The organism is Pseudomonas sp. GW704-F2 (genome assembly GCF_059423025.1).
Map to the genome: position 1 here is coordinate 172,553 of NZ_JBWKXO010000005.1, position 56,213 is coordinate 228,765.

The following is a 56,213-nucleotide window of genomic DNA, read 5'->3' on the forward strand; positions in this document are numbered from 1 at the left end:
AGTGAGCTGGCGCCCCTGCTCGACCCACCGCCAGGCGCGCAACTGGAGGCCCAGGATTACTGGCTGTTCCTGCACCTGATCGTCGAGCGCATGGCCCATTACCGGTTCCTGTTCCAGGACCTGTCGAACCTGGCGGGGCGCCTGCCGAAACTGGCAAGAGGCATTCGCCACCTGCTCACGGCGCTCAAGCGCACCCTGGCGTCATTACTCGCACGGCTGCAGGCGGCGGGGCAGTTGGTCAGCAGCACCCAGGCGCTGGGCCAGTTGGTGGAGCAGATCACCATGACCCTGCTGTTTTCCCTGGACTACCAACGCATTCTCGACCGTGAAGGCGAGGTGCAGGTGGTGGTCTACCAGATCATGATGCTGGTCGCGCCGCACCTGTTGCCAGCGGCGCGGGAAACCACGGAGCGCCTGGCGCTGCGCTATATGGACGATCCGGGTTAAACGTGTGCCTTACAGGCACTGCGTCATTGAGGCTCACCGAACTGTCGAGTGAACTTGAACAGCTCGCAGTCACTTCTGATCCCCAACTTTCGATAAGCCGATTGTTTTTGCGTACTGATCGTACTTGCACTGCGCGAGAACCGTGCGGCAATCGAATGGACTGACCGATCATAAAAGCGCCCGACCTTCACAGGCCGGGCGCTTTTTCAGGTGCCCCGAAAAGATCAGGACTGACTGGATGGCGTCGGGGTTACCGATGCGGCAGTCGGTGCAGGCGCAGCGGTCGGTGCGGCTGCCGAGTTGGCGCTGGAAGCGGCGAGTGCCGCAGGCGCAGGCTTGGCGGCCACGGCCGGCTTCGCTGCTGCGGGCTTTTTCGCGGCGACCGGCTTCTTCGCGGCGGCAGGTTTGGCCGCTGCAGGTTTGGCGGCGACCGCTTTAGCGGCGGGTTTGGCAGCAGGCTTGGCAGCGGCTTTAGCGGCCACTGGTTTAGCGGCTGGCTTGGCCGCAGGTTTGGCCGCTGCAACTTTCGCCGCTGGCTTGGCCGCAGGTTTAGCCACGGCTTTGGCTGGCGCTTTGGCCGCAGGTTTGGCAGCCGGCTTGGCGGCGGCTTTGACCAGTGGCTTGGCGGCCGTTTTCGCAGCCGGTTTGGCGGCAGCGGTTTTAGCGGCAGGCTTGGACGCAGCAGCCTTCACCGGGGCGACTTTGGCACCGGTGAGTTTTTCGATTTGTTTGGTCAGGGTCTCGACCTTGCTGTGCAGTGCTTTCACTTCAGCACGGCTGGGTACGCCCAGTCGCGAAATCGCACTGTTAAGGCGCTTGTCGAAAGTTTCTTCCAACTTGTTCCAAGTCTCGGAAATGCTCGACTTGGCGGAACCGGCGCTGGCCTTGGCCGCATCGACTTTTTTACCCACGGTGCTTTTGGTCAACTTCTCGGCCTTCTCGCCGTCTTTAACCAACGTCTCGAAGAGTTTGCTGCCGTCACTGTCGATCTTCGAGTAAACGCCTAAACCAGCCAGCCAGATCTTGCGGGAATATTCTTCAACTTTCCCGACCCACGAGCTGCCTTCTTTCTGAGTAGTCTTTTTAACAGCCATCCCGATGTCTCCTTAGTGTTTACGCGCGACACGTTCGAGCAATGCCGTCAGCTCTTCGAGCTTAGCAGAGAGTGTCTCCACGTCATGTTTAGACGCAATGCCGATTCGATTCAAGGCACTTGCAACACGAGTGTCAAAAGCTTTTTCAACTTTATCCAGTTGAACTTCAACCCGGCCTTTGACGCTGGAGAGATTACTCTTTACTTGGTCAATCTGACTGTTGGCAGCATCAAGTTGTTCAACCGCAACTTTTTTACCTTTACTTTCAACATGTTGCCCGGTCTTTACCAGCTCTTTGAAGTACGCGCCGCCCTCGTTTCCGACCCTGGCATAGGCGCCCAGGCCTGCCAGCCAGATCTTGCGGGCATAGGTTTTAACCTCGTCCAGGGCGTGGCTCGGGGCGTCGATTTTTTTCTTCAGGGTAACTTTGGCCATGGAACACCTCACGCAAAAAGGGTGGAGGAACGGCCCGCAGAAGTTGAGGGCTTGGGCACAAAGTAGGCAGAAAAATTAGAATCGGCACCCTAACAGCAGTCGGATCAGGCCAAGGCTTTATCCAGGGCTTTCTCGATTTCAGTCTTGATGGTGCCACTCATGGCCGACATCAGCAGGCCCAGTTCTACATCGATACGCAACAGATCAGCGGCAACCTGCACCGTGCCTTTAACCCCCGAACGCTTGAGGTTCAACGTATCGCCAGACCACGAAGGCTCCAGGCCATATTGATCCTGGAGTTTCTGTGCCAGCTTCTCGGCCTTCGCCCGTGCGCCTTCTTTACCCAGGGTGTGTGCACGTTCAACAGTGATACGGGCCATTGCAACGACTCCTCTTTATAACGACTTGAACACCTGCCATGCGGCAAAAGGTCTCGGTGAGCACCTATCTTACCTTCAGCCTTGCCAAGACAAAGCAGGCCTTGGGGATTATCATGTCCCGCATTCTCTTTTGGTGACAGCGATATGACTGATCAGCGCAAAGGCAGCGATGCCGAACCCACCACTCACTTCGGCTTCAAGAACGTCCCGGAAAGCCAGAAAGCGCAGAAAGTCGCTGAAGTGTTCCACTCCGTTGCGGCCAAGTACGACCTGATGAACGACGTGCTGTCCGGCGGCATGCACCGCCTGTGGAAGCGCTTCACCATCGAATTGTCGGGCGTGCGTACCGGCAACCGCGTGCTGGACATCGCTGGCGGCACGGGCGACCTGGCGGCCAAGTTCTCCAAGCTGGTCGGCCCGACCGGCCAGGTGGTGCTGGCGGATATCAACGGCTCGATGCTCAAGGTCGGCCGCGATCGCCTGCTCGACAAAGGCGTGGCCGGCAATATCGAATTCGTCCAGGCCGATGCGGAAAAGCTGCCGTTCCCCGACAACCATTTCGACTGCGTGACCATCGCCTTCGGCCTGCGCAACGTGACCCACAAGGAAGACGCGATCCGCTCGATGCTGCGCGTACTCAAGCCCGGTGGCCGGCTGTTGGTGCTGGAGTTCTCCAAGCCGACCAACGCATTGATGTCCAAGGTCTACGACACCTACTCGTTCGCCTTCATGCCGTTGATGGGCAAGCTGATCACCAACGACGCCGAGAGCTATCGCTACCTGGCCGAATCGATCCGCATGCACCCCGACCAGGAAACCCTGAAGTCGATGATGGTGGACGCCGGTTTCGACCGCGTGACCTACCACAACATGACCTCGGGCATCGTCGCCCTGCACCGCGGCATCAAGCCCTGATGCTGTTCCAAGGCCTGCTCGCCAGCGTCGAACACGGCGTCAACCGCGTGCTGCGCCTGGACAGCACCGCCCTGGCGCGGCTGACGCACTTGAACGGCAAGATCATCGCCGTCGATTGCACGAGCCCCGCCTTGCAGCTGTTTATCCTGCCCAGCGACGAAGGCCTGTTGCTCGCGACCCATTGGGCCGCCGAGGCCGACTGCATCCTGCGTGCGCCGGCCTCGAGCCTGTTGCACCTGGCGCTGAGCCGCAACAAGACCGCCATCCTCCACGACCCCGAAGTGGCGCTGGAAGGCGACAGCGCGGTGCTGATGGACCTGGCCGCCGTGCTGCAGGACCTGGAACTGGACTGGGAATACGAACTGTCGCGCTGGATCGGCCCCGTGCCCACCCAGTTGATCAGCGGCCACCTGCGCAGTCGCACGCGCTGGTACCAGCAGGGGTTCGCCAGCCTCAACCAGAACCTCGCCGAATACCTGAGCGAAGAATCGCGCACCCTGGTCGGACAACGGGAAGCGCAAGCGCGCTTTCGTGAACTCGACAAGGCCAAAATCGACCTGGAACGCCTTGAGGCCCGCTTCGAGCGCCTGAGCCGTTCCCTTGATCCAAGCGATAACGCATGAAGCTGCTCGCCGTCCGCCGTTTGTTCCGTATCCAGCGCGTCGTAATCCGCTACCGCCTTGATGACCTGCTGTTCGCCCTGCCGTTGCCGTGGTTCCTGCTTGCCGTGCGCTATGTGTTGCCGTGGCGCTGGTTCCCGCGCAAGCCGCTGGACCTGAGCCGTGGCGCGCGCCTGCGCCTGGCCTTGCAGGATCTGGGGCCGATCTTTATCAAGTTCGGGCAGATCCTCTCGACCCGTCGCGACCTGCTGCCCGAAGACATCGCCGACGAACTGATGCTGCTGCAGGACCGCGTGCCGCCGTTCGATTCGCAGCAGTCGATGAAGCTGATCGAAGAGCAGTTGGGCCGGAAGATCAGCGACGTGTTCAGCCGTTTCGACGTCGAGCCCCTGGCCTCGGCCTCGGTGGCGCAAGTGCATGCGGCGCAGCTCAAGACCGGCGAAGACGTGGTAGTGAAGGTGATTCGCCCGGGCCTCAAGCCGATCATCGGCCAAGACCTGGCGTGGCTGTTCATTCTCGCCCGCGCCGCCGAACGCTTCTCCGCCGACGCGCGCCTGTTGCACCCGGTGGACGTGGTTGCCGACTACGAGAAAACCATCTACGACGAACTCGACCTGCTGCGCGAAGCGGCCAACGCCAGCCAGCTCAAGCGCAACTTTGAAGGCTCACCGCTGCTGTATGTGCCGCAAGTGTATTGGGACTGGTGCCGCCCTAAAGTGTTGGTGATGGAGCGCATCTACGGCGTGCAGGTCACCGACCTCGCGACCCTGGCCGACCAGCGCACCAACATGAAGATGCTGGCCGAGCGCGGCGTGGAGATCTTCTTCACCCAGGTGTTCCGCGACAGTTTCTTCCATGCCGACATGCACCCCGGCAATATCTTCGTCAGCACCCTCAACCCGTGGAGCCCGCAGTACATTGCGATCGACTGCGGCATCGTCGGCAGCCTGACCCCGGAAGACCAGGACTACCTGGCGCGCAACCTGTTCGCCTTCTTCAAGCGCGATTATCGCCGCGTGGCGCAGTTGCACATCGATTCGGGTTGGGTGCCGGCGGAAACCAAGCTCAACGAATTCGAAGCGGCGATCCGCACCGTGTGCGAGCCGATCTTCGAAAAGCCGCTGAAAGACATTTCCTTCGGCCAGGTACTGATGCGCCTGTTCCAGACCGCGCGGCGCTTCAATATGGAAGTGCAGCCGCAGTTGGTGCTGCTGCAGAAAACCCTGCTGAACATTGAAGGCCTGGGCCGCCAGCTGTACCCCGACCTCGACCTGTGGAACACCGCCCAGCCGTTCCTCGAACGCTGGATGCGCGAGCGGGTCAGCCCGAAAACCCTGCTGGGCAACCTGCAGAGCCAGGTGGAGCAACTGCCGCACCTGGCCAACATGACCCGCGACCTGCTGGAACGCATGTCCCAGCCCCACGCCAAAGACCCGACGCCGCCGTGGCACACGCGCAAGGACGACTGGTTCCTGCGCCTGCTGGGCGCCGCGCATCTGGTCGGCGGGGTGATGCTGGCCATCGGCGGGCCGCTGAATCAACTGGGCCACTGGCCGGCCGGCATCATGGTCGCCGTGGGTGTTTATCTGATCGTGCGTCGGTAGCCAATCCGGTTATACACTGTCGCAAATTGCCGGAGCCGAAGATGAAAGACTGGCTGGATGAGATCAAGTGGGACAGTGACGGCCTGGTGCCGGCCATTGCCCAGGACTACAAGACCGGGCGCGTGCTGATGATGGCCTGGATGAACCGCGAGGCCCTGAGCCTCACCGCCGCTGAGCAGCGCGCCATTTACTGGTCACGTTCGCGTGGCAAACTGTGGCGCAAGGGCGAAGAGTCCGGGCACGTGCAAACCCTGCACGAGATACGCCTGGACTGCGACGCCGACGTGGTGATCCTCAAGGTCGAGCAGATCGGCGGCATCGCCTGCCACACCGGCCGCCACAGTTGCTTCTATCGCGTGTTCGAGAACGGCGAGTGGAAGGTTGTGGAGCCGGTACTCAAAGACCCGCACGCCATTTATTCGGCAGGACACTGAACATGAGCGATACCCTGAACCGTGTGGCCCAGGTGCTGGAAGAGCGCAAAGGCGCGGATGCCGAAAGCTCCTACGTCGCCAGCCTGTACCACAAGGGCCTGAACAAGATCCTGGAAAAACTCGGCGAAGAATCCGTCGAGACCATCATCGCCGCCAAGGATGCCGAGATCAGCGGCGACTGCAGCGATGTGATCTACGAAACCGCCGACCTATGGTTCCACAGCCTGGTCATGCTCGCCCAACTGGGGCAGCATCCGCAGGCCGTGCTGGATGAACTGGACCGTCGCTTCGGCTTGTCCGGGCATGCCGAAAAGGCCTCGCGCCCGTCCGCCTGAATAACTTTTACAGAGGAATTGCAGCATGGGCATTTTTGACTGGAAACATTGGATCGTCATCTTGGTGGTGGTCGTTCTGGTATTTGGCACCAAGAAACTGAAAAACCTCGGCACCGACGTGGGCGAGTCGATCAAGGGCTTTCGCAAGGCCATGAACGACGACGAAAAACCCGCCGAACCCGCCGCCAACCCGGTGCCACCGGCCCAGCCGGTCCACCCGCAGGCGACCCAGCCGATCACCGAGCGTCGCACCTTCGACGTGCAGGCTGAAAAAGTCGAAGAGCCGATCCGCAAAGACTCGTGAGCACTGACTAATGTTTGGTATCAGCTTCTCTGAACTGCTGCTCGTCGGCCTCGTGGCCTTGCTGGTACTCGGGCCGGAACGCCTGCCCGGCGCCGCGCGCACGGCCGGTTTGTGGATCGGGCGTCTGAAACGCAGTTTCAACGCCATCAAACAGGAAGTTGAACGGGAAATCGGCGCCGACGAAATCCGCCGCCAACTGCACAACGAACACATCCTGTCGTTGGAGCAGGAGGCGCGCAATATTCTGACGCCGGTGCAGGAGCAGGCAAAGCCAGTGACACCGGTGGCCGAACACAGCATTGCGCCCACGCCCGTTGTTGAAGCAGCGCCCGCTACCCCGACCGCTCCAACCGAGCCAGCGCCGACGCCAACCGCGCCGCCCGTTCCCCATGACCCTACATTGCCGCCGCGAGCCCCATGAGCGCTGATAAACCGGAAAACGACCAGCACATGCCACTGGTCTCACACCTCACCGAGCTGCGTACCCGCCTGCTGCGTTGCGTGGCGGCGATCTTCGTGATCTTTGCCGGGCTGTTCGCCTTTACCCAGCAGATCTACACCTTCGTCTCCACGCCACTGCGCCATTACCTGCCGGCCGGCGCGACGATGATCGCCACCGACGTGTCGTCGCCGTTCCTGACGCCGTTGAAGCTGACGATGATGGTCTCGCTGTTCCTGGCGATCCCGGTGATCCTGCACCAGATCTGGGGCTTCATCGCCCCCGGCCTGTACAAGCATGAGAAGCGCATCGCGGTGCCGTTGCTGGTGTCGAGTATCCTGCTGTTCTACACCGGCATGGCGTTCGCTTACTTCCTGGTGTTCCCGCTGATCTTCAAGTTCTTCGCCGCCGCCACTCCGGCCGGCGTGGAGATGATGACCGACATCACCAGCTACCTCGACTTCGTGATGACGCTGTTCTTCGCCTTCGGCGTGGCCTTCGAAATTCCGGTGGCCGTGGTGTTGCTGGTGTGGATCGGCGTGGTCAACGTGCAGTACCTGAAGAAGATCCGTCCCTACGTGGTCATCGGCTGCTTCGTGGTCGGCATGATCCTGACCCCGCCGGACATCTTCTCCCAGACCCTGCTGGCCGTGCCGATGTGGATGCTGTTCGAGATCGGCATCCTGTTCAGCAGCCTGATCACCAAGCGTGGCGAACACCCCGACGACCAAGCCGCCGACGACAACGACCAGCCGCCAGCGACCCAGCCGTGAACCTGTTGCTGCTTGAAGAGGCCGACTTTATCGCGGCCGACCGGGTGGTCCTGCGTGACCGGCGCCTGGTGCATATGCAGGACGTCCACCGCGCGACGGCGGGCGACAACCTGCGGGTCGGGCGTATCGGCGGGCTGATGGGCAATGCCCAAGTGCTGCGCCTGGAAGCCCACGAAGCCGAGCTGCAAGTGGCCTTCGACCTGCCGCCGCCGGCCAAACTGCCGCTGACCCTGCTGCTGGCCCTGCCACGCCCGAAAATGCTGCGCCGGGTGCTGCAGACCGTCGCCGCCATGGGCGTGCCGAAGGTGGTGCTGGTCAACAGCTACCGCGTGGAAAAGAGCTTCTGGCAAACCCCCTTCCTGGAGCCCGAGGCGATTCGCGAGCAATTGATCCTCGGCCTGGAACAGGCGCGCGACACAGTGCTGCCGGAAATCGTCATCGAAAAACGCTTCAAGCCCTTCGTCGAAGACCGCCTGCCCGCCATGACCGCAGGCACTCTCGGCCTGATCGGCCATCCCGGCGATTACCCGCCGTGCCCGCGCGGTCTGGACGAGCCGGTAACCCTGGCCATCGGCCCGGAAGGCGGCTGGATACCCTACGAGGTCGACCTGCTGAGCAAGGCCGGCTTGCAACCGGTGCAACTGGGCGCGCGCATCCTGCGCGTGGAAACCGCCGTCACCGCCCTGCTCGCCCGGCTGTTCTAGCCAACCAATTCCTACAGATTCTTGCTGCGCTGCCGATAACCGTCGAATAAGTCCAAGCCTTGTTCCACGGGAGTTCGCAGCATGTATCGTTGGTTAGCCGAAAAGCTGGGGAATGTCAGCGTCAACCACAAACTGGGCGTAGGCTTTGGCCTGGTGTTGCTCCTCACCTTGTTGATCACCTTCACCGGCTGGACCGGCCTGGGCGATGTGGCCAGCCGCGGCGACAAACTGGGGTATATCTCCAGCCTCAATGTCTTGACCAAAGACCTGCGTATCGCCCGCCTGGACTATGAAATGCGCCGTGGCGAACAAGGCACGGCGGCCGTCAGCGAGCTGCTGAACCGCCTGGACAGCGGCATGAAGACCGCCCGCACGCTGATCGAACAACCTGCCGACATCGCCCTGATCGATGAGCAATTGGCCGCCGTGGAGCAATACAAGCGCGCATTCAGCGATATGGCGCAAGCCGGCGCAAGCCGCGAAGATGCGCGCAGCAAGCTGGGCAATACCGCCGACAATGCGGTGCTCAAGGTGACTGAAGTCGAGAAGTCCCTGCTGCAAAGCGACAGCGTCACCCAGTTCAATAGCGTGGTCGACCTGAGCAAGCTGATCCAGCAAGCGCGCTTCCAGGTCCGCGGTTACACCTACAGCGGCAAGGTCGAGGCTGAGCAACCCGCGCTCGACGCCATCGACAACGCGCTGAAGAAGATCACTGAACTGCAAGGCTCATTGCAGGAGCAATACCAGGCCAACCTGCAGCAGGCCAGTGTCTCGCTGCAAGCCTATCGCGCCGCCGTCAGCCAGTTCCGCGACTCCCAGGTGGCCACCGCCGTCGCACTCAAAACCATGAGCGCGCAAGGCGATGTCCTGCTGAACCGCAGCGATAAACTGACGATTTCCCAGACCGCTGTGCGCGACACCGATGCCGCCCAGGCCAAGTACCTGCTCCTGCTGGCCACCGTGCTGGCATTGATCTTTGGCCTGGTGGCCGCCTGGGCGATCACGCGCCAGATCGTCATCCCGCTGAATCAGACCCTCAAGGTGGCCGAGCGCGTTGCCTCGGGCGACCTGAGCCACGACCTGACGTCCACGCGCCAGGACGAACTGGGCCAACTGCAACGCGCCATGCAAAGCATGACCGTAGGCCTGCGCGAATTGATCGGCGGCATCAGCGACGGCGTCACCCAGATCGCCAGCGCCGCCGAGCAATTGTCGTCGGTCACCGAGCAGACCAGCGCCGGGGTCAACAATCAGAAAATCGAGACCGACCAAGTCGCCACGGCCATGAATGAAATGGCCGCGACCGTGCAGGAAGTTGCGCGCAACGCCGAGGAAGCGTCCGAAGCCGCAGTTGCAGCGGACCAGCAGGCCCGCGAAGGCGACAAGGTGGTCGGTGAAGCCATCGCCCAGATCGAACGCCTGGCCACCGAAGTCGGCAACTCCACCGAGGCCATGGGCCATCTCAAGCGCGAAAGCGACAAGATCGGCAGCGTGCTCGACGTGATCAAGTCGGTGGCCCAACAAACCAACCTGCTGGCGCTGAACGCCGCGATTGAAGCAGCGCGTGCCGGTGAAGCCGGGCGCGGCTTCGCGGTGGTGGCCGATGAAGTGCGCAGCCTGGCCCAGCGCACGCAAAAATCCACGGAAGAGATCGAAGAGCTGATCGTCGGCTTGCAAACGGGCACCCAGCAAGTGGCGACCATCATGGACAACAGCCGTGGGCTGACCGACAGCAGCGTCGAATTGACGCGCCGCGCCGGCAGCGCCCTGGCGAACATCACCCGTACCGTATCGACAATCCAGGCGATGAACTCGCAGATCGCCACCGCCGCCGAGCAACAAAGCGCCGTGGCCGAAGAGATCAACCGCAGCGTGCTGAACGTGCGCGATGTGTCGGAACAGACGTCCTCGGCCAGTGAAGAGACCGCCGCCTCCAGCGCCGAACTGGCGCGCCTGGGCATCTACCTGCAAACCCTGGTCGGACGTTTCCGCATCTGACCGGGCTGGGCGGCGACCCATCCGGGTCGCCGCACTTCAGCATCTTGTGAAATTTCCTACACGCTTATCAGCCCGCCCTCACCCCAAATCGTTTTAGCGTTTGCCTTGTTGCGCAGCGCTTTTTCAGATTTGGAGGTTCATCATGTTTCCTCGGCTGACCCGCTTGCTGGTCAACGCCAGCGTCCGACTCAAACTCGCCCTGGGTTTTGGCCAGGTGCTGGTCCTCAGTTTCATCATCGCCATGACAGGCTGGCAGGCCTTGAATGCCGCACTGTTCCGCTCCAGCAACCTGACGGTGCTGGGCCAACTGGCCGCCGACGCGGAGGCCATGCGCGCCGACCGCATCGTGTACCGAACGCTCACCGACACGGCCAGCCTGGGCAAAATGACGCGGCAGATCGAAAAAATCGACCAGCACCTCGACTACCTGTCAAAACACATGAAAGACCCGATCGACCTGCAGCGTCTCGAGGAAGCCGAACGCCTGGTAGCCGCCTTCAAAGCGGTGCTGGTGGAATTACCGCCGTTGATCGAACAGCGGGAAAACGCCCAGCCGCCGCTGCAAAAAGCCGCCCTGCAAGCCAGCGACACCCTCGCGCAACTGTCCAGCGAACTGCCTGACCAGCAAGACCAGCAGGCGCTCGACGCCATCGAAGATCTGCGCCAGGCCATGGAACAGGCCGAAGATCGCGCGCGCAGCCCCGCCTGGGCCGCCGAGTCGTTGCAGGCCTATGCCGAAGCGGTGGGCAAGGCCCTCGACGCCCTGGACGTCGCTCAAGTCGCCGTCACCAGCCTGCCCGTGGACGCCACCCTGCTCAAAACCGACCTCGCGCAATACCGTGCGCTGCTGACCACGCTCAAGCAGGCACAACTCGACACCGAGACCGTGCAAAACCGCTTTGAACAACAACTCAATCAGTTGCTGGCGCAAAGCGATCTGGTCAGCCAGGGCCAGGCGTTCAAACGCGACCGGGAAGCGCAGCACACCCGAACCCTGCTGATCAGCGTCACCCTTGCCGCACTGCTGCTGGGGGCCTTGGCGGCCTGGTGGATCGCCCGGCAAATCGCCGTGCCGTTGCGCGAGGCCTTGGCCGTCGCCAACCGCATTGCCGCGGGCGACTTAAGCGAAAACCCCGCCGTGGAGCGCCGCGATGAACTGGGCCAGTTGCAGCAGAGCATGGCGCAGATGATCCGCAACCTGCGTGGCCTGATCAGCGGCATCGGCGACAGCGCCCGGCAAATCGCCAGCGCGGCTACGCAGCTATCCACCGTCACCGAGCAAACCCGCGCCGGGGTCAACAACCAAAAGGACGAAACCGACCAGGTGGCCACGGCCATGAATGAAATGCTCGCCACCGCCCAGGAGGTCGCCCGGCATGCCGAGCAAGCGTCGATAGCGGCGAGCGAAGCCGACCAACAGACCCACCTCGGCGACAAAGTGGTTGCGCAGGCGGTGGAGCAGATCGGCCACCTGGCCAGTGAAATGGCACTGTCCAGCCGGGCGATGCTGGCGTTGCAGCAGGAGAGCCAACAGATCGGCAGCGTGCTCGACGTGATCAAGTCAGTCTCCCAGCAGACCAACCTGCTGGCCTTGAACGCCGCCATCGAAGCGGCGCGCGCGGGCAGTGCCGGGGAAGGTTTCGCGGTGGTCGCCGATGAAGTGCGCAGCCTGGCCCTGCGCACGCAGGAATCGGCCGAGGAAATTGAAGGACTGATCTTGCGTCTGCATACCGGCACCCAGCAGGTGGCGGACATCATGGACAGCAGTCGCAGCCTGACGGACAACAGCGTCAGCCTGACCCGCGACGCCGGCGACGCCCTGGCGGCCATTGCGCGCACGGTGTCGGTCATCCAGGAAATGAACCCGCAGATTGCCGCCGCCGCCGAGGAACAAAGCGCGGTGGCCGAGGAGATCAATCGCAGTGTGTTGAAGGTGCGCGATGTGTCCGAGCAAACCGCCACCGCCAGTGAAGAAACGGCGGCGGCGAGCGCTCAGTTAAGCCAGTTGAGCCTGGATTTGCAGACACTGGTCGGCAAGTTCAGGCTCTGAGGCTCACAGCACCTGGCGCAGGAAGGCCTGGGCTCGCGGGTCTTTCGGCGCGTCGAAGAACTCGGCCGGGGACGCGTCTTCGAGCAGCTTGCCGTGATCGAAGAACAACACCCGGTCCGCCACTTCACGGGCGAAGCCCATTTCGTGAGTGACGCAGACCATGGTCATGCCTTCCAGGGCCAGGGTTTTCATGACGTCGAGCACTTCGCCGACCATTTCCGGGTCGAGGGCCGAGGTGGGCTCGTCGAACAGCATCACCTTGGGCTCCATCGCCAGCGCGCGGGCTATCGCCACCCGCTGCTGCTGGCCGCCGGACAGGCGCGAGGGAAACTCGTTGGCCTTTTGCGCGATGCCGACCTTTTCCAGCAACGCCAGGGCCTTGGCTTCACGCTCTTTTTTGCCGCGCTTGCGCACGACTTTCTGCGCCAGGCACAGGTTCTCCAGCACGGTCATGTGGGGGAACAGGTTGAAGTGCTGGAACACCATGCCGACTTCGCGGCGATAGGCGTTCACGTCGGTTTTCGGATCGGCCAGTTGCAGGCCGTCGATGCTCACCGACCCCGAATCGAACTCTTCCAGGCCGTTGAGGCAGCGCAGGAAGGTCGACTTGCCGGAGCCGGACGGGCCGATCACCACCAGCACTTCGCCCTTGGCGACCTGGGTGGTGACGTGGTCCACCGCGCGCACCACATGGCCACGGGTGTCGAAGACTTTTACCAGATCGCGGACTTCAATCACTTTGCGCGAGCCTCCGCTCAAGCCGACTGGCCATTTTCGACAGCGGCAGGTTGATCAACAGGTACAGGCCTGCCACGCAGAACAGGATTTCAAACGGCGAAAACGAGGTGGTGATGACTTCGCGGCCGCTCTTGAGCAGCTCGGTGATCGCGATCACCGACACCAGCGAAGTGTCTTTCACCAGGCTGATAAATTGCCCGGCCAGGGGCGGCAGCACGCGCTTGAACGCCTGCGGCAGCACCACATGGCGCATCGACTGGCTGGCACTCAAGCCCAGCGAGCGCGCGGCTTCGTTCTGGCCACGGGTGATCGACTGCACACCGGCGCGGACGATTTCCGCCACATAGGCCCCGGTGAACAGCGACAGCGCGGCGATCCCGGCAAACTCCCGGGACAGGTTGAGCACCGTGCCGATAAAGAAATAGAAGATGAAGATCTGCACCAACAGCGGCGTGCCGCGCACCAGTTCGACGTAGATCGTCGACAGATCGCGCAAGGTCGGGTTGCTGGACAGCCGGCACAGGCCCGTCGCCAGGCCAATCGCCAAGCCCAGCACGCCGGACACGAAGGACAGCCACAAGGTGGTCCACAAGCCCCACATCAACGGGCCCAGCGCCCACTGCCGGGTCACGCCCACTACATCGCCTTCCGCCACGTCATCGCCGCGCGCCACTTTCAGGCTGTTGTCGGCCACGCTGAGCTTTTGCTCCGTGCCCGCGTCGTTGCGCAGGGTGACTTCGGCCACATCGCCTTTGCGCACCAGCTCGACAACGGTGGAGATATCCGCCGCGCGCTGCGATGTTTCGGCCTGATAGGCGAAATATTGCGGTACGCGGTTCCAGCGCCATTCGTAGGACATCAGCGACGTGGCGTAGTACAAGGCGCCCGCCAGGCCGACCAGCACGACCACGGTCAGCAGGTGCCAGGGCCATTGGGCTTTTTTCTGTTTCATTACTCAACATCCAAAAGGGTCGGGTAAGCCCCGCCTTTGTGGCGGGCGGGCTTGCCCTAATGCCATTCAGTCAAGGCATTTTGTAGGAGCGAGCTTGCTCGCGAAAAACTCAAAGACACCGCGTTTATTCAGTAAGCCCGCGTTATCGTTGACGGCCTTCGCGAGCAAGCTCGCTCCTACAGAAAGCAGGAGCCATAGGAGCCGGCGTTATTCCATGTCCTTGAGCCACTCGGAGCTCTTGAACCACTTGTCATGGATGCGATCGTAGGTGCCGTCGTTCTTGATCTGGTGCAGGAAGTTGTTGATGAAGTTGATGCTGTCGTAATCGCCTTTCTTCAGGCCGAAGGCCAGCGGTTCAAAGGTGAAGGGTTCTTCGAGGAACACCAGCTTGCCATTACCGACTTTCTTCTCGGCGACCACGTTGTACGGTGCGTCATACACAAAGGCATCGGCCTTGCCGTTGACCACGTCCAGCACGCCTTCCTGTTCGTTGTCGTAGCCGTGGTACTTGGCCTTGGAGATCAGCTTCTTGGCGACCATCTCGCCGGTGGTGCCGAGCTTGGAGGTCAGGCGGTACTTCTCGTCGTTCAGGTCTTTGTAGGACTTGATGGTGCCTTCCAGGTCCTTGCGAATCAGCAGGGTCTGGCCAACCACGATGAACGGTTCGCTGAAGTTCAGGCGCAGGTTGCGTTCCTGGGTCAGGGTCATGCCGCTGCCGATCATATCGAACTTGCCGGTGAGGAAGGCCGGGATGATGCCGTCGTAGCCGGTGGACACCAGCTCCAGCTTGACGCCCATGGACTTGGCCATGGCCTTGAGGAGGTCGACTTCGAAGCCGATGATTTCACCACGCTTGTCGGTCATTTCGAACGGCATGTAGGTCGGGTCCATGCCGACTTTCAGCGTGCCGCGCTTGACCGCATCATCGATGGCCCCGGCCTGAGCCACATTGGCCGCGACCAGCGCGGTGACGCCGAGCAGCAGCATCGAAAGATACTTTTTCATCATCAAGTCCCCTGAACGATTCTTATGAAGTCGGCGCGCAAAAAGGGCTGCACCATTTCGGGGTGCGATCCTAACCCACTCGCTGCCCGGTACAAAGGTTTCACCGGTAATAGTTGTCGAGGTATGTCGGAATAGCCCTACAGCACTGCGGCAAAGCGCAGACGTAGACACTTCATTGTCGGGCGAGGGCAATTGATTGATGTGTAAGTAGGTATGACTTTCAGTCGACCTCGGCCATCCAGTCGGTGTCCTTGAACCACTTGTCGTACAGCCGATCGTAGGTGCCGTCCTGGGCCACTTGGTTGAGGAAATGGTTGATCCAGTTCAGGCTGTCGTAATCGCCTTTTTTCAGGCCGAACGCCAGGGGCTCGTAGGTGAAGGGTTGCTCCAGCGCCAGCAATGCCTGGTTTTCCGGCCGGGTCATGGCGATCAGGTTGTAAGGCGCATCATGAATAAACGCATCGGCTACACCGCTCACCACCTGGCGCACCCCTTCCTCCGGCGTGGCGAAACTGCTGAGCCGAGCCGCCCCCAGAAACCGCTGCGCCGCCGCCTGCGCGGTAGTGCCTTCGGTGGTGGCGATGCGGTAACCGGCCTCGTCCAGGTCTTCAATGCTGGCGACCTTGCCGGCCAGGCGCGGATGCAGCAACACCGTTTGGCCGACCACGATAAACGAGTCGCTGAAATTCAGCTTGAGGTTGCGCTCCTGCGTGACGGTCATGCCGCTACCGATCAGATCGAACTTCCTCGCCATCAGCCCCGACAGCAACTCGGTGTACGGCACCGCCACCAGTTCAAGCTCGACCCCCAGGGCGCGGCTCATCGCATGCAGCAAGTCGACTTCAAAACCGACGATACGCCCCTGTTTATCGGTCATCTCGAACGGCACGTAAGTGGGCGTGGTGCCGACCTTCAGCACGCCACGCCGAACGGCGTCGTCCAGCGCGCCGGCCTGCACCAGAGCACCGTGAATCAATGCGACAGCGCCCATCAGCAATGCCGAACAATACCTTTTGATCATGAATCCCCCTGTGCTCGAGTCAAATTTCGGGGGGCGATGCTAACTCAGACACAGGCACGGCAATACGCCTCGAACCAGGGACTTTTGTTTCGAAATAACAAGGAGTTAGAGAACAAAGGAAGAGACGGGAAACGCTGTAGGACCAGCGCTTCAAGCGCCCCCGAGGAGAACCCTCGGGGGCGTCTGAATCAGGCCGGTTGAGCCTGGGACGACAACGGTTGCAACGGCAGCAATGGCGCGTGCGGGTCGGACTTGAAGGACTGACGCCAGGCGCCCAGCCACTCGGCATGCCCTTCGCTCCAGACCTGCTCGTGCAGGCGGGCCAGGGCCACCGGGTCACTGAGCAGGGCCAGGCGTTCGGCGTTGTTGAGGCCGGCCGGGCCGACTTTCAACGCATAGCGCACGCGCTCGCCACGCAGGTACTCGATCGGCTCCGCCTCACGGTGACGCGAGGTCGCCAGGGCGCAAGCCAGGGCGTTCTGCTGCGGGTCGACCACCGAACGCACGAACCCGTCATTGAGGGCGTGCCAGCGGTTTTCGTGGGTGTACTTCTCGGTCGACAGCAGCGCCTGCGGCGGATTGTATTCCTCAGGGATCAGGAACAGGCTCTCGTCACGGGACTTGAGGCCCAGCTTGACCCGGCTGGAAATCACCGACACCGGGATCGACAGCATCAACGAACCGACGATCGGGACCAGCCACCACAGGAAGCTCGGGTTCAACCACACCACCAGCAGCGCCCAGAGGAAGCCGAGCAAGGTTTGCGGACCGTGGCGCTTGACCGCTTCACCCCAGGGGGTGGAGTCGTCGTCACGCTGCGGCGAATTCCAGGTCGCGGCCCAGCCGAGGAACGCGGCGAGGACGAAGCGGGTGTGGAAGATCATCCGCACCGGCGCCAGCAGCATGGAGAACAGCATCTCCAGCAGCATCGACATTGTCACCTTGAACTTGCCACCGAACTCTTTCGCGCCCTTGGCCCAGATCAGGATGACGCTCAGCAACTTGGGCAGGAACAGCAGCACGATAGTAGTGGAGAACAGCGCCACCGCCTTGTCCGGATGCCATTGTGGCCACAGCGGGTACAACTGGCGCGGTGCCATGAAGTACTGCGGCTCCATCAAGGTGTTCACCGCCAGCAACGCCGTCGACAGCACCAGGAAGAAGAACCACAACGGGGCCGACAGGTAGGACATCACGCCGGTGAGGAACACCGCACGGTGGACCGGGTGCATGCCCTTGACCAGGAACAGGCGGAAGTTCATCAGGTTGCCGTGGCACCAGCGACGGTCGCGCTTGAGTTCATCCAGCAGGTTCGGCGGCAGTTCTTCGTAGCTGCCCGGCAGGTCGTAGGCAATCCACACGCCCCAGCCGGCACGGCGCATCAGCGCGGCTTCGACGAAGTCGTGGGAGAGGATCGCACCGGCGAACGCGCCTTTACCCGGCAACGGCGCGAGGGCGCAGTGCTCGATAAACGGCTTCATGCGGATGATTGCGTTGTGACCCCAATAGTGGGATTCACCCAGCTGCCAGAAGTGCAGGCCGGCAGTAAACAGCGGGCCGTACACGCGGGTGGCGAACTGCTGCATGCGCGCATACAGGGTGTCCATGCCCGACGCCCGTGGCGCGGTCTGGATGATCCCGGCATCCGGCGTGGCTTCCATCAGGCGCACCAGGCTGGTCAGGCATTCGCCGCTCATCACGCTGTCGGCGTCGAGAACGACCATGTACTTGTAGTCACCGCCCCAACGACGGCAGAAGTCGTCGAGGTTGCCGCTCTTGCGTTTGACGCGACGGCGACGGCGGCGATAGAAGATCTTGCCGAAGCCACCGGCTTCGCGGCACACGTCGAGCCAGGCTTGCTGTTCGGCGATGCAGATGTCGGCGTCGTTACTGTCGCTGAGCACGAAGAAGTCGAAGCGGTCCAGGTCACCGGTCGCCGCGACCGACTCGAACGTCGCGCGCAGGCCAGCGAATACGCGGGGCACGTCTTCGTTGCAGATCGGCATCACCAGCGCGGTGCGCGCATTCTTCGGAATCGGCTCGTGGCCGGCACTTTTACCGGAGATCCGGTACTTATCGTGGCCGGTCAGCAGCTCGAGGAAGCCCATCAACGCGGTCCAGAAACCGGCCGACACCCAGCAGAACAAGATCCCGAACATGATCAGGATGCTGGTTTGCAGGGCGTATGGCAGCACTTGGGTCGCGGTCTGCAGCAAGGTCTGGTTGCGGATCTCGTCGAAGTCGACCAGCGACCAGCCCTGGTACGGCATGATGCCTTTCATGTACCAGCCGGCCACGATGGTCTGGCCGAGCATCAGCACCAGCAGGATGTAGCGACGGATCGAACCGACCGTGCGCCAGCGCGCCGCCGGCAACACGCGCTCGTCTTTCGGCGGCTTCGGCGGGTTGGTGCGGCCGGTCAGCCGGCGCCAGCCGCGCACCAGGATATTGGTGCGCCACGGCTCCGGTACCACCTTGGTCCGACGGATCGGCGGCGTCGCCTTGAGGCACACGCGGCCGCTGGCGTCGAGCGCCAGCATTTCGGCGTCCTCCAGCTCTTCGGCCGTGCTGAGGGTCAACCGGCGGCCAACCGACGCCTGGGCGGCGTCGACCGGCGCATCGAACGCCTTGGACGACAAACGTTCGTGCAGTTCGCTGAAGGATGTGCAGCCCGCCAGTTCGGCGCGCTGCTCTGCGGTCATCGGCAGATGCGCCAGGTACTCGGACAGAGTCTCTGGCTGGACTTGAGAATTACTCATCGGCAGGCAACTGATAGCTCCAGGTTTCGGTCAGGACTTGCTCGGTCTTGATCGGCTCCGGTGTGGCGGGGGCAGCTTCTGGCTGCTTGGCTTCCTTGTCTTTGGCGTCTTTCTTGGCTTGTTTCTCGTGCTGCTTGGCCAAAACCTTGTCAGCCTTGAGCACTTGGGTCGAGACCTTCTCGGGCTCAGGCTGCACGATGTCCTGGACCAGGGCCGCGCGCATTTCGGTCGGCTTGCTTGGGTCCTTGATCTTCATGCGCAGGGTCAGGCGCCAGCCTTTGGTGTGCTCGTTGTAACGCACGCTGTTTTCCACCAGCTCGGCGTTGTCACCCACGCTCACCTGGCTGCGCACCGGGGCGTCCGGCAGCAGTTTCTTCAGGGCCGGGCCTTCGAAGTCCACCAGGTACGCGACGCTGCCATCCGGCTGACGGATCAGGTTGGATTGCTTCACGTCGCCAGTGGAACGCAGGGTCTGCTTGACCCAGGCGCTGTCCGGCGAATGGAAGGCGGCGTCGTCCAGGGTCCAGTGCAGACGGTAGGCAACATCCAGCGGCTGGCCGACTTCCGGCAGTTTTTCCGGGCTCCAGAAGGCAACGATGTTGTCGTTGGTTTCGTCGGCGGTCGGGATCTCTACCAGGTCGACGGAACCCTTGCCCCAGTCGCCTTCAGGCTCGATCCAGGCGCTTGGGCGCTTGTCGTAGTTGTCGTCCAGGTCTTCGTAGTGGCTGAAGTTGCGACCGCGTTGCAGCAGGCCGAAACCACGTGGGTTTTCCACGGTGAAGTTGCTGACCGACAAGTGTTTAGGGTTGTTCAGCGGGCGCCAGATCCACTCGCCATTGCCGGCATGGATCGACAGACCGCTGGAATCATGCAGCTCGCGACGGTAGTTGAGGACCTTGGACGGCTGGTTCGCGCCGAACAGGAACATCGAGGTCAACGGGGCAACGCCCAGCTTGCTGACCTTGTCGCGCAGGAACATCTGGGACTTGACGTCGACCACGGTGTCGGTGCCAGGGCGCAGGATCAGGCGATAGGCGCCGGTGGCACGCGGCGAATCCAGCAGGGCGAAGATCACCAGATGCTTGTCGCCCGGCTTCGGACGCTCGATCCAGAACTCGGTAAAACGCGGGAATTCTTCGCCGGACGGCAGCGCGGTATCGATCGCCATGCCACGGGCGGACAGGCCATACACTTGGTCCTTGCCCACGACGCGGAAATAGCTGGCGCCGAGCATGGTCATGATTTCGTCTTGCTTGTCGCCCTTGTTGATCGGGAACAGCACGCGGAAACCGGCATAACCCAGCTGCTCAGTGGCCTTGGGATCAAATTTGACGTCGCCGAAATCGAAGCGCGTCGGGTCGTATTTGATTTCCTGGACGCTGTCGGCGGTGACTTCGTTGATCTTCACCGGTGTATCGAAGTGCATACCCTGGTGATAGAAGGACAGCTTGAACGGGGTGTTCTGATCGGCCCACTCGGCTTTTTCGTTGCGGAAACGAATCTTCTGGTAGTCAGCGAACTTCATTTCGCGGAATTCGTTCGGCAGATTGCTGCGCGGAGCTTCGTATTTCTGCCCGGCCAGCTCTTTTGCCTTGGCCGACACATCATCCAGACTGAATGCCCACAGTTGACCCGCGCCGAACAGGCAAAACAGGGCGGAGCCCGTCACCAGTGCGTTTCGTAACCGTTTGGCAGACAATTTTGGTGCATTACAGGGACTAACAATCACGAGCAACCCTCGCCGAAAACAGATCAAAAAACCAACGGCCAGCTATCTATATGCCAGGTTGGCGAGCATTGTTCCGACTCCCCTGGGGCAAAATGATTCCCCTGAGGCTGTCGGACAAGTCTCTACCTAAGTCAAAAATGGACCAATCAACGCTGATCCCCGTAGCGCGCGATTATCTAGTAGCCCGCGAGACAACGCATCAGGGACAACGAAGTATTTGTAGCGAAACCCTGCGTTTTTAGGCATTAACGTCGTTTTTAATACATTCATGTCTGTAGGAGGAAGGTCACAGGGCCATCATTGACCAAATGAACCTGCATATCCGCACCAAAACGCCCTGACGCCACCTTGTCATGCAATTGTTGCGCTTGTAACAGCAAGTGCGCAAAAAGTGCCGCCCCCAGGGCCGGCGGCGCGGCGGTAGAGAAACTTGGCCGCAGCCCGCTTTTGGTATCCGCCGCCAGGGTGAACTGCGACACCAGCAGCAAACCGCCGTCGATATCCTTGAGCGACAAGTTCATCTTGCCATCGTCGTCGCTGAACACCCGATAGTTAAGCAGCTTGTGCAGCAGTTTGTCGGCGCTCTCGACAGTATCCCCCGGTTCGACGGCCACCAGCACCAGCAAACCCTGGTCGACCGCCCCCACGATTTCGCCCGCGACCTCGACCCGGGCGCCGCGCACCCGTTGCAACAGGCCCTTCATGCTTCTTCAGGCGGCAAGTCCAGCAGACGACGCGCCATCTCGCCGGTCGCGCGCACCAAGGCATCGGTGATGCCCGGCTCGGACGCCGCATGGCCCGCCTCGCGGATCACCTGCAGTTCACTGTTCGGCCAGGCCTGATGCAGCTCCCAAGCGTTATCCAGCGGACAGATCATATCGTAGCGGCCGTGGATGATTACGCCAGGCAGATGGGCGATCTTGTGCATGTCGCGAATCAGTTGGTCGGGTTCCAGGAAGGAATTATTGGTGAAGTAGTGGCACTCGATGCGGGCAATCGACAGCGCGCGCTGGGGCTCGGCGAAACGCTCGATCAACTGCGGGTTCGGGCACAGGCCCAACATGCGCCCTTCCCAGGTGGACCAGGCCTTGGCGGCGTGCATCTGGGCAATCTGGTCGTTGCCGGTCAGGCGCTTGTGGTATGCGGTGAGCAGGTCGTGGCGCTCGTCCTGGGGGATCGGTGCGAGGTAATCCTGCCAGTAATCCGGGAACAGGCGGCTGGCGCCTTCCTGGTAAAACCAGCGGATGTCCTGGGGCCGGGCCAGGAAAATCCCACGCACGATCAGGCCATGCACGCGCTCGGGATGGGTTTGCGCGTAGGCCAGCGCCAGGGTCGAACCCCAGGAGCCGCCGAACAACACCCATTTGTCGATGCCCAGGTGCTCGCGAATGCGCTCGAGGTCGGCGACCAGGTCCCAGGTGGTGTTGTTTTCCAGGCTGGCGCGGGGAGAGGAACGCCCGCAGCCCCGCTGGTCAAAGGTGACGATGTGGTACAGGTTCGGATCGAAATAGCAGCGGCTGTTGGCGTCGCAACCGGAACCAGGGCCACCATGGATGAATACGACGGGCAAGCCTTCGGGGGAGCCACTTTCATCGACATACAGGGTGTGGGTGTCATCGACGGCCAGATCGTGCCGGGCGTAGGGTTTGATCTGCGGGTACCAAGTCTGCATTGCGCGCTCCGTAGGGGGTCGGGTTCATCCCTGGGGGGACGTCTTTTATTCTGCCGTCTGGCACTATAAACCCGAATTGTGCAATGAGCATGTCCTTGAGCACTTAGACCTGTGTCAGCAGTTCGCTACCCAGGTAAGCCAATAGGCCGTTGTAGAGCCGGTCGCCCTCCTCCACCTCGCTCTGTGCCCGCAGGCAGGCAGCCGATGGATCAGGCCTTTGCAGGGTACGGCACAGCGTTCACGCCCGCCGCTTGCAAGTGTGTGTCATATAAAAAGCCGTCTTCGCGCAGCGGGCGAAGTCTGACCTTAGAAGCAGCAAGATCATCAACATGGCATCTCAGCGCCATTTCAAAAAACGTTTTACGTTTCGCCACTTAGTGCGCTTGAGATTTACATCAAGTAACTGAGAGACCTGCTGCAAAAACTGCTGATTACTACAGCCAAAATATTGCTCGGAAAAACAAAGCTCATAGTCAAACGGAGCGGCGTTTTTCAGGCCCGTAGCGGTGAGGTTTGCTTTCAGGTAGCGTCCGATATCTCTTTTGAGCATAAAAGATGCGAAGCGTGATCGGTTATCAACATACCCCTTCACAATATCCGAAAGCGCCGTAGGCGCGACGTTTGATTCAGCGTCGACAAGCCATGCGCCTACGCCCTCTGCCACCTCACCATACATGAAGCTCTCTAGATACCCGTAAGCCATTGACTGCCTCAAAGGATTGGAAACGCCGTCAAAATATACATAGGCATATTGTTGAACTCTGCATATTTGATGAGCACTCGCACCTTAGTCATCTCAATGACGGTTGCAGGAGATCGTGGGCGAATGCCCAACTGACCACCTGCTTCAGCAGTAACGCTTCTGCCCCCACACCAGGAAACCGTCCAACAACTGCTTCAACACCCCCCGCGTCGGCCCCGCCAGATCCTCGCGATAACGGAACGGCTCGAACTCTTCCATGTACGTGCTCTGGCACAACTCCAACTGCACGGCATGAATGTTCTGCGCCGGGTTGCCGTAATGCCGGGTGATATGCCCGCCCTTGAAGCGTCCGTTGAGCACATGGGTGTACTGCGGATGCGCGGCGCAGATGGCTTCCAGTTGGCTGGCCAGCCCAGGATCGCAGGCGGCGTTGTTGAAGGTGCCGAGGTTGAAGTCCGGCAGTTTGCCGTCGAACAGGTGCGGGATCACCGAGCGGATCGAATGTGCGTCGAACAACAGTGCGTAGCCGAATTCAGCCTTGAGCCGCGCCAGTTCGTCTTGCAGGGTGCGGTGATACGGCATCCAGATCTGCTCGAGGTAGGTGGCGCGCTCTTCCCTGGATGGCGCCAGGCCTTCGCGGAACAATGGCACACCATCGAACAGGATCGACGGGTACAAACCAGTGGTGGCGCCGGCGTACAGCGGCGTGTCGTCGGAGGGCCGGTTCAGGTCGATGACAAACCGCGAGTACTCCGCCGCCAGGGTGCTGGCGCCGAGTTCTTCGGCAAAGTCATACAGCGTGGGGATATGCCAATCGGTGTCCGGCAGGCTTTGCGCCTCGGGGATCAGCCCGGCCTGCACGGCAGGCGTCAGGCGCAGGCCGGCGTGGGGCATGCTGATCAGCAGCGGCACGCGGCCTTGTTTGAAGTTCAGAACCTTATCCACAGTGCGACTCCTTAAACAGTGACATCGACGCCGTGGCGCACGACGCGTTTTTCAAGCTCGCCGCCCAGCCAGTAGGCCAGGTCGGCGGGACGATCGATCTGCCAGGCGACAAAGTCGGCGACCTTGCCCACTTCCAGCGAGCCATGGGTATCGCCCATGCCCAGCGCAGTGGCGGCATGTTGGGTGGCGCCGGCCAGGGCCTCTTCCGGGGTCATGCGAAACAGGGTGCAGGCCATGTTCAGCATCAGGCGCACCGACAAGGCCGGTGAAGTACCGGGGTTGAGGTCGCTGGCGATGGCGATCTTCACCCCGTGCTTGCGCAGGGCCTCCATCGGCGGCAGTTGAGTTTCGCGCAGGAAGTAGAATGCGCCCGGCAGCAGCACCGCGACGGTGCCGGCAGCGGCCATGGCGATGGCGTCGTCTTCGGTCATGAACTCCAGGTGATCCGCCGACAGCGCCTGGTAACGCGCGGCCAGGCTGGAACCGTGCAGCGACGACAGTTGCTCGGCGTGCAGCTTCACCGGCAGGCCGAGTTGCCGCGCGACCTTGAACACACGCTCCACCTGCGCCAGCGAGAACGCCAGGTATTCGCAAAACGCATCCACCGCGTCCACCAGCCCTTCCGCGGCCAGGGCCGGGAGCATTTCGCTGCAGATGTGATCGATGTAGGCGTCGGCGCGGTCCTTGTACTCCGGCGGCAACGCATGGGCGGCCAGGCAGGTGGCGCGCACGCTGACCGGCAGCGCGTCGCCGAGGCGCCGAATCACCCGCAGCAACTTGCGCTCGCTGGCCAGGTCGAGGCCGTAGCCGGATTTGATCTCCACCGTGGTCACGCCGTCGCGCAGCAAACTGCGCAGGCGCTTGTGGGCGCTTTCGAACAGTTCATCCTCGCTGGCGGCGCGGGTGGCGCGCACGGTGCTGGCAATACCGCCGCCCTGGGCGGCGATGTCGGCGTAGCTGACGCCTTGAAGGCGTTGCTCGAATTCACCACTGCGGTTACCGCCGAACACCGTGTGGGTGTGACAGTCGATCAGCCCGGGGGTGACCCACGCGCCGTGCAGGTCATGCACCTGGGCGTAATCCGCAGCCGGCACTTCGCTGCGCGGGCCGATCCACTCGATCAGCGAACCGGCAGTGACCAGGGCGGCATCCTCGATGATCGAGTAATTGCCCTGAGCCATGGTTGCGATGTGGCAGTGTTGCCAAAGGACTTTCATCAATGCCTCCCAAGGTGGTCGCTGTTGCCTGTAGGAGCGAGCTTGCTCGCGAAAAACCTCAACGATAACGCGTGCTACCTGATAGCTCGCGGCGCCTGGGGGTTCTTCGCGAGCAAGCTCGCTCCTACAGGGGCGGGGGGTTTTTCAAAGGCTCGGCAGCAACTTGGCCGGCACCAGTTCATTCAGGCAGCGGCTGGCGAGCAGTTCAGTGGCGGCGATGATGTCCGGGGCGAAGAAGCGGTCTTTGTCGTAGAACGCCACTTTGCCGCGCAGGGTGGCGCGCGCTTTTTCCAGCTTCGGCGAGGTCTTCAGGCCTTCGCGCAGGTCCAGGCCCTGGCACGCCGCCAGCCATTCCACGGCCAGGATGCCGCGAACGTTTTCAGCCATTTCCCACAAGCGCTTGCCCGCAGCCGGAGCCATCGACACATGGTCTTCCTGGTTGGCCGAGGTCGGCAGGCTGTCGACGCTGTGGGGATGGGCGAGTGCCTTGTTTTCGCTGGCGAGTGCCGCAGCGGTCACCTGGGCAATCATGAAACCGGAGTTCACCCCGCCATTGCCCACCAGGAACGGCGGCAGTTGCGACATGTGCTTGTCCATCATCAACGAAATACGCCGCTCGCTCAGCGAGCCGATTTCAGCGATGGCCAGCGCCATGTTGTCGGCGGCCATGGCCACCGGTTCGGCGTGGAAGTTGCCGCCGGAGATCACGTCGCCTTCGGCGGCGAATACCAGCGGGTTATCCGACACCGCGTTGGCCTCGATCACCAGCACCTCGGCGGCCTGGCGGAACTGGGTCAGGCAGGCGCCCATGACTTGTGGCTGGCAGCGCAGGGAATAAGGGTCTTGCACCTTGTCGCAGTTCTGGTGCGACTGCGACACCTGGCTGCTTTCGCCCAGCAGGTCGCGGTAAGCCGCCGCCGAATCGATCTGCCCACGCTGGCCGCGCGCGGCGTGAATGCGCGCATCGAACGGCGAGCGCGAACCCAACACCGCTTCCACAGTGAGGCTGCCGCACGCCAGGGCACCGGCGAACAGATCCTCGCCCTCGAACAAGCCCCGCAGCGCATACGCCGTGGACACCTGGGTGCCGTTGAGCAGCGCCAGGCCTTCCTTGGCGGCCAGGGTCAGCGGGGTGAGACCGGCGATTTTCAGCGCAGCAGTCGCCTCCAGCCATTCGCCTTGGTAGCGCGCCTTGCCTTCGCCGAGCAGCACCAGGGACATATGGGCCAAGGGCGCCAAGTCACCGGAGGCACCGACCGAGCCTTTGAGCGGGATGTGCGGGTACACCTCGGCGTTGATCAGCGCGATCAGCGCGTCGATCACCTGGCGGCGAATCCCGGAAAACCCACGGCTCAGGCTGTTGACCTTGAGCACCATGACCAGCCGCACCAGCGCATCGCTGATCGGCTCGCCGACGCCGGCGGCGTGGGACAGCACCAGGGAGCGCTGGAGGTTTTCCAGGTCTTCGCTGGCGATGCGGGTCGAGGCCAGCAGGCCGAAACCGGTGTTGATGCCGTAGGCGGTGCGGTTCTCGGCGAGAATCTGCTCCACGCAGGCCACACTGGCGTCGATCTGCGCAGTGGCGCTGTCATCCAGATTGATCGTTACCGGCTGCTGGTAGATGGCCCGCAGTTGGGCAAGGCTCAGTTGGCCCGGAATCAGAGTTAGCGCAGTCACATTCATGCTCCTTGGAAATTATTGTTCAGTGCAATTCGGGAAAAGTCTGCTGCAGCAAAGCGCTGTGCTTGAGCAACGCGGCGGCGGTCGCGATGTCTGGCGCCAGCCAGCGGTCTTGCGCGTAAGGCGCGACCTGTTCACGCAACAAGCGCCAGGCGCGGTCGGTGCCCGCGCCGAAACGCTGGTCCTTGAGAAACTCGAAGGCCTGGGCCGCCAGCAGGTACTCGATGGCGAGGATCTGGGTAACGTTGGCCAACAGTTGGTGCAGCTTGAGCGCGGCGTTGGTGCCCATGCTCAGGTGATCTTCCTGCAGGCCCGAGGTGACGAAATTGTCGAGCACCGCCGGCTGCGCCAACTGGCGGTTCTGCGCGCACAGGGAAGCGGCGACGTACTGCACGATCATCATCCCGGAGTTGACCCCCGGGTCGCTCACCAAAAACGCCGGCAAGCCGCTGACGTGGGGGTTGATCAGGCGGTCCAGGCGACGTTCGGCGACCGAGCCGATCTCGGCCATGGCAATCGCCAGCATATCAGCGGCCAGCGCCACGGACTGCCCGTGCGGGTTGGCCTGGGACACCACGCGATAGCTGTGCGGCGTGCCGAGCAGCAGCGGGTTGTCGGTGGCGCTGTTGAGTTCGGTTTCGATCTGGCGGGTCGCGTGTTCCACCTGGTCGCGCGCCGCGCCGTGGATCTGCGGGATCGAGCGGATGCTCAGCGCGTCCTGGGTGCGGATGCCCTGGCTGCTGGCGATCACTTCACTGCCGTCGAGCAACGCACGCAGGTTGATACCAACCTGCTGCATGCCGGGGTGCGGTTTGAGGGCGATGATTTGGGCGTCGAAGGCATCGATCTGGCCGCGCTGGGCCTCGAAACTCATGGCGCCGATCACGTCGGCCCATTGCAACAGTTGATGGGCGTCGGCCAGGGCCAGGCAGCTCAGGCCGGTCATGCACGGCGTGCCGTTGACCAGGCACAGACCGTCCTTGGCGCCGAGCACCACCGGCTGCAAGCCTTCTGCGCTCAGGGCCTGTTGCGCCGGGACGATCCGGCCGCGGTAGCTCACCTCGCCAATCCCCAGCAACGCCACGCCGACATGGGCCATATGGGTCAGGTAACCCACCGAACCCTGGGACGGCACCTGCGGCGTGATGCCGTGGTTGAGCAGCGCCAGCAGCGCATGCACCACCTGCGGATGCAGGCCGGATTTGCCGTGGCTGTAGTTGACGATCGCCGCGCAGATGATCGCGCGGGTCTGTTCGTCGCTGAGCACCGGGCCGACGCCACAGGCGTGGCTCAACAGCGTGTTGCGCGACAGTTGGCTCAGTTGCGCGCCCTCCAGCGGCACATTGCACAACGCGCCCAGGCCGGTGTTCACGCCGTAGGCGCGCTCACCGCTGGCGACGATGCGCTGCACAATGGCCTGGGCATTGTCGATGCGCGCCCAAGCCTGGCCCGAGAGTTCGAGCACCGCGCCGAAGCGGGCCACGGCGACCACGTCCTGCCAGCGCAGGGGGGTGTCGGCGATGATGATTTTTGCTGCCTGGGACATCTTCATACCTTCTTGAGTTCTTGTGCAGCTTTACTGGCCCTATCGGGAGCAAGCCCCCTCCCACCTTTGGAATGCATCCCCCTGTGGGAGGGAGCTTGCTCCCGATGAGGCCAGCAGCCCCACCCCATAATCCGGATCAGACCACCGCCGCCCGCCGCTGAACGAACCGATCCACATACTCATCCGCCGGCGAATGCAAAATCTCCCGCGGCGTGCCGACCTGGATCAGCTTGCCGTCCTTGAGGATCGCGATGCGGTTGCCGATACGCACCGCCTCGTCGAGGTCGTGGGTGATGAACACGATGGTCTTGTGCAGGGTCTTTTGCAGTTCGAGCAACTGGTCCTGCATCTCGGCGCGGATCAGCGGGTCGAGGGCGCTGAAGGCTTCGTCCATCAGGATGATGTCGGTGTCTGCCGCGAGGGCGCGGGCCAGGCCGACCCGCTGGCGCATGCCGCCGGAGAGCTGGTGCGGGTATTTGTTTTCGTAACCTTTGAGGTCCACGGTTTCGATCCAGTGCAGCGCGCGCTCGGTGCAGACCTGCTTGGTTTCGCCGCGCACTTTCAGGCCATAGGCGACGTTGTCGAGCACGTTCTTGTGGGGCAGCAGGCCGAAGCTCTGGAACACCATGCTGATCTTGTGTCGACGGAATTCGCGCAGGGCTTGCATGTCCAGTTGCAGGATGTCTTCGCCGTCCACCAGGATCGCGCCGCTGGTGGGGTCGATCAGGCGATTGAAGTGGCGCACCAGGGTCGATTTCCCCGAACCCGACAGGCCCATGATCACAAAGATCTCGCCGGTGCCGATGCTCAAGGACAGGTCGTTGACGCCGACCACGCAACCGGTCTCGGCCAGCACCTGATCCTTGGTCTTGCCCTGGCCGATCAGCGCCAGCGCGTCCTTGGCGCGGTTGCCGAAGATCTTGAAGACGTTTTTTACTTCGATTTTGCTGACAGTAGTCATTTGCTCGCCTCATGCCGTGGACGACCATAGGCCTGGGTGATGCGGTCGATGACCACGGCGAGAATCACGATGGCCAGCCCGGCTTCAAGGCCGCGGCCGACGTTGAGGGTCTGGATGCCGACAAGGACATCTTCGCCCAGGCCGCGGGCGCCGATCATCGAGGCGATCACCACCATCGACAACGCCATCATGGTGGTCTGGTTGATGCCGGCCATGATGCTCGGCAGCGCCAGCGGCAGTTGCACGCCGAACAGCTGTTGCCAGCGATTGGCGCCGAAGGCGTTGATGGCTTCCATGACTTCGCCGTCGACCTGGCGAATCCCCAGGTCGGTCAGGCGGATCAGCGGCGGCGCGGCGTAGATCACCGTGGCGAAAATCGCCGGCACCTTGCCCAGGCCGAACAGCATCAGCACCGGGATCAGGTACACGAAGCTGGGCATGGTTTGCATGATGTCGAGCAGCGGCATCAACACCGAACGCAGGCGATTGCTGCGCGCCGACAGGATGCCCAGCGGAATGCCGATCAGCACCGAGATCAGCGTAGCGACCAGCATCAGGGCCAGGGTCTGCATCAGTTTGTCCCACAGGCCGACTGCGCCCACCAGGAACAACAGGCCGACGATCACCGCGGTGGTCACCACCTTGCGCGTGGCGTGCCAGGCCACGGCGCCGACGATGGCCAGCATCAGCCACCAGGGCGCGGCGCGCAGCAGGCCCTCGAGGTTGACGATGGCCCATAGCAGGGTGTCGGAGATGTGCCGGAACACATCGCCGTAGTTGGTCACCAGCGAATCCACCCAACCGTTGACCCAGTCGGCGATGGAAAACGTAAAACTTTCAGGAAACATAGCGTGCTCTCGATCCAGTGGGTTGTGGCCAGGCGCCCGGCTGCCCCTCAGGGTAGTCGGGCGCGCATGACCTACAAGGCCGCGTCGATTTTCTTGGCGGCGTCTTCGCTCACCCACGCGTGCCAGATTTCAGGGTGTTCCTTGAGGAACAGTTTCGCCAGTTTCGGCGACTCGATTCGCTCCTTGGCCATGCGCCCCAGGTTCTGGTTCAGCAGGTCGATCGGCAGGTTGACCTTTTCCAGCACGGCCACCAGTTCCGGTGCCTGTTCGTGGAAGGTCTTGGACAGGCCGACCTTGATGCTCACGCTCTTATCCACGCCGGGTTTTTCTTCCAGCTTGACCAGGTCGACCTGGCCCATCAGCGGCGTTGGCGACCAGTAGTAGAACAGGATCGGCTCGCCGCGCTTGTAGCTCGACAGCACCGCCGCATCCAGCGCCGGGCCGGTGCCAGGACGGAAGTTGGTGTAGCTGCTTTCCAGGCCGTAGCTCTTGAGCATCGCGCTGTTGTCCAGCTCGCAGGTCCAGCCGGCCGGGCAATTATAGAAGCGGCCTTTGGACGGCTCTTCCTGGTCCTTGAACACCGCGGCGTACTTGGCCAGGTCGGCGATGTTTTTCAGGCCCGGCGCCTTGGCTTCCAGCTTGCGCTTGGCATCGCCTTCGATCACGTAACGCGGCACATACCAGCCTTCGATCGCACCGACAATCGGCGCGCCGACACCGACGACCTTGCCGGCCTTCTCGGCCTTGTTCCACACCTCGCTGCGGCCGACCCACTCTTCGGCAAACACTTGAATATCATTGCTGCTCAGGGCGTTTTCCATGGTGATCGAATTACCCGGCAGGCTGTCGGTCTTGCAGTCGTAGCCCTTTTCCAGAACGGTTTGCAGGATGTCAGTGAGCAACATGCCGCTTTCCCAGTTCAGGCCAGCGAATTTCACCGGCTTACCGGACTCGCACCAACCGGCCGCCTGGGCACCGGCGCTTGCCAGCAAGCCCAGGGACAGCAATGTGGTCAGCAGGGTCTTGTTCGATTTCATTGTGTGACGCTCCTAATCATGAGTTGGCTTACGGCAGTCAAGAGGCATCCTGCCCGGTCCACGTCCAATCAGGCCCGCGCCGCAGAGCGACTGGCGCCGCTGGCTGGGGCAGGTACAACGCTGTCCTGCTCGACCGGCAGAATCAGTTGATCGGGCACGGCGCTGTGCCATTTTTTCGCACACACGTAATACAGAGCTGCGGGAATTATCAGACCGATGATCCAGGAAATATCCACATCACCCAGGGCGGCCACCAGCGGACCGGTGTAGAACTTGGTGGAGATGAACGGCAATTGCACCAGCACACCGAACACATAGACGCTGATACCGAGCAGGTTCCAACGCCCATAACGCCCGTCCGGATCGGCCAGCGCCGTCACGTCATAACGCTCGCGGGTGATGCAGTAGTAGTCCACCAGGTTGATCGCGCTCCAGGGCGTAAAGAACGCCAGCAGGAACAGGATGAAAGACTTGAACGCACCGAGGAACGAGTGCTGGCCGAGCAACGCGATCAGAGTCGCCGTACCGACGATGGCCAGCACAAAAACCAGACGCTGCAAGCGCGTGACCTGCAGGCGCCCCCGGAAGCCGCTGATGATGGTGGCAATGCACATGAAGCTGCCGTAGGAGTTCAGCGTGGAGATGGTGACCTTGCCGAACGCGATGCTGAAATACAGCAGCGCGGCGGTGGCCCCCGTACCGCCCAAACCGACGATGTAGGCCACTTCATGACCGGCGAATTGCCCGTTGGACAGGGCGGCGGCAAACACGCCGAGGACCATCGCCACCTGTGCGCCGATCACCGACCCCGCGCCGGCGGCCAGGAAGGTTTTCAGCGAGGACGTCTGGCTCGGCAGGTAGCGCGAATAGTCCGCTACGTAAGGGCCGAAGGCGATTTGCCAGGAGGCTGCGAGCGACACCGCGAGCAGGAAGCTGCTCCAACTGAAGTGACGGATTTGCAGCAGCGCGCCAATGTCGGCCTGGCTCATCAGACGGCTGAACAGGTAGACAAAGGCAATCACACCAATGACGCTGGCGACCCGGCCGATGAAGTGGATCACGCGGTAGCCGAGCACCGTGACCAGCACGATGACACTGGCAAAGACAAGGATACCGACGCTGTCGCTGACGCCCAGCAACTGGCCCAGCGCCTGACCGGAAAGCACGGTGCCGGTGGCGGTGAAACCCAGGTACATCAAACACACCAGCACGATCGGGATGGCCGCGCCATAAACCCCGAACTGCACCCGGCTGGAGATCATCTGCGGCAGGCCAAGCTTGGGCCCTTGCGCCGCGTGCAACGCCATGACGCTGCCGCCGAGCAGTTGGCCGATCAACAGGCCGATCAACGACCAGAACACATCACCGCCCAGCACCACGGCCAGGGCCCCGGTGACAATCGCGGTGATTTGCAGGTTGGCGCCCATCCATAGGGTGAACTGGCTAAACAGACGTCCGTGTCTTTCCGCTTCCGGGATGTAGTCGATCGAACGCCTTTCGATCAACGGGGTGGTGCTTGCACGCGCGTCATTTGCAGCCATGTGTGTTCAACCTCTGATGGATTGTTTTGGGTACTGATTGCTCTTCTGTGGGAGCTGGCTTGCCTGCGATGCGGGCGACGCGGTCTTTCGGGTAGACCGCGGTGATGCAATCGCAGGCAAGCCAGCTCCCACAGAAACCGAGCCAGTCGTTACTTGATCATCGGCAGGTTCAAGCCCTGCTCTTTGGCGCAGTCGATCGCGATCTGGTAACCCGCATCGGCGTGACGCATCACCCCGGTGGCCGGGTCGTTGTGCAGCACGCGGGCAATCCGCTCGGCCGCTTCGTCGGTGCCGTCGCAGACGATCACCATCCCCGAGTGCTGCGAGAAGCCCATGCCCACACCGCCGCCGTGGTGCAGCGAGACCCAGGTCGCGCCGCTGGCGGTGTTGAGCAAGGCGTTGAGCAGCGGCCAGTCGGACACGGCGTCGGAGCCGTCCTGCATGGATTCGGTTTCGCGGTTGGGGCTGGCCACCGAGCCGGAGTCGAGGTGGTCGCGGCCGATCACCACCGGCGCGGACAGCTCGCCGCTGCGCACCATTTCGTTGAACGCCAGGCCCAGCTTGGCGCGTTGACCCAGGCCGACCCAGCAGATACGCGCCGGCAGGCCCTGGAAGCTGATGCGTTCGCGGGCCATGTCCAGCCAGTTATGCAAGTGCGCGTCGTCGGGGATCAGCTCTTTGACTTTGGCGTCGGTCTTGTAGATGTCTTGCGGGTCGCCCGACAGCGCAGCCCAGCGGAACGGGCCGATGCCACGGCAGAACAGCGGGCGGATGTAGGCCGGTACGAAGCCTGGGAAGTCGAACGCGTTTTCCACGCCCTCTTCTTGCGCCATCTGACGGATGTTGTTGCCGTAGTCGAAGGTCGGGATGCCTTGTTTCTGAAAGTCCAACATCGCTTTGACGTGAACGGCCATCGACTGCTTGGCGGCCTTGATCACGACCGCCGGTTCGGTCTTGGCGCGGGCGCGGTATTCGTCCCAGGTCCAGCCGGCCGGCAGGTAACCGTTGAGAGGGTCGTGGGCGCTGGTCTGGTCGGTGACCATGTCCGGGCGCACGCCGCGCTTGACCAGTTCCGGCAGGATTTCGGCGGCGTTGCCCAGCAGGGCGATGGAGATCGCTTTGCCTTCCTGGGTGTACTTGGCGATGCGCGCGAGGGCGTCGTCGAGGTCGCTGGCCTGTTCGTCGACATAACGGCTGTTCAGGCGGAAATCGATGCTGACCTGCTGGCATTCAATGTTCAGCGAGCATGCGCCGGCCAGGGTCGCGGCCAGCGGCTGCGCGCCGCCCATGCCGCCGAGGCCGGCGGTCAGTACCCAACGGCCTTTGAGGTTGCTGTCGTAATGCTGGCGACCGGCCTCGACGAAGGTTTCGTAGGTGCCCTGGACGATGCCTTGGCTGCCGATGTAGATCCAGCTGCCGGCGGTCATCTGGCCGTACATGGCCAGGCCCTTGGCATCCAGTTCGTTGAAGTGTTCCCAACTGGCCCAGTGCGGCACCAGGTTGGAGTTGGCGATCAGCACACGCGGGGCATTGCGGTGGGTCTTGAACACACCGACCGGTTTGCCCGACTGCACCAGCAGGGTTTCGTCATCGTTCAGGTTGGTGAGGCTCTCGACAATCTGGTCATAGCACTCCCAGTTACGCGCCGCACGGCCGATGCCGCCGTACACCACCAGCTCTTTCGGGTTTTCGGCCACTTGCGGGTCAAGGTTGTTCATCAGCATGCGCAGCGGCGCTTCGGTCAGCCAGCTTTTGGCGGTGAGCGTGTTACCGCGAGCGGCGCGGATTTCGACGTCTCGGTATTTTGTAGGCTTAGCGTTAGAAAAATCGGTCACAACCAGAACTCCTCAGCGATCGATGCGCGAACTGGATGCGTGCGAAGTCGACTCTTACGCACACACCTTTACTTGTACATACAAGCATATGCAATCGAACGGCCAACTTAATGAGTGAGTCGTGGGGATTTTTTTGGCGAACGCGTGGGAGCCTTGGAAATTAAGGCTTCGAGGCGTGATGGAATTTCTTACGAGGGCGGTTTGCAGCGGGGGAGGTTTGACGGCAACGCTGTGAGTTTGCGCCACGCTGGGGCGTTCGGTAACAAAGTGGTGCGGAAGGCCGGAAACAGATCGCAAGAACAGTGGGGAAACAAATGTGGGAGGGGGCTTGCCCCCGATTGCAGTGGACCAGTCAGCTTATCTGTAGCTGACCCACCGCTATCGGGGGCAAGCCCCCTCCCACATTTTTTAACCGCGTGCGGTCAGTTCGATGATGCAGCAGCGGCCCGTGACCGAGATATCCAGCAAGCCGGTATTAGCGTCCACCTGCAGGCAATCATGATGACCCAACACCTGGCCGAGCACCGTCACCTCATCGGCCACGCTGAACACCAGCACCGTCTGCGCGGTGCTGAAAAAACGCTGCCCCCCATCGACCCACTGCAACCGCGCATGGTAACGCTGGGGTGAATAGATCAGGTTGAAATCGCGGATCGGCCCACTGATCAGGCGACACGACACCTGGCTGTCGCCCTTGAACGCGAACGCTTGCAGCGGCAACAACCCCCGCTGCTCCTCGCCGTCCACGGTCAGGACCATGCCCGCACCGTTGATCACCGTGATCACGCGTTGATAGCCGGTGAAGGAGGAAAACCCGCCCGACTCGCCGATATCGGCAATCGACAGGCGCCAGCCAAAGCCCTCCAGGCCATGGCCGCCATCGCGGCTGATTTCTTCGGTGCTGCCGCCGCCGTTTTTCCACGGCATACGCACGTAATTGGCGGCGCGCCAGACGGTCACTGCACTCATTTACTGAAGCGTCCTTCCAGGCTGTGACGGGAACCGGGGTGGATCAAGCGCGCGGCGGTCACCGGCTGGCGACCGGACCAGGTGCGTCGACGAATCAACAGGCACGGCTCGCTCGGTTCGATCTGCAGCAACTTGCACTCGGCGGCATCGGCGAGGATCGCTTCGACCACATGCTCGCCCTCGGTCAACGGTGCGACCTGGTTCAAATAGGCGTAGGGGGTTTGCTGGGTGAAATCCTGCTGCAGGTATTCCGGCGCGACCAGGGCGTTGACGAAGCGGTCTTCGATTTGCACCGGGATATCGTTTTCAAAGTGAACGATCAGCGAGTGGAATACCCGCCCGCCTTCACGCATTTCCAGGGCGACGGCGCGCTCGGAACCGGCCGCCTCTTCGCCCAGGGTGATGACCTGGCAGGTATGCCGATGGCCGCGGGCGGCGATCTCATCGGCAATGTTATGCACTTCAAACAGCGCCGACTGGCTCTTGGGCTCGGCGACGAACGTGCCGACGCCTTGCATGCGTACCAGCAGCCCTTCGGCGGTGAGTTCACGCAGGGCGCGGTTGATGGTCATGCGGCTGAAACCCAGCTGGCTGACCAGTTCACTCTCCGACGGCACGCGGTAATGGGGCGGCCAGTTGCCGCTGAGGATCTGCTGGCTGATCATTTGTTTGACGCGGGCATACAAGGGCGCCGGACTTTCGTCCAGGTGGGCAGCCAGTGAAGACTTGGCGGGCGGAGTCGGCACGGGGAATCCTTGCAGGGGAAAAAGATGCATAGATTGCCGGAGTTTACCGAGCAGGCAAACGTCTGTATATGTATATACAAATAAACACACGACCGGGGTGCCCTGAACATGTCCGTTTTCTTTGCCGAACGCGCACTGCTGCCTGATGGATGGGCCAAAGATGTACGCCTTGAAGTCGGCGTTGATGGCCTGCTGACCCACGTCGCGGCCAATGCCAGCGCAGACGGTGCCGAACGGCTCAGGGGGCCGGTGTTGGCGGGCATGCCGAACCTGCACTCCCATGCATTCCAGCGCGCCATGGCGGGCCTGGCCGAAGTGGCCGGCAACCCGAACGACAGCTTCTGGACCTGGCGCGAGCTGATGTACCGCATGGTCGGCAAGATCAATCCGGAGCAACTGCAGATCATCGCGCGCCAGTTGTATATCGAGATGCTCAAGGCCGGTTACACCTCGGTCGCGGAATTTCATTACGTCCACCACGACGTCAGCGGCCAGCCATATGCCGACCGCGCGGAACTGTCGCGGCAGATCAGCCAGGCGGCCGCCAGCAGCGGGATCGGCCTGACATTGCTGCCGGTGCTCTACAGCCACTCCGGGTTTGGCGGCCAGGCACCCAATGAAGGCCAGCGGCGGTTTATCAACAGCGGCGAACATTATCTGGAGCTGCAGGCGCGCCTGAAACCGATCCTCGCCGCACAGCCGGCGCAGCAACTGGGCTTGTGCTTTCACTCCCTGCGCGCCGTCACGCCGCAACAGATCACAGACGTGCTGGCTGCCAGCGACAAGGCCTGCCCGGTGCATATCCACATCGCCGAGCAACAGAAAGAAGTCGACGACTGCCTGGCCTGGAGCGGCAAACGCCCGCTGCAATGGCTGTATGACAACGTCGACGTCGATGAGCGCTGGTGCCTGGTACACGCCACCCATGCCGACCCCGAGGAAGTGACGCGCATGGCCAACAGCCGCGCGATTGCCGGTTTGTGCCTGACCACCGAAGCCAACCTGGGCGACGGGATTTTTCCGGCGGTGGATTTCCTCGCTCAAGGCGGGCGCCTGGGTATTGGTTCCGACAGCCATGTGTCGCTGAGCGTGGTGGAAGAACTGCGCTGGCTGGAATACGGCCAACGCCTGCGCGATCAGCGGCGCAATCGCCTGTATCGCCACGACCAACCGATGGTCGGCCGCACGCTGTTCGATGCCGCATTGGACGGCGGCGCCCAGGCGCTGGGGCAGCCGATCGGGCGGCTGGAAGTGGGCAAGCGCGCCGATTGGCTGGTGCTGGACGGAAACGATCCGTACCTGGCGACGGCGACCGAAGACGGGATTCTCAATCGCTGGCTGTTCGCCGGTGGCGATCGCCAGGTGCGCGATGTGCTGGTCAACGGCAAGTGGGTGGTGCGCGACGGGCGGCATGCCGCTGAAGAAGAGAGCAGCCGGGCGTTTACCCAGGTGTTGAGAGAGTTACTCGGTTAACAGGCAACCCATAACAAATGTGGGAGGGGCGGTGCGACGATTCGACTTGCCTCCTCCCACAATTGGATTTGTGCTGATCCAGAGTTATTGCGAGGTCTTCGCCATCTGCTTGTCCGACGTGCGCCAGATCAAACGTGTGGTGTCATAACCCTGCTGCCGTGCCCTGCTCAGCAGGTCTTCACGGGTGTCGGCGCTGACCGTCGGCGTGCGCGACAAGATCCACATATAGCGCCGGCTTGGGCTGCCGACGAGGGCAGTCTTGTAATCATCGCTGACATACAACACCCAGTAGTCGCCCTTGGCGACGCCCGGCAACAGCGCGGTAAACCAGTTATTGAATTCCACCCTGAGCTTGTCGGTCTTGCCCGGCACTTGCGGCGTAGCGGTGCCCTTGGCTTCTTCCCACTTCCAGTCGCTGGTCAGGCAGCGGTTGAACACCGACATATCGCCATCCGGCAACAAGGTGTAGCGGGCCTCGGACTGCGCGCAGTTGCGCTGGAAGTACATCGGCAATCGCGCCAATTCATACCAGGTACCCTGGTAACGCTTGAGGTTGACGTTACCCGCGGTCTTGGGTTGCAGATCATCGCCAGAATGGCTGGCGCAGCCCGCCAAAAACAGGCTGGCGCAAAGGAACACAACAAAACGCATCATTCTTCTTCTCCCGCAGGCTTTCGCCCCGGTTTACTTCAGGCCTTGCCCGGAAAACATCAGAACTTTGTCACCGGCATATTGAACGCTGATAAAGCTGTTTTTATCGCCCCAGGTGCAGCTGGACATACCCAGCGCGCCGGAACAATCGGTCGGCTTACCCAGCAACGACTCCACTTCGGCCTTGGCCATGCCAGCCGACAGCTTCGCGTAATTTTCCTGATTGACCTTGCTGCAAGCGGCCAACAGCACGCAAAAGGCCAGCAAAGCGAGACGGCGTAACGACATGGAATAACTCCTGGAGGGACGAGGCAGGTTGGGGGTCTGCCAGAAGCTTAGAAGGGAAAACAGGTGTCTGGTTCCCGACGAACGAAAACAAAAAAGCCCCGAAAACGCTGAAACGTTTCGGGGCTTCTCATCGTTCAAGACTTCACGTCTTGAACGTGCCGAGGGAGCTTGCTCCCTCGCCACACTTACTTCTTGTGATAGCCGGTCACGCGCTCGACTTCTTCCTTCGAACCCAGGAACACCGCCACGCGCTGGTGCAGGCCTTCGGGCTGGATGTCGAGGATGCGCTGGTGGCCGTCGGTGGACACACCGCCCGCCTGTTCAACCAGGAACGACATCGGGTTGGCTTCGTACATCAGGCGCAGCTTGCCCGGCTTGGACGGCTCGCGGCTGTCACGCGGGTACATGAACACGCCACCGCGGGTCAGGATGCGGTGTACGTCAGCCACCATCGCCGCGACCCAGCGCATGTTGAAGTTTTTCTTCAACGGGCCTTCTTCGCCTTCCATCAACTCGCTGACGTAGCGCTTGACCGGTTCTTCCCAGTGGCGCTGGTTGGACATGTTGATTGCAAATTCCTGGGTAGCAGCAGGAATCACGATGTCTTCGTGGGTCAGCACGAAGCTGCCCATTTCGCGGTCCAGGGTGAAGCCTTTGACGCCGTCGCCCAGGGTCAGGACCAGCATGGTCTGCGGGCCGTAGATCGCATAACCGGCGGCAACCTGCTGGGTGCCCGGCTGCAGGAAGGCCTTTTCGTTCAGGGCTTCGTTCTGGCTCAGGTGTTCGTTCGGGCAACGCAGCACCGAGAAGATGGTGCCGACCGGGGCGTTGATGTCGATGTTGGACGAGCCGTCCAGTGGGTCGAACACCAGCAGGTAGGCGCCTTTCGGGTATTTGCCCGGGATCTGGTAGGCATTGTCCATTTCTTCGGACGCCATGCCGGCCAGGTGACCGCCCCATTCGTTGGCTTCGAGCAGGATCTCGTTGGAGATCACGTCGAGTTTCTTCTGCACTTCGCCTTGGACGTTTTCAGTGCCCATGCTGCCGAGGACGCCACCCAGCGCGCCTTTGGACACGGCGTGGCTGATTTCCTTGCAAGCACGCGCCACCACTTCGATAAGGAAGCGCAGATCGGCAGGCGTGTTGTTACTGCGGGTCTGCTCGATCAAATAGCGACTCAGGGTAACGCGGGACATGGAAGGCTCCGATGTATGGGGGGCTAAAAACCCGCGCAGTTTAACGCGAGTCGGGGCGTATTTCCTCCTATCAGAGGATTTAAACCCAATAGAGTTCATGGACGTTATTTAACGTGCTGCCGCAGGCTTGCGCAGCAAACTGTAAGCCATGGCCCCCAGCGCCGCCACACCGAGCAGCAATACGGCCCAGAGTCCGAGTTTTTTCCAGTTCGGTTCGGTGTCGACAGCGGCCACGAGCGCTGGCGACGTGACCCTGACGTCCCCCGCCACCGTGGCCTGCCCCAAGGTGCTGAGGCGCTCGGCGCTGTAGTCGGGGATCAGGGTCGACAGCGGCAGGTTCGCCGCCTTGGCCGAGGCATTCCCCAGCGCCAGGGTGAACGGCGGCTCGCCCCGCGCCAGGAACACCAACTGAGTGGCGCGCACGGCAACCCGCAGGGTCGGCGCGGCGGTGCCCAGGCCGCCGCCGCGCTCATCCACCTGCAACTTGAGTTCAGCGACCGCCTGGCCCGGCAACTGCAATTGATCCTGCACCACGTCCTGGCCGTTCTGGGTCAGGCGGTACAGCAAACCATTGCTCAACGGCTGCCAGGCTTGCTTGCTGTCGCGTCGCCCCGACAAGGTCACGGGCGCCAGCGTATTGGGTTGTGTCAATTCCACGCGCAGGCGCTCGACGTTCAGCCCCGCCGGCAACTGCCAGGTGTATTCCCCCGCCTGCAGCCGCGTGCCGGAGAGCGGCTGCGACCACACCCATGGCGTCGGCAGGCTGCTGCGGGTGGCGCTGACCAATTTGGCCGAGGTCAACAGCGGCGCCGCCTGGCCCTGCCACAACAGACGCAGGTAACGCGCCGTTTGCCCCGGCAGGCTGACGTCGTGCTGCTCGACGCGCTCGTCGGCAAACGACAAACGCGCCACTTGCCCGTCGCCCCAGGGCGTCCAGTGCTGCAAGTCATCGCTGGCTTCGATGCTGAATCGCTGGAAGCCTTCTTGCTCGTGGCTCCAGTCGAGGCTCAGTTGCTGCAACGGCGCCTTGATCGCACTGGCGTCGAGCACCCAGCCGCGCAGCACCTGCTGGCCGGTCGTGGTTGCCGTGGAGGGGCGCACCTCCAGCAAGGTGCCTTCGGCGCTGGACTTCATCACCACCGCTGGCAAGGTTTCGCGGGTGTCGGCGGCGTACAGCGGGAACCACTTCACATCGGCAACGTTACGGTTCTCGGTGTGTTGCGCGGATTGGCGCGACAGCGCGTAGGCCTGGGGCTCACCGGCAGCATTGAATACGCGCAGGTCGCTGAGGTCGGCCTGGCGCGCGCTCAGTTGCACGGCCAGCGGCAATTCGAGGCGATACCACGGGCCGTTGCCGCTGACACTCAGCGGCACCTGGGCGGAGAAGTCGGCGGGCGTTTCCTGGGCCCATACCGACAATGTCGCACACACGCCCACTACCGCCACGCTCAACTTACCGATCAAGAGGATGCTCCTTCAGTTTCCAACACAGGTTCGGCGCGCTTGGGCGGCAGCGGTGCGAAGTAACCCACCACCAGCAACAACCCGCCCACGCCAATGAACGACACGATCCGCGCCAGGCCGCCACGGTTGCTCAGCTCGACAAAAAACAACTTGGCCACCACCACGGCAATCAACGCCGCGCCGATCAGCCAAACCTCGCGACGATGGCGCAGGTGACCGCCGATCATCAGGCCGAGGGCAATCAGGGTCCAGACGATCGACAAACCGGCTTGCACCAGCATCGACTCCAGCAACGCGTCCAGGTGAAACGGCACGCCGCCCCAATGGTGGGCGGTACGCATCACCAGCGCCGTGAAGAACGCAAACAGCGAAGCCCCCGCCACCCCTTGGGCGATCCATTCGGCACGCGGCCCGCGCTGCGGCGCCGCACTGCGCGACCACAGATACACGCCAAGCAGGGCAAACAGCAGGCCCAGGTCCAGTGGGTTGATCAGCGGCACATAGGGCAACGGCTTGGCCGTACCGTCGCTGAACGTATTGGCCAGCCAGAACCAGCCGAGCATCAGCACCGCCAACGGCAGCGCCGCCAGCACGCGGTACTCCTTGGCATAGGCCGACACCGGCCATGGCCAACTGCGCGGCGCAGCCGCCAGCACCAGGTAGAGGCTCGGCAGGATCGCCCAGCCCAGCCAGCGCCAGGCGTTGTATTCGCTCGACAGCAACAACAGGCCGTAGCGCAGCTCCAGCGCCAGGACGCCGATCAACATCCAGCTACCCAACACATGGGCAACGCTCAGTACTTTGGCCGGAGCCACCGCCGCCAAGCGCCGCAACGAGATGAAATGCACCGCGAACACCGCCAGCCAGGCCAGCCAGCCGAACTGCGCCGCCGGGTGATAGTAGCTATGGGCAGACACCAGCAACACCGCTGCCGCCGCCGGCATCAGCAAGGTGCAGAGCATCGCCAGCGAGGCCCAGCGCAGGCGCGCCGCGAACAGCGTCCAGAGCGCCACGCTCGCCGCGGCGATACCCAGCAGGAACGCGCCCTGCAACTCTTGCGGGATAAACCGCAGCACTTCGCCGATCAGCGCCAGCGCCCACCAGGCCGCGCCCCACACCAGCAACAGGTCAGACAGGCGTTGCAGTTTCAGCACAGCAAACACCGGCGCATGAGGTTCGCGCTGCAAGCGCCAGGCGCCGACCAGAGCGGCCAGGCCCAACACCATCGGCGTCCAGAAACCGCTGTGCGCCAACGGACGCAAACCTTCATTGGTCAACGGCCCGAGCAGTTCCGGCACCGCCAGCAGGAACGACGCGCCGCCGATCAGTTGCAGCAGCAAACCGAACACAAAACTGACGCGCTGTTGCAGGTACAGGCTCAACCAAATGATCAGCAGACCGCTCGCCGCCCACACCCCGCTGGCGCTTTCCCAAGGCAACACAAACAGCACGGCCAGGTTGATCAACACCAGGCCGGCCAGCAGCACCACCGACAACCCGCGCAACAGGCGCGCGTCGCTGCGCACCATGTCGTCACGGGCCGCCAGCAGCATGCCGCCGATCAACGCCAGCCCGATCAGCGAGGCCGTCAGCAAACCGCCCCAACCCGCGCTGAATACCGCCACGCCATCACCGCCTTGCAGGCGCAACAGGAACAACGCGCCACCCAGCAGTTGCACGGCGAACGCGGTGAACAGGAAGGTCCGTGAACCGATGCGCAGGCCCACATACAGCGTCGCCAGGCCGGCGAGCGCCCAACTGATGGCGGTGCCTTGGGTCAGCAACAGCAGCGGTGCGAGCAGGTACACGAAGGTCAGCCCGAGGCTGGCCAACACCGGCAAGCCCTTGCGCTCCCAAGCCGCCGCCTGTTCGGTGGAGGCGTTGCGCAACTGCGCGAAGCTGAACAGCAACGCGGCACCCAGCAACAGCGCGCCCAATGGCGCACCGTCCAGCATTGTGTGTGCGCCGACGCGCAGTTCACTGAGGAAGGCCAGCGCCGAACCCAGTTGCAACAACAGGCCGAACGCCCGCGCCAACGGCCGTTGCTGGCGCAGGCCGAGCCAGAAGATCCCGGCGCCTTCCACGGCCCAGGCCGCTGCGGTCCAGCGCGCGTCGAGGCCCAGGGGAATCGCCAGGCTGGCGAAGATCACGCCCAGGGCCAGACAGGTTTCCGCCAGCAGCAAGGCACGCCCGCCACTGAGCAGTCGGGCCAGGCCCATGTAGATGATGCCCAGGCCCAGGGCGCTGAACGCAGCGGCAAACTCCAGGTGTTGGACCAGTGCGAACTGCAAGCCAAAGCCCACCAGCGGCGGACCGAACAGCAGGCTGCCGTCGACATAATCGCCCTTGGCCGCCGACCAGCGCAGCAGCGCGCCGCGGCTGTCGTCCTCCGGCGCGTCGTTCATCTCCAGCAATTTGCGCCGGGTGAACAGCAGGCCGATGGCCAGGTACATCAGGAAAAACACGATCAGGAACGGCTCGGTGCTCCACAGCAGCTGCGGCGCATACGAACGCAGGCCCCAGGCGAAGCCGATGCCGAAGGTGCCGACAAAGCCGATCAGGTTGAGCAGGCGCCAGGCCTTGAACCAGGCGATGGCGAGGATGCCGGCATTGAGCAGGGCGAAGTAGCTGAACAGCGCCACATGGCTGCCGGCGCCGGTGGAGGCCAGGATCGGCGCGGCAAACCCGCCCAGCGCCGCTGCGCAGGCCAGGCCCAACGCATCCTGGGTGATCGCCAGAATCGCCGAAAACAGCGTGACAGCCACCAGCAGGCCCAGCGCCGCGCCCGGGTCGATCAACGGGTGCAGGCGCATTGCGGCAAACACCGTCAGGTACAGCACCGCAATCCCGGTGCCTTGCAGCATCAAGCCGTAATTGCTGTTGCGCAGCCGCAACCACCAGCCCAGGCCCAGCAGGCCCAAGGCGGCGGCGGCAACCCCGGCATAACGCAGTTCGATCGGCACCACCATGCCTTCGGTGGCATAACGCAGCAAAAAGGCCAGGCCGAGGAACAGCAGCACCACGCCGACGCGCAACACGGTATTGCCGCCGAACAGCCAATTGCGCGCGCCGCGGATGGCGCGCTCGATCAGGTTCGGGCCTCGGGGGATAACCGGTTCAGGTGCAGGCGGTTTCTCGGCAGGTTTCCAGACATCCGCCGGTAATGGCTGACTCGGTTCGGCAACGATGGCGACGGGTGTTGGCGCCAGTTCAGCGGGCAACTCCCAGACAAGTTCGGGTGCCTCGGCTGGCGGAGCAGATTCGGCAACGGGGGATTCGACCACCACACTGTGCGCCAGCGGCGCAGGTTCGGGTGCAGGCTTTTCCATTTGCGCCAGGCGTTGTTCCAGCGCGGTGAGCGCTTTCTGCGCGGTCTCCAACTGACGGCCTTGTTCATCCATGCGCGAAGCCAGCATCGACAGGCGAATCGCCTGGCCAATGCCCAACCCCAGCAGCGCGCCGATGCCCGCGTCGCCGAACGACTCATCGAGCGTCCAGCCGAGCGCCAGCCCAATCAGCATGAAAATCCATTGCATGGTCGATATTCCCTAAGCAAACCGGGACCTAGTATATCGACGCAGGACCAATGTGGGAGGGGGCTTGCCCCGATAGCGGTGTGCCAGTCGACATATCTGCAAACTGACAGTCCGCTATCGGGGGCAAGCCCCCTCCCACATTTTGGTTTTGGGGTGTTTAGTCGAGCGCTTTCCAGATCTCGGTGGCGTATTCGCGGATCGTGCGGTCCGAAGAGAACCAGCCCATCCGCGCGGTATTGAGCACCGCCGAACGCCACCATTCCTTGGAATCATGCCAATGCGCGTCGACCCGGGTCTGCGCCTCCCAGTAGGCATCGAAGTCGGCACACACCAGGAAGCGGTCGTACTCGATCAGCCCATCGATCAAGCCCACATAACGGCCCGGATCGTCCGGCGAGAACACCCCGCCGCGAATCGCTTGCAACACATCGCTCAAACGATGGGACGCGGCGATGTCCGGCCCGGCGTGGAATTCACCGGCGTGCTTGCGGGCCTCCACCTGCTGGGCGCTGAGGCCGAAGATAAACATGTGCTCGCCGCCCACGCGCTCGTGCATCTCGACGTTGGCGCCGTCCATGGTGCCGATGGACAGCGCGCCGTTAAGGCCGAACTTCATGTTGCTGGTGCCCGATGCTTCAAAGCCGGCGGTGGAAATCTGCTCCGACAAGTCCGCCGCCGGGATGATGCTTTCCGCCAGGCTGACGTTGTAGTTGGGCAGGAACACCACCTTGAGCAAGCCGCGCACGGTGGGGTCGTTGTTGACGGTGCGGGCGATGTCGTTGGTCAGCTTGATGATCAGCTTGGCCTGGTGATAGCTCGCCGCCGCCTTGCCGGCGAAGATCTTCACTCGCGGCACCCAGTCGGTCTCGGGCTCGGCACGGATCGCCTGGTACAGCGCCACGGTGTGCAGCAGGTTGAGCAACTGGCGCTTGTACTCGTGGATGCGCTTGACCTGCACGTCGAACATCGCCGCCGGGTTGACCGCAATACCCAGACGCTCATGGATGATCTCGGCCAGCGCGCGCTTGCTGTGCAGGCGTTGTTCGGCAAAGGCCTTGCGGAAGGCCTGCTTCTCGGCGAACGGTTCGAGTTCGATCAGGCGCTGTTCGGGCTTGTCGAGGATGTCCGCACCCAGCGCGTCGACGAGCATGCCGGTGAGTTGGGGGTTGGCCTGGTACAGCCAGCGGCGGAAGGTGATGCCGTTGGTTTTGTTGTTGATGCGCTCCGGGTACAGCTTGTGCAGTTCGGAGAACACCGTGCTGCGCATCAGTTGGGTGTGCAGGCCGGATACGCCGTTGACGCTATGGGAGCCGAGGAACGCCAGGTTGCCCATCCGCACGCGGCGGCCGTTGTCTTCTTCGATCAGCGACACGGCGCGCAGCACGTCGAAATCGTGGATGCCCTTGGCGCGCAGCGAGTCGATGTGCTGCGCGTTGATCAGGTAGATGATCTGCATGTGCCGGGGCAGCATGCGTTCCATCAGGCCGACCGGCCAGGTTTCCAGGGCTTCGGGCAGCAGTGTGTGGTTGGTGTACGACAGGGTTTCGATGGTGACGTCCCACGCCGCGTCCCAGGGAATATCGTGCAGGTCCACCAGTTGCCGCATCAACTCGGCGACCGCGATGGACGGGTGCGTGTCGTTGAGCTGAATGGCGGCATGTTCGCCCAGGCTCAGCACCGAGCCGTGCATGTTCTTGTGGCGGCGCAGCAGGTCTTGCAGCGAGGCCGAGACGAAGAAGTATTCCTGGCGCAGGCGCAGTTCCTGCCCCGCTTCGGTGCTGTCGGCCGGGTAAAGCACTCGGGAGATGCTTTCGGCGCGGGCCACTTCGGCGACGGCGCCCAAATGGTCGCCGGCGTTGAAGCGCTCCAGGTGCAGGTCTTCCACGGCGCGCGCACGCCACAGCCGCAGGGTGTTGACGCTGGCGCCGCGCCAGCCGACCACCGGAGTGTCGTAGGCCACGGCCCGCACGGTTTCGCTGGGCGACCACACCTGAATCAGCTTGCCGCCGGCATCGGCGAGGGTTTCGACGCTGCCGCCGAAGCCGATCGGGTAGATCACTTCAGCCCGTTCGAACTCCCACGGGTTGCCGAAATCCAGCCAGCGCTCGGTCTGTTCCTGCTGCCAGCCATCGACAATCGCCTGGCGGAACAGCCCGTGCTCATAGCGAATGCCATAACCATGGCCGGCAATGCCCAGGGTCGACATGCTTTCCATAAAGCACGCCGCCAGGCGCCCCAGACCGCCGTTGCCGAGCGCTGCGTCGGGCTCCAGCAGGCGGATGCGTTCCAGGTCGACACCCAACTCGGTGAGCGCTTCGCGAGCGATCTCCAGCAGGCCGAGGTTGCTCAGGCTGTCGAAGAGCAGGCGGCCGATGAGGAATTCCAGCGAGAGGTAATACACCCGCTTCTGGCCTTTGCGGTAGATTTGCCGCGTATGGTTCATCCAGTGATCGACCATCTGGTCGCGGGCGGCCAGGGCAATGGCTTCGAACCAGTCATGGTCGAAGGCGTGATCCGGGTCTTTGCCCACCGCGTAGGTGAGTTTGGTCAAGACAGCATCGCGAAATGCGGCTACCTCTGCTTCTCGTGCAAGCGGTTCCTGAGACATCGGTGTGACCTCGGGCGAGATTGAAGGAGTTGCTAGAGCCTAGTCGGTCTGACCGGCGGTCGACGCGCTGGTTCGGCAGTTTTTTAACTCATTCACCTTTGCATGAATTTAATGCAGGGGTCGTGCCCGATCACTGTTCGAGCCGCCTTCGAGCTGAAAACCCGAAAATATTGTTCAAAAAACCATCAATCCCGGTATGATCGCGCGCCCGGATACCGCCCCACCTTGGAACCCTGATGAAGCCTCAACTGATCGCCGCCGCGGAACTCGACCGTCTCGAGACCTGGCAGAAATATTCCGCCCACATGTGCGGAGGCTGCGTGTCCAGCTGCTGCACGCTGCCGGTCGAAGTGAAGATCAAAGACTTGATCCGCATTGGCATCGTCGATGAATTCGAGCGCGGCGACCCGCCGAAGAACATCGCCAAGCGTTTGCAGAAGGAAGGCATCGTCGAGCGCTACAACAGCAAATCCGAGATCTTCACCCTGCAGCGCATGAGCAACAACGACTGCCTGTACCTGGATCGTAAGACGCGCTTCTGCACTATTTATGACAAGCGCCCGGATACCTGCCGCAACCACCCGAAAATCGGCCCGCGGCCGGGGTATTGCGCGTACAAGCCCAAAGAAGTGGTGCGCGAGACCAATTTCAAGACTCTCGATAAGTTCTGATCCATGTTTTGCAGGGTTCTCAAGGGCCCTATCGGGGGCAAGCCCCCTCCCACAGTTTTGATTTGTGAACGCCTTCAAAATGTGGGAGGGGGCTTGCCCCCGATAGGGCCGGCACCTTCAGCACAAAACCTGCAGACATAAAAAAACGCCCCCGGCCTTTCGACCGGGGGCGTTTTTCATTCAGCCTGAGTTAACTCAGTTCTTGGCTTTCTTGGCAGCGCGGGTACGCTCGCCTTCGTCCAGGATCTTCTTACGCAGGCGGATCGACTTAGGCGTGACTTCGCACAGCTCGTCGTCCTGGATGAATTCCAGGGCCTGTTCCAGGGTGAAGCGAACAGGTGGAACCAGAGCGATGGTTTCGTCTTTACCCGAAGCACGCATGTTGTCGAGCTTCTTGCCTTTGGTTGGGTTGACGCCCATGTCGTTGTCACGGCTGTTCAGACCAACGATCTGACCGTTGTAGATCTCTTGACCGTGTTCAACGAACAGCTTGCCACGCGCCTGGAGGGTTTCCAGGGAGTAGGTCAGCGCCTTGCCGGTTTCAACCGAAACCAGAACACCGTTCTGACGGCCGGACATGTCGCCGGACTTCATGGTGTCGTAGCGATCGAAGATCGAGGTCAGGATGCCAGCACCGTTGGTCAGGGTCAGGAACTGGTTACGGAAACCGATCAGACCACGCGCAGGGATGTTGTATTCCAGACGCACACGGCCTTTGCCATCCGGCACCATGTTGGTCAGGTCGCCCTTACGCAGGCCCATCTCTTCCATGACCTTGCCCTGGGATTCTTCAGGGGTGTCGATGGTGACGTTTTCGAACGGTTCCTGCTTCACGCCGTCAACAGTACGGATGATCACTTCAGGACGACCAACGCCCATTTCGAAGCCTTCGCGACGCATGGTTTCGATCAGTACCGAGAGGTGCAGCTCACCACGGCCGGAAACCTTGAACTTGTCAGCCGAGTCGCCTTCTTCAACGCGCAGTGCCACGTTGTAGAGCAGCTCTTTGTCCAGACGTTCCTTGATGTTACGGGAGGTCACGAACTTGCCTTCTTTACCGCAGAAAGGCGAGTCGTTTACCTGGAAGGTCATGGAAACGGTTGGCTCGTCGACGGTCAGAGGCTTCATCGCCTCGACAGTGTCCGGCTGGCACAGGGTGTCGGAGATGAACAGCGAGTCCATACCGCTGACGCACACGATGTCGCCGGCGAACGCTTCTTCAACGTCGATGCGGTGCAGGCCGTGGTGACCCATCAGCTTCAGGATACGACCGTTGCGCTTCTTGCCGTCGGCGCCGATAGCGACAACCGGAGTGTTCGGCTTGACGCTACCACGAGCGATACGGCCAACGCCGATAACACCCAGGAAGCTGTTGTAGTCCAGTGCCGAGATTTGCATCTGGAACGGACCGTCACGGTCAACCTTCGGTGGTGGAACGTGGTCAACGATGGCCTGGTACAGCGGGGTCATGTCTTCCGCCATGGCGGTGTGATCCAGACCGGCGATACCGTTCAGGGCCGAAGCGTAGATAACCTGGAAGTCCAGTTGTTCTTCGGTAGCACCCAGGTTGTCGAACAGATCGAAGATCTGGTCCAGAACCCAATCCGGACGCGCGCCTGGACGGTCAACCTTGTTGATGCACACGATCGGACGCAGGCCGGCTTCGAACGCCTTCTTGGTCACGAAACGGGTTTGCGGCATAGGGCCGTCTTGAGCGTCAACCAGCAGCAGAACGGAGTCGACCATCGACATTACGCGTTCTACTTCGCCGCCGAAGTCGGCGTGGCCCGGGGTATCCACGATGTTGATGTGGTAGCCGTTCCAGTTGATAGCGGTGTTTTTAGCCAGGATGGTAATACCGCGCTCTTTTTCCTGGTCGTTGGAGTCCATCACGCGCTCGTCGTTGAGCTCGTTGCGCTCCAGGGTGCCGGATTGACGCAAGAGTTTGTCTACCAGGGTGGTTTTACCATGGTCAACGTGAGCAATGATGGCGATGTTACGTAGATTTTCGATCACTTGTGTATCTCGATCAGAGGATTCGGTGTGCTGACAGGTCGTGGCAGCGATTAACAGTAGAGTCAGGCCTTGCCGTTACAGCTTGACGGCAGAGTCGGGGGGCCGGTGACGCAGGCCACAGGCAAACAGCCCCGGGCTCTTAGCTCGGTCGATAAACGCGCACATTGGCATGCCCCTCACTGAGCAAATGGTGGGCATGCAGGCGACTCATCACGCCTTTGTCGCAATACAGCAGGTACTGACGGCTGTTATCCAGTTCCTTGAAACGCGCGTTCAATGCATAGAACGGCAGCGTTTGTACGTCGATGCCAGCGATTTCCAGCGGCTCGTCTTCAGCGGCATCCGGGTGACGGATGTCGATGATGATCTGACCGGCCAGGGCTTCGCTGACTTCTTCGATCTGCACATCCTGGCCCAACTCGTCGATGACACGATCGATCGGGACCAGTTTGGCGTTCTCGAGCGCACGCTCCAGAACCGCCATATCAAACTGTTGTTCTTCATACTCCACGCGGTTGCGCTTGGCGTGGGTCTTGGGGTTCACCGAGATGACCCCGCAATATTCGGGCATGTGCTTGGCGAAGTCGGCAGTGCCGATCTGTTCCGCCAGGTCGATGATGTCCTGCTTATGGCTGGCGATCAGCGGGCGCAGCACCAGCTTCTCGGTCACGCAATCGATGAGCGACAGGTTCGGCAGCGTCTGGCTGGATACCTGGGAAATCGCTTCGCCGGTCACCAGCGCGTCGATCTGCAGTTGATCGGCAATTCGGGACGCTGCGCGCAACATCATACGCTTCAATACTACGCCCATATGACTGTTATCGACTTTGCCGAGAATTTCGCCCAGTACTTCCTCGAACGGCACGCTGACAAACAGCACGCGTTGGGAGCTGCCGTACTTCTTCCAGATATAGTGCGCGACTTCCATCACGCCCAATTCGTGGGCACGCCCGCCCAGGTTGAAGAAGCAGAAGTGGCTCATCAGGCCGCGGCGCATGATCTGGTAGGCCGCCACTGTGGAATCGAAACCGCCGGACATCAAGACCAGGGTCTGTTCCAGGGCGCCCAACGGGTAGCCACCAATGCTATTGTGCTGGCTGTGGATCACAAACAACCGTTGGTCGCGAATTTCCATCCGCACTTCAATTTGCGGCGCCTTGAGGGAAATTCCGGCAGCGCCGCACTCGCGACGCAGCTTGCTGCCGACGTATTTTTCCACATCCATGGAGCTGAACGGGTGCTTGCCGGCACGCTTGCAGCGCACCGAAAAAATCTTGCCTTCAAGCTCGCTGCCGAAGTGCTGTTTGCACTTTTCGGTGATGTCGTCGAAGTCGCCCAGCGGGTACTCGTCGACCTGCAGGAAATGCGCGATGCCCGGCATGCAGCTCAGGCGCTCGGTCATATCCTTCAAGGCCTTGGCGTCGGTGACACGGGTTTCCAGCTCGAGATTGTCCCACACACCGTTCACCACCACAGCCGGGTCCAGATCGCGGAGCACGGCACGGATGTTCTTGGCCAACTGACGGATGAAACGCATCCGTACCGGTCGGCTTTTGATGGTGATCTCGGGGAAGACTTTAACGATTAATTTCATGGAAACAGCGCGCGCAGGGCCTGCCGAAAAAGGGGGGCGCGGATTATAGCGGAAATCGCTCAAGGTTTAACCAGTTAATATGCATCAACGGTGCAACGCACCAAAACAGGTCATTTGCGCAAATGCACGCCACATTGCAGTGCGTTATTTATTCCATTTCAGCGGTTTGCACTGTTATAGGGGCCATTTTGACGCAAAAAGGCCATGTTGGCGCACTGGCATGCAATTTGCTCTCTTGTGAGGCAGGTTGCCATGGCGGACTATCCGCGCCGGCATCACCCACATTCTAAGGGCTAACTCCACTACCCAGCCCGAAGCCACCCCGGAGGACACCATGTCGAAGTCGGTTCAACTCATCAAAGATCATGACGTTAAGTGGATTGATCTGCGCTTCACGGACACAAAAGGCACTCAGCACCACGTGACCATGCCGGCTCGCGACGCGCTGGATGACGCGTTCTTCGAAGAAGGCAAAATGTTCGACGGTTCCTCCATTGCCGGTTGGAAAGGCATCGAAGCTTCCGACATGATCCTGATGCCGGACGACAGCACTGCCGTGCTGGACCCGTTCACCGAAGACCCAACCCTGATCATCGTCTGCGACGTGATCGAGCCTTCGACCATGCAAGGCTACGACCGCGACCCACGTGCGATCGCCAAGCGTGCCGAGGAATACCTGAAGTCGACCGGTATCGGCGACACCGTATTCGTAGGCCCAGAGCCAGAATTCTTCATCTTTGATTCGGTCAAGTTCAAGTCCGACATCTCCGGCTCCATGTTCAAGATTTTCTCCGAACAAGGTTCGTGGATGTCCGACCAGGACGTAGAAGGCGGCAACAAAGGCCACCGTCCAGGTATCAAAGGTGGCTACTTCCCAGTTCCGCCATTCGACCACGACCACGAAATCCGTACCTCCATGTGCAACGCCATGGAAGAAATGGGCCTGGTCATCGAAGTACACCACCACGAAGTGGCGACTGCCGGCCAGAACGAAATCGGTGTGAAGTTCAACACCCTGGTTGCCAAGGCTGACGAAGTCCAGACCCTGAAGTACTGCGTACACAACGTGGCTGATGCCTACGGCCGTACCGCAACCTTCATGCCTAAGCCTCTGTACGGCGATAACGGTTCGGGTATGCACGTTCACCTGTCCATCGCTAAAGATGGCAAGAACACCTTCGCTGGCGAAGGTTATGCCGGCCTGTCCGACACCGCCCTGTACTTCATCGGCGGCATCATCAAGCACGGTAAGGCCCTGAACGGCTTCACCAACCCGTCGACCAACTCCTACAAGCGTCTGGTCCCAGGTTTCGAAGCACCGGTAATGCTGGCCTACTCGGCTCGTAACCGCTCCGCATCGATCCGTATTCCTTACGTGTCCAGCCCGCGCGCTCGCCGTATCGAAGCCCGCTTCCCGGACCCGGCAGCCAACCCGTACCTGGGCTTCGCTGCACTGCTGATGGCTGGCCTGGACGGCATCCAGAACAAGATCCACCCAGGCGACGCCGCCGACAAAAACTTGTACGACCTGCCGCCTGAAGAGGCCAAAGAGATCCCACAAGTGTGCGGCAGCCTGAAAGAAGCCCTGGAAGAGCTGGACAAGGGCCGTGCGTTCCTGACCAAAGGCGGCGTATTCAGCGACGACTTCATCGATGCCTACATCGAGCTGAAAAGCGAAGAAGAAATCAAAGTCCGCACCTTCGTACACCCACTGGAATACGAGCTGTACTACAGCTGCTGATCCGGTAGCGTCGCTTAACGTGGCGTGATCGAAAAAGACCTCCTTCGGGAGGTCTTTTTTTGCCCAGGGATTACACAGCTCCGCACCTGCAAACCCAATCAAAAAGGTGGGAGGGAGCTTGCTCCCGATAGCCGTGGATCAGTTGATACCGGTGCTGACTGACACTCTGCTATCGGGGGCAAGCCCCCTCCCACAAGGAGATCAGCATTGAAACGTCGACTTGTGTTCGCTCTGTTATTCGTCAGTGCCAGTGCGAGCGCTGCGCCGCCCAGCCTCGAACCTTTACTCAACAGCATCGCCGAGCGCCTGGCGATCGCCGACCAGGTCGCCCTGAGCAAGTGGGACAGCCACAAGCCCGTAGAAGACAAGAAGCGCGAGCAAGAGGTGATCGCCAGCGTCGTCGCCCAGGCCCCGAGCTACAAGCTGGACCCTGCCGCCGCCGGGCAGTTCTTCTCGGCACAGATCGAAGCGAACAAACTGGTGCAGTACGCCCATCTTTCTGACTGGCAGTTCCAGGGCAAGGCCCCCGACGATCCGCGCCCGGACCTGGTCAAGCAGATTCGCCCGCAACTGGACCAACTGCAAAAACGCCTGCTGCAGCAATTGGCCGACTTCAGCCCGCAGCGCACCGACCCACAGTGCCCGCAATGGCTGGCCGAAGCCGTGCATGAGCCGCTCAATGAGCCGATGCAGCAGTTGGCGATGATCCGCGCGACCGCCGAGCTGTGTATCTACAAAGACTAAAACGGTACACCCGATCCAAAAATGTGGGAGGAGGCAATCCCCCTCCCGCATTTGATTTGTGTGAATTCGCGCTTCCTGAACAATCGTCACAAAATCGCACTATATTGGTGCGATAGCCTGCACCCTTCCCACCGACCCAGCCCATTTTGGTTCGAAACTACCCGATGAAGCTGGCAGAACGCCACAGTTTCGAGCCTTAAACCCTTATTTCAGGGCTTAAACGCTTCTTTTCGGAGCCTTGGTTTGGTTTTTGCATTTTCCTTGTATCAGCGTGTGCCTCAAGCCCGCGCCTTGCTCCAAAAGAGGTCCTGATGACCATCAGCGATGCACTGCACCGTTTGTTACTCGACAACCTGACCACCGCGACCATCCTGCTCAATGACGACCTGCGCCTTGAGTACATGAACCCGGCGGCGGAGATGCTCCTGGCCATCAGCGGGCAGCGCAGCCATGGGCAGTTCATCAGCGAGTTGTTCACCGAGTCGGCCGAAGCCTTGAGCTCGTTGCGCCAGGCAGTGGAGCAGGCACATCCGTTCACCAAGCGCGAAGCGATGCTCACCGCCCTGACCGGCCAGACCCTGACCGTCGACTACGCCGTGACCCCGATCCTGAGCAACGGCAGCACCCTGCTGCTGCTCGAAGTCCACCCGCGTGACCGCCTGCTGCGCATCACCAAGGAAGAAGCGCAGTTGTCCAAGCAGGAAACCAGCAAGATGCTGGTGCGCGGCCTGGCCCACGAGATCAAGAACCCGTTGGGCGGGATTCGCGGCGCGGCGCAGTTGCTGGCTCGTGAGCTGCCGGACGAGCACCTCAAGGACTACACCAACGTCATCATTGAAGAGGCCGACCGCCTGCGTAATCTGGTGGACCGCATGCTCGGCTCCAACAAGCTGCCGTCGCTGGCGATGACCAACGTGCATGAGGTGCTGGAGCGTGTCTGCCAGTTGGTCGAGGCCGAAAGCCAAGGCTGCATTACCTTGGTGCGCGACTATGACCCGAGCATTCCCGACGTGTTGATCGACCGCGAGCAGATGATCCAGGCGGTGCTCAACATCGTGCGCAACGCCATGCAGGCCATCAGCAGCCAGAACGAGCTGCGCCTGGGCCGCATCAGCCTGCGCACCCGCGCCTTGCGCCAGTTCACCATCGGCCACGTGCGCCATCGTCTGGTGACCAAAGTCGAAATCACCGACAACGGCCCGGGCATTCCAGCAGAACTGCAGGAAACCATTTTCTTCCCCATGGTCAGCGGCCGCCCGGACGGTACCGGGCTGGGCCTGGCCATTACCCAGAACATCATCAGCCAGCACCAGGGTCTGATCGAATGTGAGAGCCATCCTGGCCACACCACGTTCTCGATCTTTCTGCCTCTGGAACAAGGAGCCCCATCGACATGAGCCGTAGTGAAACTGTCTGGATCGTCGATGACGACCGTTCTATCCGCTGGGTCCTCGAGAAAGCCCTGCAACAGGAAGGCATGACCACCCAGAGCTTCGACAGCGCTGACGGGGTGATGAGCCGCCTGGCGCGCCAGCAGCCCGACGTGATCATCTCCGACATCCGCATGCCCGGTGCCAGCGGCCTGGACCTGCTGGCGCGGATTCGCGAGCAGCACCCGCGCCTGCCGGTGATCATCATGACCGCGCACTCGGACCTGGACAGCGCTGTCGCGTCCTACCAGGGCGGTGCCTTTGAGTACCTGCCCAAGCCGTTCGACGTGGACGAAGCGGTGGCGCTGGTCAAGCGCGCCAACCAGCACGCCCAGGAACAGCAGAACCAGGAAGCCCCGCCCCCC

At 61.8% G+C, this 56,213-nt stretch carries 48 protein-coding genes and 3 pseudogenes (1 of these 51 cut by a window edge); 19 read left to right on the plus strand and 32 right to left on the minus strand.

Features of this window, described 5'->3' with window-relative positions; all coding sequences use genetic code 11:
• Positions 1-447, plus strand: the 3' portion of a protein-coding gene (locus AC07W0_RS06430) for a TetR/AcrR family transcriptional regulator (RefSeq protein ID WP_017849876.1). It extends 174 nt beyond the left edge of the window; only the last 447 of its 621 coding nucleotides appear in the window; its start codon lies off the left edge, out of view; the stop codon is at positions 445-447.
• 23 nt (positions 448-470) lie between these two features.
• Here the strand turns inward: AC07W0_RS06430 and AC07W0_RS06435 are convergent.
• From AC07W0_RS06435 to AC07W0_RS06450, 4 genes and pseudogenes are all read right to left on the minus strand, one after another.
• A pseudogene (locus tag AC07W0_RS06435) lies at positions 471-611 on the minus strand (DNA-binding response regulator); the annotation flags it as partial.
• Positions 612-671: 60 nt separating this feature from the next.
• A complete protein-coding gene (locus AC07W0_RS06440; RefSeq protein WP_017849877.1) occupies positions 672-1,541 on the minus strand; it encodes a phasin family protein in 870 nt (289 codons plus the stop codon).
• A 12-nt stretch (positions 1,542-1,553) separates the two neighbouring features.
• On the minus strand, positions 1,554-1,976 hold the full coding sequence (locus tag AC07W0_RS06445) for a phasin family protein (RefSeq protein WP_046384976.1): 423 nt from the start codon (positions 1,974-1,976) through the stop codon (positions 1,554-1,556).
• A 104-nt stretch (positions 1,977-2,080) separates the two neighbouring features.
• Positions 2,081-2,356 carry a polyhydroxyalkanoic acid system family protein gene (locus tag AC07W0_RS06450; protein WP_017849879.1) on the minus strand — a complete coding sequence of 92 codons (276 nt, stop codon included), beginning with the start codon at positions 2,354-2,356 and terminating at the stop codon, positions 2,081-2,083.
• A 144-nt stretch (positions 2,357-2,500) separates the two neighbouring features.
• Here AC07W0_RS06450 and ubiE point away from each other — a divergent pair, with 144 nt between their 5' ends.
• The 12 genes and pseudogenes from ubiE to AC07W0_RS06510 all read left to right on the plus strand — a co-directional run bounded on the left by ubiE (position 2,501) and on the right by AC07W0_RS06510 (position 12,532).
• On the plus strand, positions 2,501-3,271 hold the full coding sequence (gene ubiE, locus AC07W0_RS06455; RefSeq protein WP_017849881.1) for a bifunctional demethylmenaquinone methyltransferase/2-methoxy-6-polyprenyl-1,4-benzoquinol methylase UbiE: 771 nt from the start codon (positions 2,501-2,503) through the stop codon (positions 3,269-3,271).
• Positions 3,271-3,894 (plus strand): ubiquinone biosynthesis accessory factor UbiJ, encoded by a 624-nt coding sequence (locus AC07W0_RS06460; protein ID WP_102617214.1) that lies wholly within the window; start codon positions 3,271-3,273, stop codon positions 3,892-3,894. Before ubiE ends, AC07W0_RS06460 begins: the two co-directional genes overlap by 1 nt.
• A complete protein-coding gene (ubiB, locus tag AC07W0_RS06465; RefSeq protein ID WP_102617215.1) occupies positions 3,891-5,495 on the plus strand; it encodes a ubiquinone biosynthesis regulatory protein kinase UbiB in 1,605 nt (534 codons plus the stop codon). The genes AC07W0_RS06460 and ubiB overlap by 4 nt, the downstream gene beginning before the upstream one ends.
• Before the next feature lie 41 nt (positions 5,496-5,536).
• Positions 5,537-5,929 (plus strand): phosphoribosyl-AMP cyclohydrolase, encoded by a 393-nt coding sequence (gene hisI / locus AC07W0_RS06470; protein ID WP_017849884.1) that lies wholly within the window; start codon positions 5,537-5,539, stop codon positions 5,927-5,929.
• A gap of 2 nt (positions 5,930-5,931) precedes the next feature.
• On the plus strand, positions 5,932-6,264 hold the full coding sequence (locus AC07W0_RS06475) for a phosphoribosyl-ATP diphosphatase (RefSeq protein ID WP_017849885.1): 333 nt from the start codon (positions 5,932-5,934) through the stop codon (positions 6,262-6,264).
• A gap of 25 nt (positions 6,265-6,289) precedes the next feature.
• Positions 6,290-6,568: a twin-arginine translocase TatA/TatE family subunit gene (locus AC07W0_RS06480; protein WP_017849886.1), complete on the plus strand. Its 279-nt coding sequence runs from the start codon at positions 6,290-6,292 to the stop codon at positions 6,566-6,568.
• Positions 6,569-6,578: 10 nt separating this feature from the next.
• Entirely contained in the window at positions 6,579-6,989 is a 411-nt protein-coding gene (gene tatB / locus AC07W0_RS06485; RefSeq protein WP_046490840.1) for a Sec-independent protein translocase protein TatB, read from the plus strand.
• Entirely contained in the window at positions 6,986-7,780 is a 795-nt protein-coding gene (tatC, locus tag AC07W0_RS06490; protein ID WP_017849888.1) for a twin-arginine translocase subunit TatC, read from the plus strand. The genes tatB and tatC overlap by 4 nt, the downstream gene beginning before the upstream one ends.
• Entirely contained in the window at positions 7,777-8,484 is a 708-nt protein-coding gene (locus tag AC07W0_RS06495) for a 16S rRNA (uracil(1498)-N(3))-methyltransferase (protein ID WP_046490843.1), read from the plus strand. The genes tatC and AC07W0_RS06495 overlap by 4 nt, the downstream gene beginning before the upstream one ends.
• 81 nt (positions 8,485-8,565) lie before the next feature.
• Positions 8,566-9,624: pseudogene (locus AC07W0_RS06500) on the plus strand (methyl-accepting chemotaxis protein); the annotation flags it as partial.
• Positions 9,625-9,768: 144 nt separating this feature from the next.
• Entirely contained in the window at positions 9,769-10,482 is a 714-nt protein-coding gene (locus tag AC07W0_RS06505; RefSeq protein WP_370737573.1) for a methyl-accepting chemotaxis protein, read from the plus strand.
• Between the two features lie 142 nt (positions 10,483-10,624).
• Positions 10,625-12,532: a methyl-accepting chemotaxis protein gene (locus tag AC07W0_RS06510; protein ID WP_102617216.1), complete on the plus strand. Its 1,908-nt coding sequence runs from the start codon at positions 10,625-10,627 to the stop codon at positions 12,530-12,532.
• A 3-nt stretch (positions 12,533-12,535) separates the two neighbouring features.
• On the opposite strand, the gene AC07W0_RS06515 is transcribed toward AC07W0_RS06510, so the two are convergent.
• The 20 genes and pseudogenes from AC07W0_RS06515 to hutC form a co-directional block, all read right to left on the minus strand.
• Positions 12,536-13,270: an amino acid ABC transporter ATP-binding protein gene (locus tag AC07W0_RS06515; protein WP_017849892.1), complete on the minus strand. Its 735-nt coding sequence runs from the start codon at positions 13,268-13,270 to the stop codon at positions 12,536-12,538.
• Positions 13,263-14,222 (minus strand): amino acid ABC transporter permease, encoded by a 960-nt coding sequence (locus AC07W0_RS06520; RefSeq protein WP_017849893.1) that lies wholly within the window; start codon positions 14,220-14,222, stop codon positions 13,263-13,265. The genes AC07W0_RS06515 and AC07W0_RS06520 overlap by 8 nt, the downstream gene beginning before the upstream one ends.
• A gap of 207 nt (positions 14,223-14,429) precedes the next feature.
• Entirely contained in the window at positions 14,430-15,227 is a 798-nt protein-coding gene (locus tag AC07W0_RS06525; protein ID WP_017849894.1) for a transporter substrate-binding domain-containing protein, read from the minus strand.
• 220 nt (positions 15,228-15,447) lie between these two features.
• Positions 15,448-16,248: a transporter substrate-binding domain-containing protein gene (locus AC07W0_RS06530; RefSeq protein WP_046384983.1), complete on the minus strand. Its 801-nt coding sequence runs from the start codon at positions 16,246-16,248 to the stop codon at positions 15,448-15,450.
• 150 nt (positions 16,249-16,398) lie between these two features.
• Positions 16,399-19,007: pseudogene (gene mdoH, locus AC07W0_RS06535) on the minus strand (glucans biosynthesis glucosyltransferase MdoH).
• On the minus strand, positions 19,000-20,679 hold the full coding sequence (locus tag AC07W0_RS06540) for a glucan biosynthesis protein G (RefSeq protein ID WP_186357264.1): 1,680 nt from the start codon (positions 20,677-20,679) through the stop codon (positions 19,000-19,002). The pseudogene mdoH and the gene AC07W0_RS06540 overlap by 8 nt, the downstream one beginning before the upstream one ends.
• Before the next feature lie 323 nt (positions 20,680-21,002).
• Entirely contained in the window at positions 21,003-21,440 is a 438-nt protein-coding gene (gene dtd, locus AC07W0_RS06545; protein ID WP_046490853.1) for a D-aminoacyl-tRNA deacylase, read from the minus strand.
• Positions 21,437-22,408: a prolyl aminopeptidase gene (gene pip, locus AC07W0_RS06550; protein WP_017849899.1), complete on the minus strand. Its 972-nt coding sequence runs from the start codon at positions 22,406-22,408 to the stop codon at positions 21,437-21,439. Before pip ends, dtd begins: the two co-directional genes overlap by 4 nt.
• A gap of 337 nt (positions 22,409-22,745) precedes the next feature.
• The gene (locus AC07W0_RS06555) at positions 22,746-23,111 is read right to left on the minus strand and encodes a hypothetical protein (protein WP_046490858.1); all 366 of its coding nucleotides are present in this window, start codon (positions 23,109-23,111) and stop codon (positions 22,746-22,748) included.
• A 144-nt stretch (positions 23,112-23,255) separates the two neighbouring features.
• Complete coding sequence (gene hutG, locus AC07W0_RS06560) at positions 23,256-24,056, minus strand: N-formylglutamate deformylase (protein WP_102617217.1); 801 nt, start codon at positions 24,054-24,056, stop codon at positions 23,256-23,258.
• 11 nt (positions 24,057-24,067) lie between these two features.
• Entirely contained in the window at positions 24,068-25,273 is a 1,206-nt protein-coding gene (gene hutI, locus AC07W0_RS06565) for an imidazolonepropionase (protein WP_102617218.1), read from the minus strand.
• A gap of 144 nt (positions 25,274-25,417) precedes the next feature.
• Positions 25,418-26,956, minus strand: a complete 1,539-nt coding sequence (gene hutH / locus AC07W0_RS06570) for a histidine ammonia-lyase (protein ID WP_017849903.1) — start codon at positions 26,954-26,956, stop codon at positions 25,418-25,420.
• 19 nt (positions 26,957-26,975) lie between these two features.
• Complete coding sequence (locus AC07W0_RS06575; RefSeq protein WP_102617226.1) at positions 26,976-28,499, minus strand: HAL/PAL/TAL family ammonia-lyase; 1,524 nt, start codon at positions 28,497-28,499, stop codon at positions 26,976-26,978.
• Positions 28,500-28,635: 136 nt separating this feature from the next.
• On the minus strand, positions 28,636-29,460 hold the full coding sequence (locus tag AC07W0_RS06580; RefSeq protein ID WP_102617219.1) for a quaternary amine ABC transporter ATP-binding protein: 825 nt from the start codon (positions 29,458-29,460) through the stop codon (positions 28,636-28,638).
• Complete coding sequence (locus tag AC07W0_RS06585; protein ID WP_046384990.1) at positions 29,457-30,308, minus strand: ABC transporter permease; 852 nt, start codon at positions 30,306-30,308, stop codon at positions 29,457-29,459. Before AC07W0_RS06585 ends, AC07W0_RS06580 begins: the two co-directional genes overlap by 4 nt.
• A 71-nt stretch (positions 30,309-30,379) precedes the next feature.
• Positions 30,380-31,345: an ABC transporter substrate-binding protein gene (locus AC07W0_RS06590; protein ID WP_102617220.1), complete on the minus strand. Its 966-nt coding sequence runs from the start codon at positions 31,343-31,345 to the stop codon at positions 30,380-30,382.
• 68 nt (positions 31,346-31,413) lie between these two features.
• On the minus strand, positions 31,414-32,886 hold the full coding sequence (locus AC07W0_RS06595) for a purine-cytosine permease family protein (RefSeq protein WP_046490861.1): 1,473 nt from the start codon (positions 32,884-32,886) through the stop codon (positions 31,414-31,416).
• A gap of 149 nt (positions 32,887-33,035) precedes the next feature.
• The gene (hutU, locus tag AC07W0_RS06600; RefSeq protein WP_046384993.1) at positions 33,036-34,721 is read right to left on the minus strand and encodes a urocanate hydratase; all 1,686 of its coding nucleotides are present in this window, start codon (positions 34,719-34,721) and stop codon (positions 33,036-33,038) included.
• Between the two features lie 408 nt (positions 34,722-35,129).
• Positions 35,130-35,690, minus strand: a complete 561-nt coding sequence (locus AC07W0_RS06605; RefSeq protein WP_102617221.1) for a HutD/Ves family protein — start codon at positions 35,688-35,690, stop codon at positions 35,130-35,132.
• Entirely contained in the window at positions 35,687-36,436 is a 750-nt protein-coding gene (hutC, locus tag AC07W0_RS06610; RefSeq protein ID WP_017849911.1) for a histidine utilization transcriptional repressor HutC, read from the minus strand. Before hutC ends, AC07W0_RS06605 begins: the two co-directional genes overlap by 4 nt.
• Before the next feature lie 108 nt (positions 36,437-36,544).
• Between hutC and AC07W0_RS06615 the strand changes: the two genes are divergently transcribed.
• Positions 36,545-37,909 carry a formimidoylglutamate deiminase gene (locus AC07W0_RS06615; RefSeq protein ID WP_102617222.1) on the plus strand — a complete coding sequence of 455 codons (1,365 nt, stop codon included), beginning with the start codon at positions 36,545-36,547 and terminating at the stop codon, positions 37,907-37,909.
• A gap of 84 nt (positions 37,910-37,993) precedes the next feature.
• Here the strand turns inward: AC07W0_RS06615 and AC07W0_RS06620 are convergent, their stop codons facing one another.
• The 6 genes from AC07W0_RS06620 to AC07W0_RS06645 all read right to left on the minus strand — a co-directional run bounded on the left by AC07W0_RS06620 (position 37,994) and on the right by AC07W0_RS06645 (position 47,652).
• Positions 37,994-38,563 carry a lipocalin family protein gene (locus AC07W0_RS06620; RefSeq protein ID WP_017849913.1) on the minus strand — a complete coding sequence of 190 codons (570 nt, stop codon included), beginning with the start codon at positions 38,561-38,563 and terminating at the stop codon, positions 37,994-37,996.
• Between the two features lie 30 nt (positions 38,564-38,593).
• Positions 38,594-38,848 carry a hypothetical protein gene (locus tag AC07W0_RS06625; RefSeq protein WP_017849914.1) on the minus strand — a complete coding sequence of 85 codons (255 nt, stop codon included), beginning with the start codon at positions 38,846-38,848 and terminating at the stop codon, positions 38,594-38,596.
• A gap of 185 nt (positions 38,849-39,033) precedes the next feature.
• Positions 39,034-40,044, minus strand: a complete 1,011-nt coding sequence (locus tag AC07W0_RS06630) for a class 1 fructose-bisphosphatase (protein ID WP_017849915.1) — start codon at positions 40,042-40,044, stop codon at positions 39,034-39,036.
• Positions 40,045-40,152: 108 nt separating this feature from the next.
• The gene (locus AC07W0_RS06635) at positions 40,153-41,505 is read right to left on the minus strand and encodes a DUF3999 domain-containing protein (protein WP_102617227.1); all 1,353 of its coding nucleotides are present in this window, start codon (positions 41,503-41,505) and stop codon (positions 40,153-40,155) included.
• Entirely contained in the window at positions 41,505-45,044 is a 3,540-nt protein-coding gene (locus AC07W0_RS06640; protein WP_102617223.1) for a DUF2339 domain-containing protein, read from the minus strand. The genes AC07W0_RS06635 and AC07W0_RS06640 overlap by 1 nt, the downstream gene beginning before the upstream one ends.
• Before the next feature lie 157 nt (positions 45,045-45,201).
• Positions 45,202-47,652 (minus strand): glycogen/starch/alpha-glucan phosphorylase, encoded by a 2,451-nt coding sequence (locus AC07W0_RS06645; protein WP_102617224.1) that lies wholly within the window; start codon positions 47,650-47,652, stop codon positions 45,202-45,204.
• A gap of 236 nt (positions 47,653-47,888) precedes the next feature.
• Here AC07W0_RS06645 and AC07W0_RS06650 point away from each other — a divergent pair, with 236 nt between their 5' ends.
• Positions 47,889-48,323, plus strand: coding sequence for a YkgJ family cysteine cluster protein (locus tag AC07W0_RS06650; protein WP_017849920.1), 435 nt, complete (start codon positions 47,889-47,891; stop codon positions 48,321-48,323).
• A gap of 195 nt (positions 48,324-48,518) precedes the next feature.
• Here the strand turns inward: AC07W0_RS06650 and typA are convergent, their stop codons facing one another.
• Together typA and thiI are read right to left on the minus strand one after the other, a co-directional pair.
• Positions 48,519-50,339, minus strand: coding sequence for a translational GTPase TypA (gene typA / locus AC07W0_RS06655; RefSeq protein WP_017849921.1), 1,821 nt, complete (start codon positions 50,337-50,339; stop codon positions 48,519-48,521).
• Positions 50,340-50,478: 139 nt separating this feature from the next.
• Entirely contained in the window at positions 50,479-51,933 is a 1,455-nt protein-coding gene (gene thiI / locus AC07W0_RS06660) for a tRNA uracil 4-sulfurtransferase ThiI (protein WP_046384997.1), read from the minus strand.
• A gap of 334 nt (positions 51,934-52,267) precedes the next feature.
• On the opposite strand from thiI, the gene glnA reads away from it, so the two are divergent.
• The 4 genes from glnA to AC07W0_RS06680 all read left to right on the plus strand — a co-directional run.
• A complete protein-coding gene (gene glnA / locus AC07W0_RS06665) occupies positions 52,268-53,674 on the plus strand; it encodes a glutamate--ammonia ligase (RefSeq protein WP_017849923.1) in 1,407 nt (468 codons plus the stop codon).
• A 207-nt stretch (positions 53,675-53,881) separates the two neighbouring features.
• Positions 53,882-54,418, plus strand: a complete 537-nt coding sequence (locus tag AC07W0_RS06670) for a chorismate mutase (RefSeq protein WP_102617225.1) — start codon at positions 53,882-53,884, stop codon at positions 54,416-54,418.
• Between the two features lie 311 nt (positions 54,419-54,729).
• On the plus strand, positions 54,730-55,815 hold the full coding sequence (glnL, locus tag AC07W0_RS06675) for a nitrogen regulation protein NR(II) (RefSeq protein WP_017849925.1): 1,086 nt from the start codon (positions 54,730-54,732) through the stop codon (positions 55,813-55,815).
• Positions 55,812-56,213 (plus strand): response regulator (locus AC07W0_RS06680; RefSeq protein ID WP_146013162.1); only part of this gene is annotated, 402 nt, incomplete at its 3' end. The genes glnL and AC07W0_RS06680, both read left to right, overlap by 4 nt.

What these genes read in the sequence shown, in the direction of transcription:
- pip (WP_017849899.1), bottom strand. Translation starts at nt 22,408, where the DNA reads ATGCAGACTTGGTACCCGCAGATCAAACCCTACGCCCGGCACGATCTG.
- hutI (WP_102617218.1), bottom strand. Translation starts at nt 25,273, where the DNA reads ATGAAAGTCCTTTGGCAACACTGCCACATCGCAACCATGGCTCAGGGC.
- tatC (WP_017849888.1), top strand. Translation starts at nt 6,986, where the DNA reads ATGAGCGCTGATAAACCGGAAAACGACCAGCACATGCCACTGGTCTCA.
- AC07W0_RS06645 (WP_102617224.1), bottom strand. Translation starts at nt 47,652, where the DNA reads ATGTCTCAGGAACCGCTTGCACGAGAAGCAGAGGTAGCCGCATTTCGC.
- AC07W0_RS06480 (WP_017849886.1), top strand. Translation starts at nt 6,290, where the DNA reads ATGGGCATTTTTGACTGGAAACATTGGATCGTCATCTTGGTGGTGGTC.
- AC07W0_RS06445 (WP_046384976.1), bottom strand. Translation starts at nt 1,976, where the DNA reads ATGGCCAAAGTTACCCTGAAGAAAAAAATCGACGCCCCGAGCCACGCC.
- AC07W0_RS06650 (WP_017849920.1), top strand. Translation starts at nt 47,889, where the DNA reads ATGAAGCCTCAACTGATCGCCGCCGCGGAACTCGACCGTCTCGAGACC.
- AC07W0_RS06505 (WP_370737573.1), top strand. Translation starts at nt 9,769, where the DNA reads ATGAATGAAATGGCCGCGACCGTGCAGGAAGTTGCGCGCAACGCCGAG.
- AC07W0_RS06615 (WP_102617222.1), top strand. Translation starts at nt 36,545, where the DNA reads ATGTCCGTTTTCTTTGCCGAACGCGCACTGCTGCCTGATGGATGGGCC.
- AC07W0_RS06575 (WP_102617226.1), bottom strand. Translation starts at nt 28,499, where the DNA reads ATGTCCCAGGCAGCAAAAATCATCATCGCCGACACCCCCCTGCGCTGG.
- ubiE (WP_017849881.1), top strand. Translation starts at nt 2,501, where the DNA reads ATGACTGATCAGCGCAAAGGCAGCGATGCCGAACCCACCACTCACTTC.
- AC07W0_RS06450 (WP_017849879.1), bottom strand. Translation starts at nt 2,356, where the DNA reads ATGGCCCGTATCACTGTTGAACGTGCACACACCCTGGGTAAAGAAGGC.
- AC07W0_RS06625 (WP_017849914.1), bottom strand. Translation starts at nt 38,848, where the DNA reads ATGTCGTTACGCCGTCTCGCTTTGCTGGCCTTTTGCGTGCTGTTGGCC.
- AC07W0_RS06605 (WP_102617221.1), bottom strand. Translation starts at nt 35,690, where the DNA reads ATGAGTGCAGTGACCGTCTGGCGCGCCGCCAATTACGTGCGTATGCCG.
- tatB (WP_046490840.1), top strand. Translation starts at nt 6,579, where the DNA reads ATGTTTGGTATCAGCTTCTCTGAACTGCTGCTCGTCGGCCTCGTGGCC.
- thiI (WP_046384997.1), bottom strand. Translation starts at nt 51,933, where the DNA reads ATGAAATTAATCGTTAAAGTCTTCCCCGAGATCACCATCAAAAGCCGA.
- AC07W0_RS06620 (WP_017849913.1), bottom strand. Translation starts at nt 38,563, where the DNA reads ATGATGCGTTTTGTTGTGTTCCTTTGCGCCAGCCTGTTTTTGGCGGGC.
- AC07W0_RS06520 (WP_017849893.1), bottom strand. Translation starts at nt 14,222, where the DNA reads ATGAAACAGAAAAAAGCCCAATGGCCCTGGCACCTGCTGACCGTGGTC.
- AC07W0_RS06595 (WP_046490861.1), bottom strand. Translation starts at nt 32,886, where the DNA reads ATGGCTGCAAATGACGCGCGTGCAAGCACCACCCCGTTGATCGAAAGG.
- AC07W0_RS06440 (WP_017849877.1), bottom strand. Translation starts at nt 1,541, where the DNA reads ATGGCTGTTAAAAAGACTACTCAGAAAGAAGGCAGCTCGTGGGTCGGG.
- glnL (WP_017849925.1), top strand. Translation starts at nt 54,730, where the DNA reads ATGACCATCAGCGATGCACTGCACCGTTTGTTACTCGACAACCTGACC.
- AC07W0_RS06580 (WP_102617219.1), bottom strand. Translation starts at nt 29,460, where the DNA reads ATGACTACTGTCAGCAAAATCGAAGTAAAAAACGTCTTCAAGATCTTC.
- AC07W0_RS06590 (WP_102617220.1), bottom strand. Translation starts at nt 31,345, where the DNA reads ATGAAATCGAACAAGACCCTGCTGACCACATTGCTGTCCCTGGGCTTG.
- AC07W0_RS06630 (WP_017849915.1), bottom strand. Translation starts at nt 40,044, where the DNA reads ATGTCCCGCGTTACCCTGAGTCGCTATTTGATCGAGCAGACCCGCAGT.
- AC07W0_RS06525 (WP_017849894.1), bottom strand. Translation starts at nt 15,227, where the DNA reads ATGAAAAAGTATCTTTCGATGCTGCTGCTCGGCGTCACCGCGCTGGTC.
- AC07W0_RS06640 (WP_102617223.1), bottom strand. Translation starts at nt 45,044, where the DNA reads ATGCAATGGATTTTCATGCTGATTGGGCTGGCGCTCGGCTGGACGCTC.
- ubiB (WP_102617215.1), top strand. Translation starts at nt 3,891, where the DNA reads ATGAAGCTGCTCGCCGTCCGCCGTTTGTTCCGTATCCAGCGCGTCGTA.
- hutH (WP_017849903.1), bottom strand. Translation starts at nt 26,956, where the DNA reads ATGAATGTGACTGCGCTAACTCTGATTCCGGGCCAACTGAGCCTTGCC.
- dtd (WP_046490853.1), bottom strand. Translation starts at nt 21,440, where the DNA reads ATGAAGGGCCTGTTGCAACGGGTGCGCGGCGCCCGGGTCGAGGTCGCG.
- AC07W0_RS06475 (WP_017849885.1), top strand. Translation starts at nt 5,932, where the DNA reads ATGAGCGATACCCTGAACCGTGTGGCCCAGGTGCTGGAAGAGCGCAAA.
- AC07W0_RS06460 (WP_102617214.1), top strand. Translation starts at nt 3,271, where the DNA reads ATGCTGTTCCAAGGCCTGCTCGCCAGCGTCGAACACGGCGTCAACCGC.
- glnA (WP_017849923.1), top strand. Translation starts at nt 52,268, where the DNA reads ATGTCGAAGTCGGTTCAACTCATCAAAGATCATGACGTTAAGTGGATT.
- AC07W0_RS06510 (WP_102617216.1), top strand. Translation starts at nt 10,625, where the DNA reads ATGTTTCCTCGGCTGACCCGCTTGCTGGTCAACGCCAGCGTCCGACTC.
- AC07W0_RS06555 (WP_046490858.1), bottom strand. Translation starts at nt 23,111, where the DNA reads ATGGCTTACGGGTATCTAGAGAGCTTCATGTATGGTGAGGTGGCAGAG.
- AC07W0_RS06585 (WP_046384990.1), bottom strand. Translation starts at nt 30,308, where the DNA reads ATGTTTCCTGAAAGTTTTACGTTTTCCATCGCCGACTGGGTCAACGGT.
- AC07W0_RS06530 (WP_046384983.1), bottom strand. Translation starts at nt 16,248, where the DNA reads ATGATCAAAAGGTATTGTTCGGCATTGCTGATGGGCGCTGTCGCATTG.
- hisI (WP_017849884.1), top strand. Translation starts at nt 5,537, where the DNA reads ATGAAAGACTGGCTGGATGAGATCAAGTGGGACAGTGACGGCCTGGTG.